This is a genomic window from Phenylobacterium sp. (assembly GCF_019636135.1).
In the GTDB taxonomy this organism is placed as follows: Bacteria; Pseudomonadota; Alphaproteobacteria; order Caulobacterales; family Caulobacteraceae; genus Phenylobacterium.
Window position 1 is genome coordinate 54,491 of record NZ_JAHBYD010000005.1, and the last position, 56,452, is coordinate 110,942.

58 protein-coding genes and 1 pseudogene (1 of these 59 only partly in view) are annotated in these 56,452 nt (G+C 66.8%); 43 read left to right on the forward strand and 16 right to left on the reverse strand.

The features are described 5' to 3' along the window. The 4 genes from KF737_RS04940 to KF737_RS04955 form a co-directional block, all read right to left on the reverse strand. Positions 1 to 183 carry the 5' portion of a sulfotransferase gene (locus KF737_RS04940; RefSeq protein ID WP_296450943.1) on the reverse strand. 597 nt of this gene lie to the left of the window's left edge, so 183 of the gene's 780 nt are visible here — the first part of the coding sequence; it begins with the start codon at positions 181 to 183; its stop codon lies off the left edge, out of view. Next, the gene (locus tag KF737_RS04945; RefSeq protein ID WP_296450945.1) at positions 183 to 1,310 is read right to left on the reverse strand and encodes a DegT/DnrJ/EryC1/StrS aminotransferase family protein; all 1,128 of its coding nucleotides are present in this window, start codon (positions 1,308 to 1,310) and stop codon (positions 183 to 185) included. Before KF737_RS04945 ends, KF737_RS04940 begins: the two co-directional genes overlap by 1 nt. After that, a complete protein-coding gene (locus KF737_RS04950) occupies positions 1,307 to 1,714 on the reverse strand; it encodes an FdtA/QdtA family cupin domain-containing protein (protein WP_296450947.1) in 408 nt (135 codons plus the stop codon). Before KF737_RS04950 ends, KF737_RS04945 begins: the two co-directional genes overlap by 4 nt. Before the next feature lie 81 nt (positions 1,715 to 1,795). Continuing rightward, a complete protein-coding gene (locus tag KF737_RS04955) occupies positions 1,796 to 4,057 on the reverse strand; it encodes a hypothetical protein (RefSeq protein ID WP_296450949.1) in 2,262 nt (753 codons plus the stop codon). Positions 4,058 to 4,226: 169 nt separating this feature from the next. Here KF737_RS04955 and KF737_RS04960 point away from each other — a divergent pair, with 169 nt between their 5' ends. The 10 genes from KF737_RS04960 (at position 4,227) to KF737_RS05005 (ending at position 13,041) form a co-directional block, all read left to right on the forward strand. Continuing rightward, on the forward strand, positions 4,227 to 4,961 hold the full coding sequence (locus tag KF737_RS04960) for an alpha/beta hydrolase (RefSeq protein ID WP_296450951.1): 735 nt from the start codon (positions 4,227 to 4,229) through the stop codon (positions 4,959 to 4,961). A gap of 266 nt (positions 4,962 to 5,227) precedes the next feature. Then, a complete protein-coding gene (locus KF737_RS04965) occupies positions 5,228 to 6,589 on the forward strand; it encodes a site-specific integrase (RefSeq protein WP_296450953.1) in 1,362 nt (453 codons plus the stop codon). A 73-nt stretch (positions 6,590 to 6,662) separates the two neighbouring features. Further along, the gene (locus tag KF737_RS04970) at positions 6,663 to 7,109 is read left to right on the forward strand and encodes a DNA-binding protein (RefSeq protein ID WP_296450955.1); all 447 of its coding nucleotides are present in this window, start codon (positions 6,663 to 6,665) and stop codon (positions 7,107 to 7,109) included. Next, the gene (locus KF737_RS04975; protein ID WP_296450957.1) at positions 7,099 to 7,698 is read left to right on the forward strand and encodes a PIN domain-containing protein; all 600 of its coding nucleotides are present in this window, start codon (positions 7,099 to 7,101) and stop codon (positions 7,696 to 7,698) included. Before KF737_RS04970 ends, KF737_RS04975 begins: the two co-directional genes overlap by 11 nt. A 204-nt stretch (positions 7,699 to 7,902) precedes the next feature. Next, positions 7,903 to 9,096 carry a DUF932 domain-containing protein gene (locus KF737_RS04980; protein ID WP_296450959.1) on the forward strand — a complete coding sequence of 398 codons (1,194 nt, stop codon included), beginning with the start codon at positions 7,903 to 7,905 and terminating at the stop codon, positions 9,094 to 9,096. A gap of 129 nt (positions 9,097 to 9,225) precedes the next feature. Continuing rightward, entirely contained in the window at positions 9,226 to 9,783 is a 558-nt protein-coding gene (locus KF737_RS04985) for a DUF305 domain-containing protein (RefSeq protein ID WP_296450961.1), read from the forward strand. Positions 9,784 to 9,912: 129 nt separating this feature from the next. After that, positions 9,913 to 12,054 (forward strand): ParB/RepB/Spo0J family partition protein, encoded by a 2,142-nt coding sequence (locus tag KF737_RS04990; protein WP_296450962.1) that lies wholly within the window; start codon positions 9,913 to 9,915, stop codon positions 12,052 to 12,054. A 62-nt stretch (positions 12,055 to 12,116) separates the two neighbouring features. Then, on the forward strand, positions 12,117 to 12,335 hold the full coding sequence (locus KF737_RS04995) for a hypothetical protein (RefSeq protein WP_296450964.1): 219 nt from the start codon (positions 12,117 to 12,119) through the stop codon (positions 12,333 to 12,335). A 71-nt stretch (positions 12,336 to 12,406) separates the two neighbouring features. Beyond that, on the forward strand, positions 12,407 to 12,820 hold the full coding sequence (locus KF737_RS05000; RefSeq protein ID WP_296450967.1) for a hypothetical protein: 414 nt from the start codon (positions 12,407 to 12,409) through the stop codon (positions 12,818 to 12,820). Continuing rightward, the gene (locus tag KF737_RS05005) at positions 12,817 to 13,041 is read left to right on the forward strand and encodes a DUF6117 family protein (RefSeq protein WP_296450969.1); all 225 of its coding nucleotides are present in this window, start codon (positions 12,817 to 12,819) and stop codon (positions 13,039 to 13,041) included. Before KF737_RS05000 ends, KF737_RS05005 begins: the two co-directional genes overlap by 4 nt. Before the next feature lie 10 nt (positions 13,042 to 13,051). On the opposite strand, the gene KF737_RS05010 is transcribed toward KF737_RS05005, so the two are convergent. After that, positions 13,052 to 13,441, reverse strand: a complete 390-nt coding sequence (locus KF737_RS05010) for a hypothetical protein (protein WP_296450971.1) — start codon at positions 13,439 to 13,441, stop codon at positions 13,052 to 13,054. Between the two features lie 80 nt (positions 13,442 to 13,521). Next, complete coding sequence (locus KF737_RS05015) at positions 13,522 to 13,992, reverse strand: hypothetical protein (protein ID WP_296450972.1); 471 nt, start codon at positions 13,990 to 13,992, stop codon at positions 13,522 to 13,524. A 113-nt stretch (positions 13,993 to 14,105) separates the two neighbouring features. On the opposite strand from KF737_RS05015, the gene KF737_RS05020 reads away from it, so the two are divergent. From KF737_RS05020 to KF737_RS05175, 33 genes and pseudogenes are all read left to right on the forward strand, one after another. Beyond that, complete coding sequence (locus tag KF737_RS05020; protein ID WP_296450974.1) at positions 14,106 to 18,428, forward strand: strawberry notch family protein; 4,323 nt, start codon at positions 14,106 to 14,108, stop codon at positions 18,426 to 18,428. Further along, on the forward strand, positions 18,428 to 19,465 hold the full coding sequence (locus tag KF737_RS05025; protein WP_296450976.1) for a toprim domain-containing protein: 1,038 nt from the start codon (positions 18,428 to 18,430) through the stop codon (positions 19,463 to 19,465). Before KF737_RS05020 ends, KF737_RS05025 begins: the two co-directional genes overlap by 1 nt. Positions 19,466 to 19,780: 315 nt before the next feature. Continuing rightward, positions 19,781 to 20,704: a DUF2493 domain-containing protein gene (locus KF737_RS05030; protein ID WP_296451256.1), complete on the forward strand. Its 924-nt coding sequence runs from the start codon at positions 19,781 to 19,783 to the stop codon at positions 20,702 to 20,704. 167 nt (positions 20,705 to 20,871) lie between these two features. Beyond that, positions 20,872 to 21,324: a MarR family transcriptional regulator gene (locus KF737_RS05035; protein WP_296450978.1), complete on the forward strand. Its 453-nt coding sequence runs from the start codon at positions 20,872 to 20,874 to the stop codon at positions 21,322 to 21,324. Between the two features lie 43 nt (positions 21,325 to 21,367). Continuing rightward, positions 21,368 to 21,769, forward strand: a complete 402-nt coding sequence (locus KF737_RS05040; protein ID WP_296450980.1) for a DUF1398 domain-containing protein — start codon at positions 21,368 to 21,370, stop codon at positions 21,767 to 21,769. Positions 21,770 to 22,430: 661 nt separating this feature from the next. Further along, on the forward strand, positions 22,431 to 22,871 hold the full coding sequence (locus KF737_RS05045; RefSeq protein WP_296450982.1) for a hypothetical protein: 441 nt from the start codon (positions 22,431 to 22,433) through the stop codon (positions 22,869 to 22,871). Positions 22,872 to 23,439: 568 nt separating this feature from the next. Further along, a complete protein-coding gene (locus KF737_RS05050; protein WP_296450984.1) occupies positions 23,440 to 23,766 on the forward strand; it encodes a DUF736 domain-containing protein in 327 nt (108 codons plus the stop codon). 185 nt (positions 23,767 to 23,951) lie between these two features. Next, a complete protein-coding gene (locus KF737_RS05055; RefSeq protein ID WP_296450985.1) occupies positions 23,952 to 24,194 on the forward strand; it encodes a helix-turn-helix transcriptional regulator in 243 nt (80 codons plus the stop codon). Positions 24,195 to 24,314: 120 nt separating this feature from the next. Then, complete coding sequence (locus KF737_RS05060; RefSeq protein ID WP_296450988.1) at positions 24,315 to 24,578, forward strand: DUF2285 domain-containing protein; 264 nt, start codon at positions 24,315 to 24,317, stop codon at positions 24,576 to 24,578. A 117-nt stretch (positions 24,579 to 24,695) separates the two neighbouring features. Continuing rightward, positions 24,696 to 24,836: pseudogene (locus KF737_RS22445) on the forward strand (DUF6499 domain-containing protein); the annotation flags it as partial. 13 nt (positions 24,837 to 24,849) lie between these two features. Next, positions 24,850 to 25,461, forward strand: a complete 612-nt coding sequence (locus KF737_RS05065) for a DUF2285 domain-containing protein (RefSeq protein ID WP_296450989.1) — start codon at positions 24,850 to 24,852, stop codon at positions 25,459 to 25,461. A gap of 127 nt (positions 25,462 to 25,588) precedes the next feature. Next, entirely contained in the window at positions 25,589 to 25,873 is a 285-nt protein-coding gene (locus KF737_RS05070) for a helix-turn-helix domain-containing protein (RefSeq protein WP_296450990.1), read from the forward strand. A gap of 9 nt (positions 25,874 to 25,882) precedes the next feature. Continuing rightward, entirely contained in the window at positions 25,883 to 26,767 is an 885-nt protein-coding gene (locus KF737_RS05075) for a replication initiator protein A (protein WP_296450992.1), read from the forward strand. 208 nt (positions 26,768 to 26,975) lie between these two features. Next, entirely contained in the window at positions 26,976 to 27,614 is a 639-nt protein-coding gene (parA, locus tag KF737_RS05080; RefSeq protein ID WP_296450994.1) for a ParA family partition ATPase, read from the forward strand. Next, entirely contained in the window at positions 27,611 to 27,865 is a 255-nt protein-coding gene (locus tag KF737_RS05085) for a hypothetical protein (RefSeq protein WP_296450996.1), read from the forward strand. The genes parA and KF737_RS05085 overlap by 4 nt, the downstream gene beginning before the upstream one ends. Further along, a complete protein-coding gene (locus tag KF737_RS05090) occupies positions 27,862 to 28,371 on the forward strand; it encodes a DUF2840 domain-containing protein (RefSeq protein ID WP_296450997.1) in 510 nt (169 codons plus the stop codon). The genes KF737_RS05085 and KF737_RS05090 overlap by 4 nt, the downstream gene beginning before the upstream one ends. After that, positions 28,368 to 28,913 (forward strand): S26 family signal peptidase, encoded by a 546-nt coding sequence (locus KF737_RS05095; protein ID WP_296451000.1) that lies wholly within the window; start codon positions 28,368 to 28,370, stop codon positions 28,911 to 28,913. The genes KF737_RS05090 and KF737_RS05095 overlap by 4 nt, the downstream gene beginning before the upstream one ends. A 45-nt stretch (positions 28,914 to 28,958) precedes the next feature. Next, complete coding sequence (locus KF737_RS05100) at positions 28,959 to 29,306, forward strand: DUF736 domain-containing protein (RefSeq protein ID WP_296451002.1); 348 nt, start codon at positions 28,959 to 28,961, stop codon at positions 29,304 to 29,306. Positions 29,307 to 29,309: 3 nt separating this feature from the next. Continuing rightward, positions 29,310 to 30,074 carry a lytic transglycosylase domain-containing protein gene (locus KF737_RS05105; RefSeq protein WP_296451004.1) on the forward strand — a complete coding sequence of 255 codons (765 nt, stop codon included), beginning with the start codon at positions 29,310 to 29,312 and terminating at the stop codon, positions 30,072 to 30,074. A gap of 244 nt (positions 30,075 to 30,318) precedes the next feature. After that, complete coding sequence (locus KF737_RS05110; protein ID WP_296451005.1) at positions 30,319 to 32,058, forward strand: VirD2 family relaxase/mobilization nuclease; 1,740 nt, start codon at positions 30,319 to 30,321, stop codon at positions 32,056 to 32,058. Between the two features lie 25 nt (positions 32,059 to 32,083). After that, entirely contained in the window at positions 32,084 to 34,069 is a 1,986-nt protein-coding gene (locus KF737_RS05115; RefSeq protein WP_296451007.1) for a conjugal transfer protein TraG, read from the forward strand. 12 nt (positions 34,070 to 34,081) lie between these two features. Then, a complete protein-coding gene (locus KF737_RS05120) occupies positions 34,082 to 34,516 on the forward strand; it encodes a CopG family transcriptional regulator (protein WP_296451009.1) in 435 nt (144 codons plus the stop codon). Between the two features lie 220 nt (positions 34,517 to 34,736). Further along, a complete protein-coding gene (trbB, locus tag KF737_RS05125) occupies positions 34,737 to 35,672 on the forward strand; it encodes a P-type conjugative transfer ATPase TrbB (RefSeq protein ID WP_367273209.1) in 936 nt (311 codons plus the stop codon). Beyond that, positions 35,669 to 36,001, forward strand: a complete 333-nt coding sequence (locus tag KF737_RS05130) for a TrbC/VirB2 family protein (RefSeq protein ID WP_296451012.1) — start codon at positions 35,669 to 35,671, stop codon at positions 35,999 to 36,001. Before trbB ends, KF737_RS05130 begins: the two co-directional genes overlap by 4 nt. After that, on the forward strand, positions 36,001 to 36,282 hold the full coding sequence (locus KF737_RS05135; RefSeq protein ID WP_296451014.1) for a VirB3 family type IV secretion system protein: 282 nt from the start codon (positions 36,001 to 36,003) through the stop codon (positions 36,280 to 36,282). Before KF737_RS05130 ends, KF737_RS05135 begins: the two co-directional genes overlap by 1 nt. A gap of 10 nt (positions 36,283 to 36,292) precedes the next feature. After that, positions 36,293 to 38,731 carry a conjugal transfer protein TrbE gene (trbE, locus tag KF737_RS05140; RefSeq protein ID WP_296451016.1) on the forward strand — a complete coding sequence of 813 codons (2,439 nt, stop codon included), beginning with the start codon at positions 36,293 to 36,295 and terminating at the stop codon, positions 38,729 to 38,731. Further along, complete coding sequence (trbJ, locus tag KF737_RS05145; RefSeq protein WP_296451017.1) at positions 38,728 to 39,498, forward strand: P-type conjugative transfer protein TrbJ; 771 nt, start codon at positions 38,728 to 38,730, stop codon at positions 39,496 to 39,498. Before trbE ends, trbJ begins: the two co-directional genes overlap by 4 nt. Before the next feature lie 10 nt (positions 39,499 to 39,508). Then, complete coding sequence (gene trbK-alt / locus KF737_RS05150) at positions 39,509 to 39,844, forward strand: putative entry exclusion protein TrbK-alt (protein ID WP_296451019.1); 336 nt, start codon at positions 39,509 to 39,511, stop codon at positions 39,842 to 39,844. A 3-nt stretch (positions 39,845 to 39,847) separates the two neighbouring features. After that, entirely contained in the window at positions 39,848 to 41,200 is a 1,353-nt protein-coding gene (gene trbL / locus KF737_RS05155) for a P-type conjugative transfer protein TrbL (RefSeq protein WP_296451021.1), read from the forward strand. Further along, positions 41,200 to 41,883, forward strand: coding sequence for a conjugal transfer protein TrbF (gene trbF, locus KF737_RS05160; protein ID WP_296451023.1), 684 nt, complete (start codon positions 41,200 to 41,202; stop codon positions 41,881 to 41,883). Before trbL ends, trbF begins: the two co-directional genes overlap by 1 nt. 23 nt (positions 41,884 to 41,906) lie before the next feature. Continuing rightward, positions 41,907 to 42,929, forward strand: a complete 1,023-nt coding sequence (gene trbG / locus KF737_RS05165; protein WP_296451259.1) for a P-type conjugative transfer protein TrbG — start codon at positions 41,907 to 41,909, stop codon at positions 42,927 to 42,929. Continuing rightward, positions 42,926 to 44,161, forward strand: a complete 1,236-nt coding sequence (locus KF737_RS05170; protein ID WP_296451025.1) for a TrbI/VirB10 family protein — start codon at positions 42,926 to 42,928, stop codon at positions 44,159 to 44,161. The genes trbG and KF737_RS05170 overlap by 4 nt, the downstream gene beginning before the upstream one ends. Continuing rightward, a complete protein-coding gene (locus KF737_RS05175; RefSeq protein ID WP_167096095.1) occupies positions 44,161 to 44,382 on the forward strand; it encodes a DUF2274 domain-containing protein in 222 nt (73 codons plus the stop codon). Before KF737_RS05170 ends, KF737_RS05175 begins: the two co-directional genes overlap by 1 nt. Here KF737_RS05175 and KF737_RS05180 read toward each other — a convergent pair. From KF737_RS05180 to KF737_RS05225, 10 genes are all read right to left on the reverse strand, one after another. Then, positions 44,333 to 45,328: a LysR family transcriptional regulator gene (locus tag KF737_RS05180; RefSeq protein ID WP_167096097.1), complete on the reverse strand. Its 996-nt coding sequence runs from the start codon at positions 45,326 to 45,328 to the stop codon at positions 44,333 to 44,335. The genes KF737_RS05175 and KF737_RS05180 overlap by 50 nt on opposite strands. Next, positions 45,328 to 47,829: a heavy metal translocating P-type ATPase gene (locus KF737_RS05185; protein WP_296451034.1), complete on the reverse strand. Its 2,502-nt coding sequence runs from the start codon at positions 47,827 to 47,829 to the stop codon at positions 45,328 to 45,330. The genes KF737_RS05180 and KF737_RS05185 overlap by 1 nt, the downstream gene beginning before the upstream one ends. Before the next feature lie 68 nt (positions 47,830 to 47,897). Beyond that, a complete protein-coding gene (locus tag KF737_RS05190) occupies positions 47,898 to 48,230 on the reverse strand; it encodes a hypothetical protein (protein WP_296451037.1) in 333 nt (110 codons plus the stop codon). A gap of 242 nt (positions 48,231 to 48,472) precedes the next feature. Continuing rightward, the gene (locus KF737_RS05195) at positions 48,473 to 49,156 is read right to left on the reverse strand and encodes a transporter (protein ID WP_296451038.1); all 684 of its coding nucleotides are present in this window, start codon (positions 49,154 to 49,156) and stop codon (positions 48,473 to 48,475) included. A 43-nt stretch (positions 49,157 to 49,199) separates the two neighbouring features. Beyond that, on the reverse strand, positions 49,200 to 49,658 hold the full coding sequence (locus KF737_RS05200; RefSeq protein ID WP_296451041.1) for an SRPBCC family protein: 459 nt from the start codon (positions 49,656 to 49,658) through the stop codon (positions 49,200 to 49,202). A 126-nt stretch (positions 49,659 to 49,784) separates the two neighbouring features. Next, complete coding sequence (locus tag KF737_RS05205) at positions 49,785 to 50,132, reverse strand: DUF190 domain-containing protein (RefSeq protein ID WP_296451044.1); 348 nt, start codon at positions 50,130 to 50,132, stop codon at positions 49,785 to 49,787. After that, positions 50,132 to 53,389, reverse strand: a complete 3,258-nt coding sequence (locus KF737_RS05210; protein ID WP_296451048.1) for a CusA/CzcA family heavy metal efflux RND transporter — start codon at positions 53,387 to 53,389, stop codon at positions 50,132 to 50,134. The genes KF737_RS05205 and KF737_RS05210 overlap by 1 nt, the downstream gene beginning before the upstream one ends. A 3-nt stretch (positions 53,390 to 53,392) precedes the next feature. Continuing rightward, complete coding sequence (locus tag KF737_RS05215) at positions 53,393 to 54,553, reverse strand: efflux RND transporter periplasmic adaptor subunit (protein ID WP_296451053.1); 1,161 nt, start codon at positions 54,551 to 54,553, stop codon at positions 53,393 to 53,395. Between the two features lie 97 nt (positions 54,554 to 54,650). Continuing rightward, positions 54,651 to 55,919 (reverse strand): TolC family protein, encoded by a 1,269-nt coding sequence (locus tag KF737_RS05220; protein ID WP_296451056.1) that lies wholly within the window; start codon positions 55,917 to 55,919, stop codon positions 54,651 to 54,653. Between the two features lie 61 nt (positions 55,920 to 55,980). Further along, a complete protein-coding gene (locus tag KF737_RS05225) occupies positions 55,981 to 56,313 on the reverse strand; it encodes a hypothetical protein (RefSeq protein WP_296451059.1) in 333 nt (110 codons plus the stop codon). Positions 56,314 to 56,452 lie beyond the last annotated feature (139 nt).

A 56,452-nucleotide genomic window follows, 5' to 3' on the forward strand; every position in this document is an offset into this window, starting at 1 on the left:
GCTCGTGTGCTGGTCCCAGGCCGCGCGGCCGTTGCGGAAGGCGCTCATGAACCCGCGGAAGAAGCTGATCTCGGGCGCGTACGCGCTGACGTCGTCGCCGGTGCAGATCAGGGCGTGCGCGACGGTGGTGCCGGATCGCGGGGCCCCGCCGACGAAGATGATGCTGTCCGCGCCGTCGGCCATCAGGGCGCACCCTCCGCCAGGGCGTCGTGAGCGCCCAGCACCTGCACGATGCGGTCCGCCACCACGGCCACGTCGCCCTCGGGCATCCCGGGCCAGAGCGGCAGGGACAGGACCTCGTCGGCGAGGCGCTCGGCCAGGGGGAAATCGCCCTCGCGGTGTCCCAGGTGCGCGAACGCCGGCTGCCGGTGACAGGCGATCGGATAGTGGATCAAGGTCTCGATCCCGGCGTCCGCAAGAGCCGCCTGGAGCGCGTCGCGCCGGCCGCTGCGCACGACGTAGAGGTGCCAGGCATGCCGGGCCCAGGGCGCCTCGGCGGGCCGGATCAGGCCCGGGGCCGGCGACAGCGCCTGGTCGTAGAGCGCCGCGAGCCGGCGCCGCTTTCCGTTCGCCCCGTCCAGGTCCTTCAGGCGCTCGCGCAGGAACGCGGCCTGCAGTTCGTCGAGGCGGGAGTTCACGCCGGCGGTCTCGTGCGCGTACTTGCGGCGCGAGCCGTAGTTCCGAAGCATCCGCAGGCGTTCGGCCAGGGCCGCATCGGAGGTGACCACGGCCCCGCCGTCGCCGAGCGCGCCCAGGTTCTTGGTCGGATAGAAGCTGAACGCCGTCGCGTGCGCCAGGCCGCCGGTCCGGCGGCCCCGGTAGAGCGCGCCGTGGCTCTGGGCGGCGTCTTCGAGGAGAAACAGGCCGCGCTCGTCGGCCAGCCGCCGCAGCGGGTCCATATCGACGGGATGGCCATAGAGCGAGACCGGCAGGATCGCCGCGGTCCGCGGGGTCAGGGCGGCGGTCACCGCGTCTGCGCCCATCGTATAGGTGACGGGATCCACCTCGACCGGAACGGGCCGCGCCCCGGCCATCTCGACGGCCAGCCAGGTGGCGGCGAACGTGTGCGCCGGGACGACGACCTCGCAGCCCGCGCCGATATCCGCCGCACGCAGGGTGAGCGCCAGCGCATCCAGGCCGTTGCCCACGCCGACGGCGAAGTCCGCGCCGCAGTAGGCCGCGAACTCGGCTTCGAACGCTTCGAGTTCCGGCCCCAGCACCACCCAGCCACTGTCCATCACGCGGGCGTACGCGGCGTCCAGACGGGCCCTCAGGTCCGCGTCGCTCAGGTCCAGGTCGTAGAACCTCATCCCCGCGCCGCGGCGAGAAAGCGGTCGAACTCCCGGATGTAGTCCGCCTCGTCGTAGTGGGCCGAAGCCAGCACCAGGCACACGGCGCCGGACGAGAAGTTGTCGATGTCGCGCCACATCATCGGGCCGACGTGCAGGCCGCGGTTCGGGCGGTTGAGCGTGACCCGCTCGGCGCGCGACCCGTCGTGCAGGCTCACGTCGAAACTGCCCGACACGGCGATCAGCAACTGGTGCAGGGCGAGGTGGGCGTGTCCCGCCCGGGTCGACTGGCTCGGCACGTCGTAGAGATAGTAGACGCGCTTCACCTCGAACGGCGCATGCTGTCCCGATTCGATCACGCACAGGTTCCCGCGCGGATCCTCGATCACCGGCAGGTCGATGAACTTGGCCAGTGCCTCGGGCATGGGTCTCCGTGGGGCGCGCGGCCTGCTCTAACCTGAGGGCCGCAGGGGTGACAAGGTCGGGCACGGGCGCGGACCCATCGCCTAGCGGCGTCCCAGCCTCGACGCGACGTCGGGGTGGCGGGCGAGGAGGGCCACGTCGAGGTCCTCGCGCCGCGCCCACAGCCCACGGTACCAGTCGCGGCGCCCGCCGAGCTGGTGGGCGAACAGGCGGTGATCGCGAACGTATTCCCACGCCGCGCGCGCGACGCGGGCGCGGCGTGGCTCATCCGCGAGCAGCGCGGCCAGCAACGGCGCCCAGTCGGACAGGCCGTCGGCGAGGAAGCCGGTCTCGCCGTGCCGCACGGTGTCGGCGTAGACGATGGGGGAGCCGATCGTCACGAGGCTCCCGGCCGCGGCGTCGATGAACTTCGCGTCGCTCTTGGTGGCCCACAGCGGGCTGGGGTCCACCGGCGAAAGGGAGATCGAGCAGGTCCCCATGAGATCGAGGTAGTCGTCGTACGGCAGGACGTCGTGGAACTCCTTCCGCGCCGTCGGGAGGGCGGCAAAGACGTCCGGGTCGCCGACGACCACGAACTCCGCGTCGGGAAAGGCTTCGGCGACCGGCGCCAGCGACTTCGCGACCTCGACGGCGAAGGGCCCGCGCAACAGGCCTCCGTAGAAGATGCGTCGCGCGCGGCGCTCCTGGAACGCCGGCAGGTCGAAGACGGCGTTCGGGAACACCTGGACGTCCGGGTTGTACGCGCCGAAGACCTCGGCGAGGCCTGGCGTCGAGGTCTGCACGGCGTGGACATAGCTGAACATCGTCCACAGGTGCGGTCCGATCTCCCGCGCCTTGGCGCGCGCCACGAGCTCCGGATGGTCGTCGAATTCCAGCACCATGAGCCAGCCCTTCCGGATGTGCTGGGCCGCCACGCCGCACCACATCTCGGGGGGCGCCAGCGGCGGGCGCTGGAGGACCTGGATCTTCGGTTCGTCGATCGGCAGCGGAGCCAGGCCGAAGGGCTTCTGCAAGGTCACGACAAGGCCCGGGTCGGATCGGAGCCCCAACGCGGGCAGGCGGGTCCGGATGTCCATGAGCCGCGTCGCGTAGGTGGCGATCCGCACGTGAAGCGGCCTGGGCGCCGAAGCGCCGGCCCGGCGGCCGACGATCACGAGGTCGCCCCCCAGCGCCGCCGCCGTCGGCCCCCCGGCGCGCAGCGCGGCCGAGAGGTCGTGGGCGAGGTCGTTGAACGTGTCGCCTTCAGGGGTCAGCGCCTGCGCGCGCTCGATCGCGATCCCGGCGCGCCCGAGCGCCGCGACGGCTTCGGCCGGCGCAACGCCCCGGCCCTGCCGGAGGATGGTCACGAGCAGGCCGCCCGGCGCGATGAGATCCAGCAGGCCCGGATCCGCCACGATCCGGCCCACGTCGTCCGCGAGGAGCGTGGTCGCGGGCCTCTTCGATTCGGCCGTCCAGAACGGGGACGCGGACCGGCGACGCCAGGCCTGGCGAACCGCCTCCGGCTCGTCGCCGAGATAGCAGACACTCCCGGTATCCAGCGGGACCCGCCCGAGGAGCGCGCCGCGCACGCCGTCCTCGTCCTGCTGGCGGACCACGCGGGCGCACGCCCGCGTCAGGATTTCGATCACGAACCCGCCGCGCTGGAGGGCGAGGGCGTGGCCGCTGTCGGGAACGACGTGGAAGTCCACGCCGGGCTGCCGGGTCAGGAACGCCCTGTCGTTCTCGTCGACCAGGCTGGGGCAGCGCTCGACCGTCCGCTGGGGATGCAGCGGTTCGGAGCCCAGCAGCACGTCGACCGGGGCGTGCAGGTTGCGGAAGAGATGGTGGTAGGTGCGCGCCTCGACGGCGTCCCGCCCGACGCCGAAGACCGACGCCAGCATCGCCTCGAGGTCGCCGTCGTCGGGCCGAAGGCGCAGACGCTCCTGAAGGCCCGGCAGCAGCGGCCAGAGGTTGCGCATCGACAGCAGCGGCTCGATGGCCACGACGTGGCGCACCCGGCCCGACGTCGCGGCGAGCGCGACGAGCGCCCCCACGCCCGCCCCCAGCAGGATGACCGGGCGGTCGGGAAACGTCGCGTCGAGCACCTCGTCGAGCGCCTGCGCGAAATCCTGCACCGAATTGCCGCCCAGCCGGGGCGCGTGGTCGCCGGGCAGGTGCATGAACGCCGTGTCGGCGTGACGTTCGAGGACACCGGGCAGCCGGCTCAGGTAACCACGAGAGGCGAACGCATCCGCGACGACGAGGACGACGGGACGACGCGCCGCGAAGGCGCCGGGGACGTGCCAGATCGGCGCCGTTCCCAGCGACGTCGCCACGTCGCGTCGGACCAGGGTGTCAGGGCTCATTCAACGGTATCCTGCTCGGCGACGCCGCTCCGCTTCACGTGCGACGCTTACTGTCACAGTTCCCGGATGAGCAAGGCGCAGCGCCTCTGCGAGCCGTGCGGCGGGCTGCATTGGCGCGGCGCGGCCGGCGCGGGCTTCCTCGGCCGCCCGGCGCGCGGTAGGCAGGGCCATGGAAGCGGAGGCGCGGTACGAGGCCGAGACGGCGTTCGGCCCGGTCCACATGTGGGGCCGCGACACCGGCCGCCCCGTGCTCTTCGCGGTCGCCGGCGCCTTCGCGCATCCGACCTACCTGCACCTCCTCCAGACGCGTTTCCCCCACGTGGACCTGTGGCGGACGCACCTGCCCGGCAACCACTGTCCGCCGCTGGTCTCGACTTCGGTCGGGGTGTTCGGCGCGGCCTACTCGCAGGCCCTGTCGGACCGCCTCGGCGATCGCCCCGCCGTGGTCGTCGGGACGTCGGTGGGCGCGCTCGTCGCGCTCGCGCTCGCGACGCCCGGGATCGTCGGGACCGTCGCGGTCGAGCCGCCGTTGCGGACGGGCGACGCATGGCCGCTGCGCGCCTATCCGGCCAAGGCGCCCGCCGGCTCCGAGACCTTCCTGTGGAACGTCCTGGGCGTCTCGCGCGACGGGCACGAGCCGCGGGACTATTCGGGCCTGGTCGACCGGATCTCGCGCCCCACCACCGTCCTGGTCGGGTCCGAGCCGCTGCTCCCCGAGCGCCCGACCCGGGTCACCCCCAGCTTCGTCGACGAGGAGAGCCGGCGGCTCCTGCGGTCCCATCCCCTGGTCGAGCTGGTCGAGTGCGAGGGCGCCGGCCACAACGTGCCGAAGCTGACGCCGCGCCCCATGCTCCTGGCGATCCGCGACGCCATCCTGCGGACCGGCGCCGGCGCGCCCGCCTGAGCCGCCCCGCGGGCCGCCCGTCGGGCAAACCACCAATGCGCTGGCGCACCCGACACGATTCGAACGTGTGACCTTTGCCTTCGGAGGGATTATCGCTGGTTCCGCCAATAACCGCCAGGAACCGCCGATGACCGCCTATCTCCCTGAAATCGCTAAAGTATTTGATTCCACGTCCCGCCGAGGCTACTCTTCTTCCCGCCACAGTTTTCGCCCGCGTGCTTACGCGGTGCTTACGCGAGCGGATGCGGACGGCTCGGAGGAATCTCATGGCTAAGCTCACAAAAAGGGTCGTCGACGCCGCGGAAAGCCGCACGAAAGATTACGTCATCTGGGACGACGAACTCCCCGGCTTCGGCCTCCGCGTATTCACGTCGGGCAAACGCAGCTACGTCATTCAGTACCGTCTCGGCAAGCGATCGCGCCGTTTCACGATCGGCCTGCATGGTGTCTGGACACCGGAGCGGGCGCGCCAGGAGGCGAAGGTTCAACTAGGCCGCGTCGCGCAGGGGGAAGACCCGGCCGAGGAGAAGCAACTCGACAACAAGGCGCTCACGGTCAAGGAACTCTGCGACCTCTATGTGGCCGATCTCAAGGGTGGCCTGATCCTGGGTAAGGGTGGTCGCCCGAAGAAGGCGAGCACCATCCTCTCCGACACGGGCCGCATCGAGCGCCACATCGTACCCCTACTCGGAACCCGCAGGGTCAAGGATCTCGTGAAGGCCGACATCACGAAGGCCCTGAAAGATATTATGGCGGGCAAGACCCGCTGTAGCGTCAAGACGAAGAAGCCGCGCGGTCGCGCCATCGTGCGTGGCGGGGCCGGCACCGCCACACGGACCATTGGGCTCCTTGGCGGTATTCTCACCTACGCCGTCGAGGCCGGCGTCATTGACGTCAATCCGGCGCACGGAGTCAGGCGCCCGAAGGACAATGTGCGAGCGCGGCGTCTGACCGAGGCGGAGTATCGCATCCTTGGCGAAATCCTGACCAAGGCCGCCGAGAACGAGAAGTATGAGATGTCGGTCGACATTATCCGCCAGCTTGCACTGACCGGATGCCGCCGAACCGAAATGGTCACCCTGGCTTGGACGGAGGCCGATACGGATTCAAGTTGCCTTCGGCTGATCGACAGCAAGGAGGGCAGCTCGATCCGGCCGATTGGTCTGCCTGTGGTAGAGTATCTTGAGAACCGACGGAAAACAAAGACCGGCACCCATGTCTTTCCCGGTCAGGGTGACGACAATGCGTTCGGTAGCTTCCCGAACCATTGGGCGCAGATATTCGAGGAGACGCCGCTCGCCGACATCACGCCGCACGTTCTTCGACACAGCTTCGCCAGCATCGCAAACGATCTCGGGTTCACCGAGGTCACAATTGCAGCGCTAGTCGGCCACGCGAAGGGATCGGTCACGAGCAACTATATCCACACGCTCGACACCGCTCTGATCATGGCCGCCGACACCATCTCCGGTTACATTCAAGGGCTTCTCGATGGAATCGAGTTCAAACAGACCGCTTATGCCCTCGATCGAGACTCGCGGAAGACCGCGCTTGCACGGTTTTTGCAGAAAGCAGCGGCTTCGGATCAGGATACAATCTCAGATGCGGAGCAGCTCCTTGCGGCCTGATCGTCCGCTCAAGGTTTCAGTTATTGCAGTTAGAGGCGATTCGCCTTATATTGGCTGGCTAGGAGATACGATTATGGCCAGCCAAGTCGTCCAGTTCGCCGGTCTATCGGACCGCGACCGCAAAAAGGTGTCGCCCCTGCCGGAGCTGGCGGAGGGCGATCACGTCGAGCTGCATGTCCGTCGTCGCGACGGGAAAGAACAGACCCTGTCGCTCCCGCCCGCAGCCGTCAGCGCGGTCGAGACCCTTTTGACCCGCCTGCTCAGCGGCAAGAGAGTAGCCATGCTCACTGAAGATCAGGAGCTAAGTCCAACCGACGCATCGGCGATCCTCGGCATTTCCCGTCCGCTCGTCGTTCACCGGATGGACATCGGCGAACTTCCGTTCCGTTACGTCGGAAAGCATCGCCGGGCATCGCTGGGGGATGTTCTCGCGCTGAAGGACAAGTTGGACACCCGACAAAAGGCGATGGATGCGCTGGCCGAGGATACAGAGGACCTCATCGCGAACCATGGCCTATAGACCGCCCGTCGCGGTCTTTGATGCCTGCGTCCTCTATCCCTTCCACCTGCGGAATCTGCTGATCCAGTGCGCCTTCGACGGCCTGGTTGAAGCGCGCTGGACGGACGACATCCATGCTGAATGGATGCGCAATCTGGCCGCCAACTCCCCGAACATACCCCTCGCAAGGCTTGAGATCACGCGCGACAAGATGAAGGCGGTTCTGCCAGATGCCGATGTCGTTACGCACAAGGCGTTGATATCGAGCCTCTCACTGCCAGACCCTGATGACAGGCATGTTCTCGCAGCGGCAATCGCAGGCGGCGCCGGGATGATCGTGACCTGGAACCTGAAAGACTTTCCTGCCTCGCATATAGCCGCGCATGGGACACAGGCTGTGGCACCGGATGCTTTCCTCTCCGGTCTGCACAAAACTCAGCCGGAAGCGCTGATCGACAGCGTCGGTCGGGCGCGACAAAATCTTCGGCGCACAGCCCCATCCGTCGAAGAGTTCATAAGCACGATCGAAGCCCAGGGCCTCGTCGATTTCGCGTCCATCCTTCGACGCCAAAAGACACGCCTGAGCGGCAAGCCGATATCACGTCCCTAACGTAGAGCCTGCGTGCGCAGAATTTGCATTACGACATCATCCGGGAGGGGAAAGCCTTCCCCTGCGACCGAGCCTAACGTCTCGGCCGACCCCTTCGAGCGGGGAGATCCCCGCAACGCCCCCAGAGTGAGAGAGCGGACCGGGTTTCCGTGACGGGAAAAGGTCGGGAGAGAGGCTCCCGCGCCCGTCATGGAGTCCTGTCCCATGAACATGCAGCTTCTCGACGCCCGCCAGACTCCCAGCGGCGGCTACAAGGTCGATGTCACCCGCGGCCAACGCGTTGGCCGCGTCTCCTCCGAATGGTTCTCCCGCCCCGCCGATGAGCGCTACCTGTCGCTGTCCGAGCTGGCCCGGTCTGCGCGCGCGCGCGCCGATCGCAGCCGGACCCGCGTCGTCGAAAGCGCGCTGATCCATGTCGAGGCCAACCGCAACGACCCGGAGCGGCTGGCGCTGATGCTCCCCGGCGCGGAGGCGCCGGTCGTTCCAACACACTGGTCCTTCGGGCAGCTCGCCAGCCTGGTCGGCGCACCGGCTGCCTATCTGCGCCAGCTTCCCACCGCGCTCGCCGGCATCAACCTGCAATACGGCCTGACCTCGAACCGGGCCGAACAGATCAAGACGTTCGAGACCGACGACGGTCGTATCGAACTGCGCGCCGTCACCGGACCGGACTATGGTCGCATCTTCGACCACGAACTGGTCGAGGCCGTGCAGCGCATCGCCGGCAATGGCACCGGCGACACGCGTTGGAAGGTGCCAGGCGTCCTCGACTGGTCGACCGGGATATACAATCCCCGTGTCGACATCACGAAGGACACGACAACGCTCTATGCTTCGGACCGCGACGTCTTCCTCTTCCTCGTCGACGATCTCAATCCCATCGAGGCCGGCCGCCTGCCGGACGGATCGCCCGATCTCTACTTCCGCGGCTTCTATTGTTGGAACTCGGAAGTCGGCGCCAAGACGCTCGGCATGGCCAGCTTCTATCTGCGCGCGGTCTGCCAAAACAGGAATCTGTGGGGCGTCGAGGATTTCGAGGAAATAACCATCCGTCACAGCAAATATGCCGCCAACCGCTTCGCCCATGAGGCGGCGCCGGCGTTGCTGAACTTCGCCAATTCCTCGCCCATGCCCTTCGTCAACGGCATCAAGGCCGCGCGCGAGCGGATCGTCGCCAGGACCGACGAGGACCGCACCGACTTCCTGCGCCGGCGCGGCTTCTCCAAGGCCGAGAGCGGCAAAATTATCGACACGGTGCTGGCCGAGGAAGGCCGTCCGCCCGAGACCATCTTCGATTTCGTCCAGGGCATCACCGCCGTCGCGCGCGACAAGCCGCATCAGGACGCGCGCCTGGATATGGAGGGAAAGGCCAAGAAATTGCTTGATCGGGCTGCCTAATCCCCGTGGAGCCGGAGATGCAGGCTTTCCGCATCTCCGGTTTTACCCGTTTCCTGATCGAGCATGGGTTCCCGGTAAACGAGAAACTACTGCCTGCCGAGTGAGTTATCTTCGTCAGGGAGACGATCCATGAGCTACGCTCGCTTCGCCGCAATGATCGCGACTTCTACGGCGGTGATGTTCGGGCTCATGTATCTGAACACTTACGCCCTCGACCACGTTCTGTTCAGTCAGACCCGCATTTGGATGGCATTTGTCATGGGCGCTGTAATGGCGGTCATCATGCTCGGCTTCATGTGGAGTATGTACAAGAACCGCAGCTTCAACATCGCCATCCTCGCTGGGGCAGTTGTTGTCTTCGCCGGGGCCCTCTGGCTGGTGCGCAGCCAGGAGACCGTCGACGACGTAAGCTATATGAAGGCGATGATTCCACACCATTCGATTGCGATCATGACCAGCGAGCGGGCGCATATCCGCGATCCGGAGGTGCGGAAGCTGGCAGACAGAATAATCGATGCTCAGGTGCGCGAGATCGCTGAGATGAAGCGTCACATAGCCAGGTTGGAAGCTCATCCGACGCCGGCCAGTGCGCCGGCTCTGCCTTCCTACCGGGATCGCGGCGTCCCGCCACCGCCGCCCGAAACGGACCAATCCGCTGGCGTCAATACGCTCGCGCCGATCCGCTGAGGTCCCCCTCGATCTCGCGGCAGCTCCTCGTTCGGCCGCCGGAGAGAGGAAGAGGGGGGACGGGATTTTCCGTGACGGGTTGGAGGTCGAGAGAGAGGCTCTCGGCCGCCCGTCGCGGAGTAAATCCCGATGGCTACTGCCGTTCAGAAGATCACCCTGTCGTCCTCGCGCGACATCCCCTTCAACAAGCTGGTGCTCAGCCAGTCCAACGTCCGGCGTGTGAAAGCCGGCGTCTCGATCGAGGACCTGGCGGCCTCGATCGCCCGTCGCGGCCTGATCCAGAGCATCAGCGTGTTTCCGGTCGTGGACGCCGAAGGCGTCGAGACCGGCATGTTCGAGGTGCCCGCCGGCGGTCGCCGCTTTCGGGCCCTGGAAATGCTGGTCAAGCAGAAGCGCCTGGCCAAGATCGCGCCCGTGCCTTGCGTGGTGCGCGAACGCGATGGCGCGATCCTCGCCGAGGAAGTTTCGCTGGCCGAGAATATCGAGCGCGCCCCGCTCCACCCGCTCGACCAGTTCCGGGCCTTTCAGGACATGCGCACCAAGGGCATGACCGAGGAGGAGATCGCCGCCGCGTTCTTTGTCTCGGCCCAGGTGGTCAAGCAGCGGCTGCGGCTCGCTTCCGTCTCGCCGGCGCTGCTCGACATCTATGCCGAGGACGGCATGACGCTGGAGCAGCTCATGGCCTTCACCGTCTCCGACGACCATGATCGCCAGCAGCAGGTCTGGGACGCGATCAAGGAGACCTGGTCGAAGGAGCCGTATCAGATCCGCCGCATGCTGACCGAGACCACGGTCCGCGCCACCGACAAGCGGGCCGTCTTTGTCGGCCTCGACGCCTATGAGGGGGCCGGCGGCATCATCGCCCGCGATCTGTTCCAATCCGACGACGGCGGCTGGCTGCAGGATGCAGCCCTGCTCGACCGGCTGGTGGCCGAGAAGCTGAAGGCCGAGGCGGAAACCATCGCGGCCGAAGGCTGGAAGTGGATCGAGGTCGCCGTCAGCTTCCCCTACGGCGCGACCCACGGCCTGCGGCCGCTGGAAGGCGTCTCGGTCGACCTGACCGCCGACGAACAGGCGACGATCGAGGCGCTTGAAGCCGAATATCAGAAGCTCGAGGCCGAATACGAGGGTGCGGACGAACTGCCGGACGAGATCGATCAGCGCCTGGGCGAAATCGAGACCGCGCTTGCGGCCTTCGAGGAACGTCCCGTCCGCTTCGAGCCCGCCGACATCGCCCGCGCCGGCGTTTTCGTCAGCGTCGGTCATGACGGGCGTCTCGTGCTGGAGCGCGGCTATGTCCGGCCCGAGGATGAAGCGCCCGAGCCGGCGGAAGGTGGCGAAGATGGCGAGACTGGCGATGCGGTACATGATGCGGCCGAGCCTCGGGTGCAGCGCGCCGTCATCACCATCGGCGGTGAGCCGGCCGACAGCGAGGACGAGGAGGACGAGGCGATCAAGCCGCTGCCCGATCGTCTCCTCACCGAGCTGACGGCCCATCGCACGCTGGCGCTGCGCAACGCGCTGGCCGAGCATCCGCATGTCGCCATGACGGCGCTGCTGCACAAGCTGGTGTCGGACACCTTCCAGCACCGCATGTACAAGGGTGCGCTGGAGGCGAGCGTCAACCACATCTTCTTCCCCGTTCAGGCCGAGGGGTTGAAGGACAGCCCGTCGGCCCGCGCGGTGCAGGAGCGCGACCAGGCGTGGGCCGGCGACATTCCCGCCGATGACCAGGCGCTGTGGGATTGGCTGGCCGGGCTCGACGACGCCAGCCGCATGGCGCTGCTCGCCCATTGCGTCAGCTACGGCGTCAACGCCCTCTATGAGAAGCCGAACCCCTATGGCAGCAACGGCGTCTCGCAGCACACGCTGGACATGCGGCTCGCCCAGGCCGACCGGCTGGCGCACGCGATGGGCCTCGACATGGTCGAAGTCGGCTGGCGTCCCACGGTCGATAACTATCTCGGCCGGGTCACCAAACCGCGCATCCTCGAAGCGGTGCGCGAGGGCGCGGGTGAACAGGCCGCCCAGCTCATCGACCATCTGAAGAAGGGCGACATGGCGAAGGAGGCCGAGCGGTTGCTGGCCGACAGCGGCTGGCTGCCGGAGCCGCTGCGTCTGGCCGCAGAGGCCGAGGCGGAAACGCCCGATGTCGATGCGGGTGGCGAGGAGGACGGAGCCGACCTGCCGGCGTTCCTCGCCGAAGGCGACGAGGAAGATGATCCGGTGGAAGGCGAGGACGATGAAGTCCACGCCATCGCCGCCGAGTGACTGCACTGGCGGGGCGGCCCCGGTCGCTCCGCCTCTCTGCCTCTTTCACAAGGAGCATCGCCATGACGCAATCCGTCCCGGCGCCCCGGCGCGTCGTCTTCCAGTACCTCGTGCCCGTGCATGTCGAAGTCGAGGACGGCCTCGTTTGCCGCGTCACCGTGATCGACGAAACGCCGGTCCGGAACCCCGCCGTGGTCGAGGGCGATCCGGCCTATCTGTCCGACGCCGTAACGGCCGCCGATGATGGCCAGCCCTGGCCGTCCTGGCAGTTCGGCTACTGACACCTCGTCCCCATTTCCCTCTCATCGAGCCCGGCCATCGCGCCGGGCTCTTTTCGTTTCAGGAGCCTGACATGGCCGATTACTTCACCCATTTCTCGTGCCTGCTCGATGTCGGCACGCCGCAGAATGCCGCCCGCGCGCTCGATCTCTACAACGCCCTGTCCGAGGAGGGCGCCTCGGAAGACCCGCCCTCGGACGGCTTCGACCTGTCGATCCAGCCCGAGCACGGCGGCACGATGCTGTGGATGCGCGACGACGTCACCGGCGATCCCGAACGCCTGATCCAATTCGTCAAACGCTGCGCGAAAGCGTTCGAACTGACGGGCCGCTGGGGTTTCCAATACGCCAACACCTGCTCGCGACCGCGCATCAACGCCTTCGGCGGCGGCGCCCATGTTCTCGATCTCGCCACCGGCGAGACGATCGCCTGGACTTATACCAATGGCTGGCTCGAGGATCACCTCGCCGAGGGAGGCGGACGATGAGCATTCCCGATCATGCCCGCGCCAACTTCCAGACTCTGCTGCGCGCAGCAGAGAACGGCCATCTGGCGCTGATCGAATGCGCCGACGCCGGGACCGGCGAACCGCGCTACGTCATCTGCGCCGTAGGACGCGAGCGCGACGACTATGTCTTCACCCCGTTCGGCCATCTCGCCGAGGGCAACCCGTTCGACACCTATCTCCCGCCCGAGACGTCGACATGACGGTGACGGATCAGCGCCGCGCGAACGACAGCCACGCACCGACATCGGTCAGGTGAACTCTCAAGGCCTGCACCGTATCCGAGGCGACCAGACGGGGATTGTTCCCGAACAGCACGGGATAGCGGAAGCGCTGATCGGCGTGCGGGCGGTCCAGCGTCCGGACGAGATCGGACAATTCCCGATCCGCCTGTCCCGAAAAACCAATCGAACGCGCCTCGCGATGGCAATGGTCCAGATCATGGCCTGTCATCATCAGCCATTCCTCATCCCGTCCGTCATGGGCGAGGATGGCCTTCAACGACAGTTCAAGCGAATGCGCCACCAGCATGTGAAACGGCGCGGATTCGTTCTCGGCCCGGCTGGCGAGGCATTGCGCCGCCGTCACATAGCTGGCCGCCATCGCAAGATAGTCGTGGCCCCTTGTCCCATCCGCCGCGCGCTCGCGCGGCGGCGGAGGTTCGTCACTCCCGTCCGGTTCCTCTACCAAACCGCCACTTCCCATTGCCCGTTCACCCGCGCAAAGCCGATCGGCCGGTTCTGCGGTGCTGCATTGGGCTTGGTGGAATCCATGACGAGCTGCGTCATGCAGGTCACGCCCGGCCCGACGCCGCCCGGTGAGCAATCGCCGAGCTTCAGCGTCGCGTTGGAGAGCGACGTTCCCGTGAACAGGCGATGACGCCGCACCGCCGCGGTCGCCTCTTCCTCAGTCGGCTGAGCCACGCCGGCAGCCACGGCAGGCGATGCCGTGACGGGTGAGATCACCGGCCGCAGGGCGAACCCCGCGCCAAATCCGACCAAAAGGCAGGCCGCCCCCACGATGCCGATCGCGCTTCCCTTCATCGTCTCTCCCTTCCGGTCGATGCGCCGGATGTGGCTGAAGCGCCCCGACGCGGCATCTTTTCCCACGGACTTTAGCGCCGCATCGACGGCGTCGGAAGATTGAGCGGCCAACCGGGCTGCCTCAGCGACAGAGCGAGAGGATGGCCGGGACGGGTTTGAGCCCGTCCGGTCGAGAGAGAGCGCCGGTCCGGCTCGTTCCCGATCCGCTCTCCGAGGTCTCCCACATGCTTCACGCTCCGATCCCCGCCGCCCCGGCGGCTTCACTTCAGCTTGGCTCCTCCGCGTCGCCGGCCGCCGCGATTCTCGCCGCCGCCGAGCGCATCCTCTCCCACCTCGAACAGGGCCGAGCCGTCGATGCCCCCATGCTGCGCAGCGCCATGGAGGCCGCGTTCGGGGCCTCAGACGCCAGCGGCGCCTGGGACTGGAAGACGGCCTACGACGCCTGCGAGGCCGCGACCGTCCTGTTTCTGCGTAAATATGGAAAGGCGCTTTTCCGCAAAGGCGGGTCGCCGGCTTCACGGCTCTCCGCGCTGTCCAAGATCGTCGGACTGTTGCCGACGCATACGCGCCGATCGGAGGAGGCGCAGGCCTTCCAGCAATTCTCAACGCCCGTCCCGTTGGGCCTTGCCGCGCTGACGGCGGCGACATTGACCTCGGCCGACCGGGTGCTGGAGCCGTCCGCCGGCACCGGGCTGCTTGGCGTGCTTGCCGAGATCACAGGCGCATCGCTCATCCTCAACGAGCTAGCCGAGACCCGCGCCGATCTTCTCGCCTCTCTCTTTCCGGCCGTGCCCGTCACACGCCTCGACGCCGCCCAGATCGATGACCATCTCGATCCGGCCGCCACGCCGAGCGTCGTCATCATGAACCCGCCATTCTCGGTGATGGCGAACGTCAGCGGGCGGGTGGCCGACGCCGCCTATCGGCATATCGCGTCGGCGCTCGCGCGTCTGGCCGATGGCGGACGCCTGGTCGCTATCACCGGCGCGAACTTCTCTCCCGAACAGCCGGCCTGGCGGGACGCATTCGTCCGCCTGCAAGGGCGCGGCCGTGTCGTGTTCACCGCCGCGATCGCCGGCTCGGTCTATGCCAAGCATGGCACGACCATCGAAACGCGCCTGACGGTGATCGACAAGCTGCCGGCCGAGCAGCCGGATCGCTTCCCTGATTCCGCGGGCGTCGCCCCGGATGTCGCGACCCTCCTGACCTGGCTGGAGCATCACCTCCCGGCACGGATGACCGTCTCGCTTCCCGAGCGAGCGCCAGCCTCGATTACGCCGCGCACAGTGCGGGGATATTTCGCCCGCGCGGCCAAGACGACGCCGCAGCGCCATATCGCGCAGCTCGAGGGCGTTCCGCTCGACTACGAGACGATCGACTGGACCCCTCCTGAAGCAGGCCGACTCTCGGACGCGATCTATGAGCCCTATGCGCTCCAGTCGATCCGGATCGACGGCGCACAGCCGCACCCGACCAAGCTCGTGCAATCCGCCGCCATGGCTTCGGTCGCGCCGCCGAAGCCGAGCTACCGTCCGACGTTGCCGCCACGCCTCGTCACCGAGGGCGTCCTCTCCGACGCCCAGCTCGAAACGCTGATCTATGCCGGCGAGGCCCATGGCGATTATCTCGCCGGCGCCTGGACTGTGGACGAGACCGGCGACCTCGTCACCGCCGCGCCGGACGATACACCGAACGCCGTCCGCTTCCGCCGAGGCTTCATGCTCGGCGACGGCACCGGCGCCGGCAAGGGCCGCCAGTCGGCCGGCATCATCCTCGACAACTGGCTCCAGGGCCGGCGCAAGGCGGTCTGGATCTCCAAGTCCGACAAGCTGCTCGAAGACGCCCAGCGCGACTGGTCGGCGCTCGGCATGGAGCGCCTGCTGGTCACGCCCCTGTCGCGCTTCCCGCAAGGCTCGGCGATCCGGCTGCCTGAAGGCGTCCTATTCACCACCTATGCCACGCTACGGTCCGACGATCGCGGGGAGAAGCTTTCGCGCGTCAAGCAGATCGTCGAATGGTTGGGCTCCGATTTCGACGGAGTGATCATTTTCGACGAGTCCCACGCGATGCAGAACGCTGGCGGCGGCAAGGGAGAACGGGGCGACGTCGCCCCATCGCAGCAGGGCCGTGCGGGTCTCCGGCTCCAGCACGCGCTCCCGAACGCCCGCGTGGTCTATGTCTCCGCCACCGGCGCCACCACCGTCCACAATCTCGCCTATGCCCAGCGGCTCGGCCTTTGGGGCGGTGAGGAGTTCCCCTTCGCCAACCGCGCCGAATTCGTCGAGGGGGTCGACAATGGCGGCGTCGCGGCCATGGAGGTGCTCGCCCGCGATCTTCGCGCGCTCGGCCTCTACACCGCCCGGTCGCTCTCCTATGACGGCGTCGAATACGAGCTGGTCGAACATCAGCTCACGCCCGAGCAGACCCGCATCTACGACGCCTATGCCGGCGCCTTCGCCATCATCCACAACCACCTCGACGCGGCGATGCAGGCCGCCAACATCACCGGCAGCGACGGCACGCTGAACCGGCAGGCGAAGTCGGCGGCCCGCTCGGCGTTCGAATCCGCCAAGCAGCGCTTCTTCGGCCATCTCCTCACCAGCATGAAGACGCCGACACTGGTCCGCTCGATCGAGCAGGACCTGGCCGACGGGCACAGTGCAGTCATCCAGATCGTCTCGACCGGCGCAGCGCTGATGGAACGCCGCCTGGCCGAAATCCCGACCGAGGAATGGAATGACGTGCGCGTCGACATCACGCCGCGCGAATACGTCCTCGACTATCTCGCTCATTCCTTCCCGGTGCAGATCTATGAGCCGTTCTCCGATAGCGAGGGCAATCTGTCGTCGCGCCCGGTCTATCGGGATGGCCAGCCCGTCGAGAGCCGCGAGGCAGTCGCTCGCCGCGACGAGCTGATCGAGCATCTCGCCTCGCTGCCGCCGGTCCCCGGTGCGCTCGACCAGATCGTCCAGCGCTTCGGCACCGACATGGTCGCCGAGGTCACCGGCCGCTCCCGCCGCATCGTCCGCAGGGGCGAGCGCTTCGCCGTCGAGACCCGCGCCGGCGCGGCCAATCTCGCCGAGACCGCCGCCTTCATGGATGACGACAAGCGCGTGCTCGTCTTCTCGGACGCCGGTGGCACTGGTCGGAGCTACCACGCCGACCTTGCCGCGAAGAACCAGCGTCTGCGCGTCCATTATCTGCTGGAGCCGGGCTGGAAGGCCAACGCCGCGATCCAGGGCCTCGGCCGCACCAACCGCACCAATCAGGCGCAGCCGCCGCTGTTCCGGCCGATCGCCACCGACGTGAAGGCGGAGAAGCGCTTCCTTTCGACCATCGCCCGCCGGCTCGACACGCTCGGCGCCATCACGCGCGGCCAGCGCCAGACCGGTGGCCAGGGCCTGTTCCGGCCCGAGGACAATCTCGAAAGCGCCTATGCGCGTGACGCGCTGCGCCAACTTTACCTGCTGCTCGTGCGCGGGAAGGTCGAAGGCTGCCCGCTCGACCGCTTCGAGACCGCCACGGGCCTGAAGCTGACGGACGACAATGGCATCAAGGACGAGTTGCCACCGATCACCACCTTCCTCAACCGGCTGCTGGCGCTGACGATCGAGCTTCAGGGCATCCTGTTCACCGCCTTCGAACAGCTCCTCGCCGCCAAGGTCGACGGCGCCATCCGTGCCGGTGTCTATGATGTCGGGCTGGAGACGCTCCAGGCCGAGAGCTTCGTCGTCGCCGACAGCCAGATCATCCATACCCATCCGGGGACCGGCGCGGAAACCCGGCTGCTCACCATCACCCGGCGCGAACGCAACCGGCCGCTCGGTCTCGCCGCCGCGCTCGACCAGTTGTCCGATCCACGGGCTCGCCTGCTCGTTAACGCCCGGTCGCACCGCGCCGCCGTGCAGGTCCCGGCGCCGTCGATGATGCTCGACGACGGCGAGATCGAGCGCCGTGTCTGCCTGATCCGGCCGATGGAGCAGCACTATTCCCCGCTGCGCATGATGGACGAGAGCCACTGGGAGGACGCCGACCGGGAGGCGTTCATTGCCGCCTGGAACGCCGAACTGGCCGAGGTGCCGGAATTCGCCGACAGCACCATCCATATCGTCGCCGGCCTGCTGCTGCCAATCTGGAAGCGCCTGCCGGACGAGTCGACGCGGGTCTATCGGCTCCAGACCGACGCCGGAGAGCGCATCATCGGCCGCCGTGTTTCGCCCGCTTGGGCGGCGAACGCCATCACGACCGGCGCACCGTCGCTCTGCCCCGATCAGGCCTTCGCCGCCGTGATGGACGGCACGGCCATCCTCGACCTCGCCGAGAGCCTGCAGCTTCGCCGCGTCCGCGTGATGGGCGGCCATCGTCTGGAATTGACCGGCTTCACCGACGCCATGCGCGAGCGATTGCGCGCCTATGGCCTGTTCAGCGAAATCATCTCCTGGAAGCTGCGTTTCTTCGTCCCCGCCGACGCCGCCGGCCCGGCGGTGCTCGCCCGTGTGCTCGACACCTATCCGGTGGCGCGCATCGCCGAGCGGGAGGCAGGATGATGGCCCGTCAGGACGCATCCGATCTGGTGCAGCGTCTCGGCCGGCAGGCCGAGGCGGTGTGCCGGCATTATCTTTCCAGCGGACGCCGCGAAGGCCGCTATTGGCTGGTGGGCGACGCGCGCAACACGCCGGGCCGCTCCCTGTATGTCCGGCTCAAGGACTCGCCCAAGGGACCGGCCGGCAAATGGACCGACGCCGCCACCGGCGAACATGGTGATCTCCTCGACATCATCCGCGAAAGCTGCGGCCTGATCGATTTCAAGGATGTCGCGGACGAGGCGCGCACCTTCCTCAGCATGCCGCCGCCAGAACCGGAGCCGCACGCAGCGCAGCGTCGGACACCCGCGCCGCACGGATCACCCGAGGCAGCGCGGCGTCTCGTCCATATGTCGCAACCGATCGGCGGCACGCTCGTGCAATTGTATCTGCGCAAACGCGGCATTACGGATTTACGCGGAACCGCAAACCTGCATTTCCACCCGCGCTGTTATTATCGACCCGACGAGCATTCGCCGACCGAGATCTGGCCGGCGATGATCGCCGCCGTCACAGACCTTGCCGGTCATATCACCGGGGCTCATCGCACCTGGCTCGATCCGCGCACGCAGGACAAGGCGCCGATCGACACCCCGCGCCGGGCGATGGGCGACCTTCTCGGCAATGCTGTCCGCTTCGGCCATGGCGGCGAGGTAATGGCGGCGGGCGAAGGCATCGAAACGGTTCTGTCCATCCGGCAGGTCTTGCCCGACATGCCGATGCTGGCGGCGCTCTCGGCGGCCCATCTTGCCGCCATCCTGTTGCCGGACACGCTGCGGCGGCTCTACATCCTGCGCGACGACGATCCGGCCGGTGACGGGGCGCGCGACAGTCTGATCGAGCGGGCGAACGCGGCCGGCATCGAGGCGATCGTCATCTCCCCCGAACTGGACGACTTCAACGAGGATCTGCGCACGCTCGGCATCGACCACCTGCGCAGCCTCACCCGGATGCAGATCGGGCCGCAGGACGTGGCGCGCTACATGGCGCTGGCGGCATAAGCCGGGAGAGGAAGAGCGCGGCGGTGGAGCGCCGCCGTGCCCGTTCGGAGGCCCCGTTCCATCGCAGAGGACCGCGCCTCGGCCTTCGAGAGGGCGATCGGCCCACAGTCGGGCCGTCCCGGCAATGGCTGCGGCCGACTATTTTCCGGCGCGGCCTGAAGGCCGCTTTCCATCGCGAGGCAAAATAGCCGGCCTTCGCCATCCTCCGCTGACGCTCCGGCCCTCCCGCTTCGCTTCGGGTGCTTGGCCGTCCCGCCGGTGGGCTTCGTCGCCATGAAGGCCGCGACGGTCGCGGTCCAGACGATGGAGCCTCCCATGAACAGGCACGACGACTTCGAACCGCATCACGAATCCTCACCCACCGACCATGTCCTCAACGAATTGCAGCTTCACGGCTATCGCCCCTTCGCCGACGAACCCGACCAGCGGCTTCTTCCGGACGGCAACGCGGTCGCGGGCACCGTCGCCGACATCTTCGACGCCCTGATCGGGACGCTGGAGGATACCCGCCTCGAACCCGACCTCGACGATCTCCTCTGGTCGACCGTGAATGTTTTCCACCGGGCCAGCGACCGGATCGCCCGCGAGCTGGACGACAATGAGCAGGCGCAGAAGCGCTCCCAGCGGGAACAGGACGGCAGCGAGGTGAAGTCGGTCGAACTCGAGCGCCAGATCGCCGAGGGTCAGACGCTCATCGAACGCCAGGCCGCTTTCGAACTGATGCGCGACCAAGCCGCCGAACACTACGAGCGCCAGATCGGCAAGCCGTGGCTTCCGCGCAGCGGATCGAAGGTCAACCATCGCAATCTGACCTCGGCGATGATCGACAGCCGCGATTTCCTGATGGCGAAGAAGCGCGCCGAGCAGGAAGTTCTCCTTCCTCCCGGCCCGAAGATCGTCGTCACCGGCGGGCTCGACTTCGACGATCACCGGCTCATCTGGGCCAAGCTCGACCAGGTGCATGAGAAACACCCCGACATGGTGCTGGTCCATGGCAAGTCGCCGAAGGGCGCCGAAAAGATCGCCTCGCTCTGGGCGAAGAACCGCGACGTGCCGCAGATCGGCTTCGCCCCCGACTGGACCAAGCACGGCCGGGCCGCGCCGTTCAAGCGCAACGACCAGATGCTGGAGATCGTGCCGAAGGGCGTGATGCACTTCCCCGGCACCGGCATCAACGACAACCTTGCAGACAAGGCCCGCAAGCTCGGCATCCCGGTCTGGAAGTTCGGCGGCGCCTGAGCGCCGTCGAGAACTGGAGCCAGACCTTGGCTCCATGCCTCTCCGCTCGCCCGCCTTCAATTCGGGTCCGTCCTTCCCGACCTGCGCTCGCGAAAATCGCAACACCAGATTATAGTTGACTAGGAAACTGAATCTGTCTAGTTTCCTAGTCAACGAAAGGAGAACCTGTGGCCTCGACCTCGGAGCTGACCGCACACACGGGATTCTGGATGCGAATGGTGTCGAACGCCGTGTCGCAGGAATTCGCGCGGAAGGTGGCGGGAGAAGGCGTCACCGTCGCGGAGTGGTCATTCTTGCGAGCACTCTTCGACCATGATCCTACGCCTCCGTCGCTCCTGGCCGACAGAATGGGCATGACCAAGGGCGCGATCAGCAAGCTGGCGGAGCGGCTGCTGGCGAAGGGGTTGATCGTGCGGACGGAGAACTCGCAGGACAAACGCGCGCATAGCCTATCGCTGACGGGGGAAGGGCGGGCCAAGGTTCCGGTCATGGCCGCGCTCGCCGACGAGAATGACGCCGAGTTCTTCGGTGTTCTGAAGAAGGACGAGCACGAGACGCTCGACCGCATCCTGCAGGCCCTCGCCGCAAGGCGCGGGCTCAAGACGACCCCGGTGGACTGACCGCCACCGGACCCGATCAATATCAGCATGAAAGGAAACCGCCATGGACGCGGAACGGATTTCTATTGCCAAGGCCTGCCAGGAGGGTGCTCACGACAACAGCCTCAGCTTCCCGGAATTCGTCGGGAAGCTGATCGCCGCCGGCTTCGAAGGCTACACGGTGGACTATCGCCGCAACGCCCAGGCTTTCTATCTGCCGGACGGTGACAGTGTCGTGCTGGAAATGCATCCCTATGCCGGAAGCGTCGCCGCCAACTTCGATGCCGCCGAAGTCGAACGTCTGGTGCGGTGGGCGCAGGCCAATCCTGCCGACTACAGCTATGTCGCCTTCTGCGAGAAGGCGAAGGCGGCCGGTTGCGCGGGATATCTCGTCTCGTTCCTCGGCCGACGTGTCGTCTATTTCGGGCGCACCGCCGAGACCCATGTCGAGCACTTCCCCAAGTAACCGGGCGTGTCGTGGGGCGGATCAGCGACTGCCTCGGGCTTGGCACCGGGTTTATGCGGGCGAGCCTTGGGGCAGGTGCGCCATAGCTGAAATCACCCCGGCCGACACAGTGCGAATGCCGAAGAGAACAAGCATTGAGGCCGATGAGCAGGTCTCCTGACGCGAGAACGACCTCCGCCTTTCTGCGCTGATCCTTGGTCCAGCCGCAGACTTGTCGCCATCAACCCATAAAGGGTCGGCTATGCGAGCATGCCGCCGCTGCGGCTGCGCCTTCGCGGTGATTGCAGTCCACGGCCGAACACATCGGGCGCCTGTCGGCGGGGGATGGTCCCCCGCTCCAGCAGGAGCCCAGCAATGTCCCTTAACGACGCTCACGCCTTCGCCTTCAGCCTCGCTACAACGCTGATGGCCGCCATCGTCATCTTCCAGGCCGGCGACGGCACCCTCTCGGTGACACCCGCCAGCGAATATGATGGCGACACGGCCGCGATCGTCCATGAGATCGACCCTTTCGCCCCATGACCGGGGCGATCCGGTCGGCCCGAGCGGCAACCGCATGCGGTTGCCGCTCCCGGCGCGGCCGATTTTCAGCTATAGTTCGGGCGCGCCGTGGTGGTGGTGGAGGGCGCGACCGTCAGACCCTTCTCACGGAGACACCACCATGATCATTCTCGCCGTTCTTGCTTCTGTCGCCGCCATCGGCCTGCTCTGCTGGCTGCTGTTCACTCTGGCCGTCTTCGCGCTGCCAGCCTTTGTCGGCGTGAGCGCCGGCGCCTGGGCCCACGGAACCGGAGCCGGTATAGCCGGCGCCATTCTGGTCGGCATCGTCGCCGCCGCGGCGACGCTCGCGGTCGGTCAACTGCTGATCGCCTTCGTCCGCCCGATGTGGCTCAAGCTCATCGTCGCCATCGCCTTCGTCGCGCCAGCGGCCGTGGCGGGCTTTCATGCCACCCACGGCATCGTCAAGCATCTCATGCCGTCCGAGACCTGCCAGATCGTGTTTTCAGTCATCGGGGCGATTGCGATCGGCATCACCGCCTTCATCCGCATCGCAGGCATGGCGGCCGAAGGTCCCGCCGGCCGGGATCTCGCGCGGGTCTGACACGACGTTGCCCAGGCGAACCAGAATAGCGGCTGGAATCTGCCACCCCTCGTCGGACATGGGACTTGTCGGCCTGCTGTGCGGGGATCATCGAGCCTGACCCCCAGGTGCAGCCATGGTGGCGCAAGACGTTGACGGCGGCGTATCGGCGCATGGCTCTGGACATGCTGTTAAGGCATTCTCGCCGGTGTCAGTGCGGTGGACATGGCGTTGCCCGGCAGGGGGCGGGGGAACGATGCCGGTGAGCGTGTCCGGGCCGTCCTTGCGTTGCGAAGAGCCGCCATCGTCTCCGTTGTCTGACCGTGGATCGAGCGCACCAAACGGCCTCTCCAATGGCCTGATCTGGCCGAAGGCCGGCTTCGCCTCGAGCGCCTGAGCCACAACGGCTGGTCTCGACTTTCTTCCCCTGCCGGCTGCGCCGTCATTCCTCGCGAAACAACAAAGTCGCGCCTGCGCCATCCTCCGCTGCGCTGCGGTCGCAAGCGATGTGGCGTCGCTCGCCTCCGGCCCGCCGATCGCCATCGAGGCCGCATGGTGCGGGCTCGAATACGGAAAACGGAGACTTATCATGGCGACCATCGGCACCTTCAAGAAGACCGGCTCGAACGAGTTCACCGGCGAAATTGTCACCCTCAGCGTCCAGGCCAAGGGCGTGCGCATCGTTCCCGACACCCGCGCCACCGGCGAGAATGCCCCCAGCCACCGGGTCCTGGTCGGCCGCGCCGAGATCGGCGCCGCCTGGTCCAAGCGCTCCAACGAGGGCCGCGACTATCTGGGCCTCAAGCTCGACGATCCGAGCTTCAACGCTCCGATCTACGCCAACCTCTTCGATGACGAGGACGGCGAAGGCTTCTCGCTGATCTGGTCCCGCCCCAACGGGCGGCGCGGCGACTGAAGCCCGCGCGAGGCCCCGGCCGGAAGGCCGGGGCCTTCGACTCCCAGAACGACCGAATCAGTCAGTGGCACCGATCGCCGCAAGCAGTTTCCAGGAGGCGTAAAATACTGGAACGGACAGCCGAAAGCGACTATTATAGTCGTAGTTTTGGCGTGCGCGTAGGTCCGTGTGGGAGGTGATCATGCATGATCACCGCCCGACAATCTCGGGCCGCACGCGCGTTGCTGGGTTGGACGCAGGAGACGCTCGCTGACAAGGCCCGGGTCTCATTAACCGCTCTCAAGCGCCTCGAATCCCATAGTGGGTTGGAGGTTTACGAGACGACGCGCGATGAGGTTCGGCGAGCCTTCGAACGAGCGGGCATCGTCTTCCTGAATTCCGACCAGGGCAAGGGAGTGCTGTTGGTCGATGCCAAGAAGGACGCGTGAGTTTCGAAATACCGCGGCAACGCCACGACTTCGCGCTTCTGCCTCTTGCGTCATGATGACGATCAAATCAGCGTTAACAATCTACTCCAGAATGGATACATCTCGTCGCCAGGGGACGTTGTGACCAAGGCCGATTTTCTCGATCAGCCACCGGGCGGTGCGGCATTGACCGCCTACGACCACGCGCACCTGAAGCTTTATGTACGACTGCTCGACGCTGATGCCGCGGGCGCGGATTGGCGAGAGGTGGTCAAGGTTCTCTTCGATCTCGACGCCGCCCATGACGAAGCTCGCGCCCAACAGATTTATAGCGCCCATCTCGATCGCGCCAAGTGGATGACGCGGAGCGGCTTCTGCGAGTTGCTCCAGGGGCGCTTGCATTGAGGTGATGCAGAAACCGTATCACGGTCCAAGCACTTCGTGCTTCCCACGTCCCGTTCAACCGGGAATCGTATCTGCTGCATAACTCGCGTTGCAAAACATTGCGGGAGGCAGTGGAGGATGTCCGAAGAAAGAATCTGGCGCTCTGAAAGCGCCTATGAATATATCGACAAACTGTCGCCGAGCGATTTGGCATGGGAATTCCTGCGACGAAATCCCGATTACCTAAGGGCCTATCGCGACCTCGTCGCAGCCGGTCGGCTGACTGAAGACGTTGCGCAAGACTTCGCAAATCGATGGGGGTTGCGATTTCGCGGCCGATCCCAATTGCTCCGGTCTCATCCGACCGATCTTCTGGACGTCGCAAGTCGATCCCGCTGTTCTCACTCTCGCGCCGGGACCGACGCCAACCGAAGGGATCGGAATCCGCCCCGATGATCTGCGCGCCGGCGTCCTTGTCGAGCATGATCCGACGCTGGTCAGGATCGCCGTACAGCGTGAACCCTACGACATAGCGTTCGACAACGTCGGTGGCAGCCCTGCGCTCGCCGCCGTGGTGATGCTCGACGACCTGACGCCGGACCGCCTCATTGCTCTGTCGCGCTTCTGGAGTGCGATAGCCGGCAAGCCTGTGCCGCCCGATCCGCGCATGACCGATCAGCGCCGCCAACGCGCGCGGCATATGCTCCGCGCCGTCGATGCCCGCGCCACCGGCGCCACCTATCGCGCTATTGCCGAAGGCCTTTTCCCTCACCACGACGTTGAGTCCGCCGCCTGGGTCGGGACCGCGATCCGCGAGACCACCATCCGCCTGGTGCGCGACGGACTCAAACTCGTGCGCGGCGGCTATCGCAGTCTGCTTCGCCGGGCGCGCCGGGACCGCTGACACCCGACAGGGTGTCGATCTTATTCTCCTAACTTCGACATCGTGGAAGGCGCCGTCTTCGCGCCACCGTGCTCGCAACCCGCCGCTTTTTCCCAGCGGCATCCCGCGAGACCACGGAGGTTCGATCATGGCCGAAAAAGCCGCCATTCTACCGCCACGCTATCTGAGGACGCAGGAGGCAGCGCGCTTCCTCGGCCTGTCCGAGCGCACCCTCGAAAAGCACCGCACCTACGGCACCGGGCCGACTTACCGTAAGCTCGGCGGGCGCGTCGTCTATTCCGTCGACGACCTTCAGACTTGGGCGGATCGCGGGCTCGTCACTTCGACCTCCGATCCGCGCGGCGGCACGGTGCCGCCCGCCAAGCGCCAGCCATCCGCTTCCGCCAGTGCCGGCGGTCGCTTCCCGCGCTGAGGACGGCTCGTGTCGCCCGGCCGACATCATAGCGAGCGCGCGCAGCTCGATCTGTTCCGGGCGCTGCCCGGCGACCTGGCGCCGCGCGACGCGCAGGACCTCATGGCCTATCCCTTCTTCTCGCTCGCCAAATCGAAGCGCCTGGCGCCGATCGACTTCAAGGCCGGCTCCATCGTCATCCGCGTCGAGGCCGTGGCCGACCACGGCATGGCGACCATCTGGGACGCGGACATCCTGATCTGGGTCGCCTCGCAGATCGTCGAGGCGCGCGATCTCGGCCTGCGCCCGTCGCGCCTGATGGCGACCACCCCCTACGAAATCCTGAACTTCATCGGTCGCGGCGTTTCCTTGCGCGATTACGACCGCCTGAAAGCGGCGCTCGACCGGCTCCAGTCGACGACGGTGGCGACCTCCATCCGTCAGCCGACCGAACGGCGCATGCACCGCTTCTCCTGGATCAACGAGTGGAAGGAGCGCGCCGACCATCGTGGTCGGCCGCTCGGCCTCGAACTCATCGTGCCCGACTGGTTCTACGGCGCGGTACTGGACGACGCGCTCGTCCTCACCATCGACCGGGACTATTTCAGCCTGACCGGCGGGCTGGAGCGCTGGCTCTACCGCCTGGTGCGCAAGCACGGCGGCAAGCAGGAATATGGCTGGAGCTTCGACTTCGCCCATCTCCACGCCAAGTCGGGTAGCCTCTCGCCGCTCAAGCATTTCGCCTACGACCTGCGCGAGATCGTTCGCCGCCAGCCGTTACCGGGTTACCGGCTGACCATCCAGCCGTGCGCCAATGGCCCCGACATCCTCACTTTCGCGCCGACCGATCCGATCCCCTTCGGGACACCACGCCGTCGTCGCCGCGCCAACCGCCAGCCTGGGGATAAGCTGTGAATCGCCTCGTGCTATCAGGGACCGGCACTATCGTGCCATCGGGGACCGGAGTCTCGTGCTATCGGGGACCAAAATCGCCGATTCAGCTTTCTGAATCAGGCGCTTGCGGCCCCCGTAACGTCTCTAACCTAGATTCCTACGGAATCTTTCTAACGCGAGCGCGCTTTTCGGCTGCTGTGGACGAGTCCCCGATTGCCGGGAGACGGTCATGATCGTCGCCCTGCTCAACCAGAAGGGCGGCGTCGGCAAGACGACGCTCGCGCTGCACCTCGCTGGCGAATGGGCGCGCAATGGCAAGCGCGTCACTCTCATCGACGCCGACCCGCAAGGATCAGCCCTCGACTGGTCGCAGCAGCGCAGCCGGGAGGGGCTGGAGCGGCTGTTCGGTGTCGTCGGCCTGGCGCGCGATACGCTGCATCGCGAAGCGCCGGAGCTGGCCCGCGACGCCGACCACGTCGTCATCGACGGCCCCCCGCGTGTCGCCGGCCTGATGCGCTCGGCGCTTCTCGCCGCCGACCTCGTGCTGATCCCGGTGCAGCCGTCGCCGCTCGACGGCTGGGCCTCGGCCGAGATGCTGGCTCTGCTCAGCGAGGCGCGCATCTATCGTCCCGGTCTCGCCGCGCGTTTCGTGCTGAACCGCTGCGCGGCCCGCACGGTGATCGCGCGTGAGACTGCCGAGGCGCTCGCCGATCACGATCCACCCGTGCTGGCAGCCAAGATCGGCCAGCGCGTTGCCTTCGCCGAGGCCGCGCAGGGCGGTCGGCTCGTCTCCGAACTCGATCATGCCGCGCTGGCGGCCGCCGAGATCGCTGCGCTCGCCGACGCGGTTGAAGGGATCGCACCATGAACGCGCGGTCCCCGAAACGCGGCTTCGCCGCCCGTCCCGGTGATGCCGAAAGCTGGATCAGGACGCCCGAGCGTTCGACCGACAGACCGTCGCCGGCCGAGGATTTCTCGGCGCGACTCACCATCGACGTCACCGCCGACATGCGCGGCCGCATCAAGATCGCCGCCTTCCAGCGCGGCCAGACCGTCGCCGACATGCTGCGCGCCCTGTTCGCGCGCGAATTCCCATCCGCGCCGGGAGACAGCCAATGATCGGCTCCGCCGCTCCGCTGGCCTCGGGTGCAGCCACGGCGATCGCCGATCTCACCGCCGTCGAACTCGTCTGGATCGAGAAGCAGACCGAGCATTGGATCCGCTTCGGACGCGAGGTCCGCGAGCAGATCCTTGACCGTCGCCGCCGCATCCTGTTCTTCGCTCCCGGCACGATTTTCGCCCTGGTGCGCTGGGCCGCGAACGAACACGGCACCGTGTTATCGCGGCTCGACATCCTGCGCGCCGTGCGGCCCGGCGATCCCTGCCAGAGCGTCCCCACCGTAACGCCCGGTGGTGACATTCTGCTGCGCGTGGATGGCTGGCCGAAGGTCGCCCGCATGCTGGAGCGGATCGACGCCATCGAGGCCGATGGCATCGATCCCGCCGAGGTCTCGCCCGACCATTGGCGGCACGTCCACAACCGCCTGACAGCCGGCGAGACGCCGCGTCGCTATTCGCCCGACCGGCATCGCGCTTTCCTCCTCGCGCGGAGGACCGGCGCATGATCCGCCTCGGCTACGCCATCGCCACGACCGCCGCCGTCTCGCTGTTCGGCGTCATGTCGGTCGTCTCCTTCGCGCCCAGGCTCATCTGGAATGCGTCGGCCAGCGCGCCGATCGGCCTCTACGCCATCCAGCCGGAACGCTTCCCGGACATCACCGATCTCGTCGCGATCCGCGCGCCCGAGCCTCTCGACAGTTTCCTGGTCGAGCGCGGCTATATCGGACGCGACGTGCCGCTGATGAAGCGCATCGCCGCCCTGCCGGGACAGCGGGTCTGTCGGCGGGGCCTCGCCATTACGGTCGACGCCGTGCCGATGGGCGATGCGCTCGCGCGCGATCGTCTCGGCCGTCCGTTGCCCGTGTGGCAGGGCTGTCGCCTCGTCGCCGAGGGCGAGCTGTTCCTGATGAACTGGCAGGTCGGCGACAGCCTGGACGGCCGCTATTTCGGCCCGCTTCCGGCCTCCGCCGTCATCGGCCGGGCGATCCCTCTCTACACCGACGAGGACGGCGATGGCCGCTTCGTCTGGCGCGCGCCGACGCTGTGACGGCGCGCCCATGTCCATCCTCACCGCAATTCCATGGAGGCAATCATGTCCCTGATCGGTCAATTCACACGCGACGAGTCCGGCTTCATCGGCAATTTGCAGACGCTCGCCCTGCAACAGGACATCATCATCTTTCCCGCAGAGCCATCGGATGCCGAGAACGCGCCGGATTATCGTGTTCACGTCTTCGACGGCATGAACAACGAAACCGGCGCGGAGATCGGCGCAGGCTGGAAGCGGACCGGCGAAAAGGCCGGTGACTATATCTCGCTGCAGTTCGACGATCCGACTTTCCCGCAGCCGATCCGCGCCAACCTCTTCCAGTCCGCCGACGACAAATCGGCCTGGGGGCTGCACTGGAACCGGCCGCCCAGGCGCGGCGACCGGGACTGACCCATGCCGTCCCGTCGCTCGCGCGCTGTCACCGGGCGGTTTCCCGCCGCCCGGCTGACGGTCCCCCTTCTCCTTTCTGGCCTGTCTGCGGCAGCGCTCCCGGCGTCGCCCGCCAGCGCGCAGGCGATGCCTCCGGCGCACACCGCGACCGCCGATCCCTATGCAGGCTTCGTCACCGAAGCCGCGCGTCGGTTCGGCATTCCCGAGCTGTGGATTCGCGCCGTCATGCGCGTCGAAAGTCGCGGCGACGTGCGCGCGGTCTCGCCCAAGGGCGCCATGGGCCTGATGCAGATCATGCCGGCCACCTGGGCGGAAATGCGCGCCCGATACGCGCTCGGCGCCAATCCCTACGATCCGCGCGACAACATCCTGGCCGGCGCGGCCTATCTGCGCGAAATGCACGACCGCTACGGCTCTCCGGGCTTCCTGGCGGCCTACAATGCCGGTCCCGGTCGCTATGAGGATTATCGCGATCGCCGCCGTTCACTTCCGGCCGAAACGCGCGCCTATGTCGCCATGCTCGTGCCGGTCATCGGCGGGTCCGACATGCCGTCTCCCGTCACGGTCGCCGCCGCCGACCCACTCGCCTGGACGCGCGCACCGCTCTTCATCGTGCAGGCCGATGGCGGTTCGGCCGCAGATCGGCCGCAGCATGAGGGCGCGTCGGCTGCGCCATCCGCGCCGCTGCCGGAAGGCGCGCCCGAGCCGGCCGGCCCGCAAACCGGCGGCCTCTTCATCGGTCGCTCTTCGCCTGCGGGGCCGCGATGACCGCGTTCGCACAGGATCGCACCATGGCGGGCTCCAGCGCGGGAAAGGCGGGAGCGTGGGGAGGCACGGGAATCACAACCGCACGATGGCAGGATAAAGGGCCGCGATGTGCGGCTTGGGGCGGTTGTGGTTTTTCAAGGAGTTACCGCGCGATTGCGCGATGTGCGCCTGTTCGGCGTGAGGTGCGCTATCCGCGTCTGTTCAAGAATCTCAGGGACTTCGCGCGATGTGCGGGGCGCCAGCCATGAGCGGCGAAGACGATTTCCGCATCCGGCCCGGGCGCATCCGCTCCACCCGCGCGCAGTCCGCCAGACCCTTCATCGCCCAGGCGCTGGCCGCCGCGCACAAGGCCGGCGGCTCCCTCTCCCGCAAGGGAAGGATCGGCCCCGGCAACCGCTCGCGCTTCGGCCGTGGGCAGCGCGCAGCCGTGCAGGCCAACCGCCTGCTCACCGCCCGGTCACGCGGCGCAGTCATCAAGGCGCGCGTGGTCCGCCACGGCGGACGCAATGCGCCGCTCGGCACTCATCTCAATTATCTGCGCCGCGAGGGCGTCACCCGGGATGGGGAAAAGGCGCACCTGTTCGGTCCGGGTGGCGAGGAAGTGGACGCGAAGGATTTCGCCGGCCGCTGCGAGGATGACCGCCATCATTTCCGCTTCATCGTCTCGCCGGACGACGCCCTGGAGATGTCGGACCTGCGCGGCTTCACCCGCGATCTGGTCAGCCAGATGGAGAAGGATCTCGGCACTTCGCTCGACTGGGCGGCCGTCGATCATTGGAACACCGAGCATCCCCATGTCCATCTGATCGTGCGCGGCGTCCGCGACGACGGCGAGAACCTCGTCATCTCGCGCGACTATATCAAGGAAGGCATGCGCGACCGGGCGCGCGATCTCATCACCCAGGAATTGGGGCCGCGCACCGACCTCGACATCCGCCGCGGTCTGGAGCGGCAGATCGAGACCGAGCGCTGGACCGATCTCGATCGTCAGCTTGCCCGCGACAGCTATCGCACCGGCATCGTCGACCTCGCGCCGCATCCCGACCGCCGGCCCGACGAATTCCATGCCCTGAAGGTCGGGCGGCTGCGCAAGCTGGAACGGCTCGGCCTCGCCGACGAAATCGGTCCCGGCCAATGGACGATATCCGAGACCGCCGAGGCGACGTTGCGCGAGTTGGGTGAGCGCGGCGACATCATCAAGCGCATCCACCGCGGCCTGACCGAGCGCGGGATCGAGCGGGGCGCGGCCAGCTATGTGCTCGCCGCCGAGAGCATCGACGATCCGATCGTCGGCCGCCTGGTCGAGCGCGGCCTCGATGACGAACTGAAGGGCACGGCCTATGCCGTGGTCGATGGCGTCGATGGACGCACCCACCACATCAGGCTGCCCGACCTCGACGCGGCCGGCGACAGCGCACCGGGTTCGATCGTCGAACTACGCCGCTTCGACGATGCCCGCGGCCAACGCCGCGTCGCACTCGCCGTCCGCTCCGATCTCGACATCGCCGCCCAGGTCACCGCGACCGGCGCCACCTGGCTCGACCGGCAGGCGATCGCGCGCGAACCGGCGGCGCTCGGCGGCGGCGGGTTCGGCGCCGAAGTCCGCGACGCCATGGACCGGCGCGCCGAGCATCTGATCGAACAGCGCCTCGCCGAACGCCAGGGCCGCAGCGTCATCTTCTCCCGCAACCTGATCGACACGTTGCGCCAGCGCGAACTGGACGCGCTAGCCGAGCGGGTCACGGCCGAGACCGGACGACCGTTCAGCAAGGCCGGTGCAGGGGCTTATGTCGCCGGAACCTATCGCCAGCGCTTCGCGCTCGCCTCCGGTCGCTTCGCCATGATCGACGACGGCCTCGGCTTCCAGCTCGTGCCCTGGACGCCCTCGCTTGAACGCCAGCTCGGCCAGCATGTCTCAGGCGTCGCCCGCAATGATGGCGGGGTCGACTGGAGCTTTGGGCGCAAGCGCGGCCTCGGTCTTTAGCCCCCAACAGACAAGGAGCCATGCCATGTCCGCGACGAAAATCCTCTGGGGCCAGATCCTCACCGTCTTCGTGATCGTGCTGCTGACGACCTGGGCTGCGACACAGTGGACGGCATGGCGGCTGGGCTTCCAGCCGCAGCTCGGTCCGCCCTGGTTCGAGATCGCCGGCTGGCCGATCTATTACCCGCCGACCTTTTTCTGGTGGTGGTATTTCTACGACGCCTATGCGCCGCCGATCTTTGTCGAGGGCGCCTATATCGCCGCGTCCGGCGGCTTCATCTCGATCGCGGTCGCGATCGGCATGTCGATGTGGCGGGCGCGCGAGGCGAAGAACGTCGAGACCTATGGCTCGGCGCGCTGGGCCCGGCCCGACGAGGTGAAGGCGGCCGGACTCCTCGGCGCCGATGGTGTCGTCCTCGGCAAGCTCGATGGCGACTATCTGCGTCACGACGGTCCCGAGCATGTGCTGTGTTTCGCACCGACCCGCTCCGGCAAAGGCGTCGGCCTGGTCGTGCCCTCGCTTCTGACCTGGCCCGGCTCGGCCATCGTCCATGACATCAAGGGCGAAAACTGGCAGCTCACCGCCGGCTTCCGCTCCCACCATGGTCGCATCCTGCTGTTCGACCCGACCAACGTCAAGTCGGCCGCCTACAATCCGCTGCTCGAGGTCCGTCGCGGCGAGTGGGAGGTCCGCGACGTTCAGAATATCGCCGACATCCTGGTCGACCCGGAAGGCAGCCTCGAGAAGCGGAACCACTGGGAGAAGACCAGCCACGCCTTGCTGGTCGGCGCCATCCTGCATGTCCTTTACACCGAGAAGGACAAGACGCTGGCCGGCGTCGCGGCCTTCCTCTCCGATCCGAAGCGCCCGATCGAGTCGACACTGGCCGCGATGATGAAGACGGCGCATCTCGGTGAAGCGGGACCGCACCCGGTGATCGCCAGCGCCGCGCGCGAGCTGCTGAACAAATCGGACAATGAGCGGTCGGGCGTGCTCTCCACCGCCATGTCGTTCCTCGGGCTCTATCGCGATCCTGTCGTCGCCGAGGTGACGCGACGCTGCGACTGGCGGATCGGCGACATTGTCGGCGGCAAGCATCCGACAACGCTCTACCTCGTGGTGCCGCCCTCCGACATCAACCGCACCAAACCGCTGATCCGCCTGATCCTCAACCAGATCGGGCGGCGGCTCACTGAGGACCTGCAGGCCAAGGGGCATCGCCATCGTTTGCTGCTGATGCTCGACGAGTTCCCGGCGCTCGGCCGGCTCGACTTCTTCGAATCCGCGCTCGCCTTCATGGCCGGCTACGGGCTGAAGAGCTTCCTCATCGCCCAGTCCCTCAATCAGATCGAAAAGGCCTACGGACCGAACAACTCGATCCTCGACAACTGCCATGTCCGCGTCAGCTTCGCGACCAATGACGAGCGGACCGCCAAGCGCGTCTCCGACGCCCTCGGCACCGCCACCGAGATGCGAGCAATGAAGAACTATGCCGGCCACCGGCTGTCTCCGTGGCTCGGGCACATGATGGTGTCGCGGTCCGAGACCGCCCGGCCGTTGCTGACCCCCGGCGAGGTGATGCAGCTTCCGCCTACCGACGAGATCGTCATGGTCGCCGGCACGCCGCCAATCCGCGCGAAAAAGGCCCGGTATTTCGAGGATGGAAGGTTTCAGGAGCGGGTTCTCCCGCCGCCGGCGCTGACAAAGCCTAAGAAACCTCTCCCCGACGACTGGAGCGCGCTGGCGCCGCCGCCCGCGCCGATCCTCGCCGAGCCCGTCGCCACCAAGCCCGCGGAGGACGAGGACACCACGGACTCCGAACGCCGTCACCAGCCCGAGTTGAGCCGCGCGGAGCAGCCCGAGAAGAAGCCGGCGATCGACAACGAGTTCGAAATCGATCCGGTCGACGAGCCGGAAGAGGACGTCGCCCGCAACAGCCGCCTGCGCGACACCATGCGCCAGGTCGCCCGTCAGGCCTCGCTCGATCCGGGCGACGGCATCGAGCTGTAAAGGAGGGAGCCCATGTCGAAACCGCCCAGGAAGCAGCGGCTGTCCGTCTATCTGGAGCCCGAGGTGATGAAGGCGCTGGCGCTCCATGCCGCCCGTCGCGATTTGTCGCTCTCGCTCGTCGCCGAGGCGGGCATCGCCTCGTTCTTGTCGCCCGATGCCGCCGAACGCCAGGAGGCCGCCATCGCCAAGCGCCTCGACCAGCTCGACCGACGCATGACCCGCATGGAGCGCGATGTCGGCATCGCCGTCGAGACGCTCGCCATCTTCGTGCGCTTCTGGTTCAACACCACGCCGGCCTTGCCCGAAGCTGCGGCGCAGGCGGCGCGCGCCAAGGCTGCCGAACGCTACGCCGCCTTCGTGGCGGCGCTCGGCCGGCGACTCGCCAGCGGGCCGAAGCTGCGCCAGGAGATATCCGAGGACATCGACCCCACGCGCGACGCGGAATAATCACCCGCCCAGCGCATCACAAGTATTCGGCAGCTCCGCCGTTTCCCTGTCTTTGTACGCCACAGTACGACGACCATATTGTGGTTGTTGTAATACACTGAATTCTGCCTCTTCTACTTGACCCCGATCCAGGGCCGCGCATCGGGCGCGCCCGCAAGAGAACGGGGACGACGTGGCAAACCCCCACCAGAAATCCGAGGCGATCCTTCGCGGCGCGCGCATGCTTCGCACCGCGCTGGGCCCTGCGATCGCCGGCTTTCTGGAAGACCCCGCGATCGTCGAGGTGATGCTCAACCCCGATGGGCGGCTCTGGGTCGACCGACTGTCCGAAGGGTTATGCGAGACCGACCAGCGGCTCTCGCCGGCGGATGGCGAACGCATCATCCGTCTGGTCGCGCATCATGTCGGCGCCGAAGTCCATGCCGGCGCGCCGCGCGTCTCAGCCGAGCTGCCGGAAACAGGAGAGCGGTTCGAGGGCCTGCTGCCGCCCGTGGTAGCCGCGCCCGCCTTCGCGATCCGCAAGCCGGCCGTCGCCGTCTTCACCCTCGACGACTATGTCGCCGCCGGCATCATGGCCGCCGGCCAGGCCGACGCCCTGCGCACCGCCGTTGCGCAGCGCCGCAACATCCTCGTCGCCGGCGGCACCTCGACCGGCAAGACCACGCTCACCAACGCCCTGCTGGCCGAGGTGTCCAAGACCTCCGACCGCGTCGTGCTGATCGAGGATACGCGCGAGCTGCAATGCGCCGCGCCGAACCTCGTCGCGATGCGCACCAAGGACGGCGTCGCGACCTTGTCCGACCTCGTCCGCTCGTCGCTGCGCCTGCGCCCCGATCGTATCCCGATCGGCGAGGTGCGCGGCAGCGAGGCGCTCGACCTGCTCAAGGCTTGGGGGACCGGGCATCCCGGCGGCGTCGGCACCATCCACGCCGGCACCGCGATCGGCGCGCTGCGCCGTCTCGAGCAGCTCATCCAGGAAGCCGTCGTCACCGTGCCCCGCGCACTGATCGCCGAGACCATCGACCTCGTGGCGGTGCTGTCCGGCCGCGGCAACGCGCGCCGCCTCGCCGAACTCGCACGCATCGAAGGGCTCGGCCCCGACGGCGATTACCGCGTCACCACCATCCAGCAGCCCGACCAAGGAGATCCGTCATGATCCGACATGCCTTGCGTATCCGCCGACACGTCGCCACGGCGGCGTCGGTCACCTTCATCAGCCTGGCGCTCGCGCCGGCCGCCCACGCCTCCGGCTCGTCCATGCCCTGGGAGGCGCCGCTCCAGTCGATTCTGGAGTCGATCGAGGGCCCTGTCGCCAAGATCATCGCGGTGATCATCATCATCGTCACCGGCCTGACGCTCGCCTTCGGCGACACCTCGGGCGGTTTCCGGCGGCTGATCCAGATCGTCTTCGGCCTCTCGATCGCCTTCGCGGCATCGAGCTTCTTCCTGTCCTTCTTCTCGTTCGGCGGCGGGGCGCTCGTCTGATGGTGGGAGGTGTGGACCACGGCACCGAAGTCCCGGGCTTCTCGGTGCCCGTCCATCGGGCGCTGACCGAACACATCCTGCTCGGCGGCGCGCCGCGCTCGATCGCCATCCTCAACGGCACGCTCGCCGCCGCGCTCGGTCTCGGCCTGCGCCTCTGGCTGGTCGGGCTGGCGCTGTGGGCCATCGGCCATTTCGCCGCCGTCTGGGCCGCCAAGCGCGATCCGCAGTTCGTCGATGTCGGACGTCGGCATCTGCGCATCCCCGCCTATCTCGCGGTCTGAGGGCGTCGCCATGATGAACCTTGCCGAATATCGAAATCGCAACACAAGGCTCGCCGACTTCCTTCCCTGGGTCGCGCTGGTCGGCGACGGAGTCGTTCTGAACAAGGACGGCAGCTTCCAGCGCACGGCGCGGTTTCGCGGCCCCGATCTCGACAGCGCCGTGCCCGCCGAACTGGTCGCCGTCGCCGGCCGTCTCAACAATGCCTTCCGCCGCCTTGGCTCAGGCTGGGCGATCTTCGTGGAGGCGCAGCGCCATGAGGCCGCGACCTATCCGGCCAGCCGCTTTCCCGATCCGGCGTCGGCTCTGGTCGATGCCGAGCGCAAGGCCGACTTCGAGGAAGCCGGAGCGCATTTTGAATCCAGCTACTTCCTGACCTTCCTCTATCTGCCCCCGGCGGAGGACGCCGCGCGCGCCGAAAGCTGGCTCTACGAGGGCCGCGAGCGCGGCGGCGTCGATGCCCATGAGGCGCTGCGCGGATTCGCCGATCGCACCGATCGCATCCTGCAACTCGTCGACGCCTTCATGCCGGAATGTGCCTGGCTCGATGATACGCAGACGCTGACCTATCTGCACTCGACGGTCTCGACCAAACGGCACCGCGTCCGCGTGCCCGAGACGCCGATCTATCTCGACGCCCTGGTCGCCGATCAGCCGCTCATCGGCGGGCTCGAACCGCGCCTCGGTGACGCGCATCTGCGCATCCTCACCATCGTCGGCTTCCCGACCGCCACCACGCCCGGCATCCTCGACGAACTCAACCGGCTCGCCTTTCCCTATCGCTGGGCGACCCGCGCTGTCCTGCTCGACAAGATGGATGCGACCAGGCTGCTCACCAAAATCCGTCGGCAATGGTTCGCCAAGCGCAAGTCGCTCGCCGCCATCCTCAAGGAGGTGATGACCAACGAAGCGTCGGTGCTGGTCGATACGGACGCCGCCAACAAGGCGGCCGACGCCGATCTCGCGCTGCAGGAACTCGGCGCCGACTATGCCGGCCAGGCCTACGTCACCGCCACCATCACCGTCTGGGACGCCGATCCGCGCATTGCCGCCGAGAAGCTGCGGCTGGTCGAGAAGGTCATCCAGGGCCGCGACTTCACCGCCATGCCCGAGACCATCAACGCCGTCGACGCCTGGCTCGGCAGCCTGCCGGGCCATGTCTATGCCAATGTCCGGCAGCCGCCGCTGTCGACGCTCAATCTCGCCCACATGATCCCGCTCTCGGCGGTATGGGCGGGCGAGGTGCGGGACGAGCATTTCGCAGCGCCCCCGCTGCTCTTCGGCAAGACCGAAGGCTCGACCCCGTTCCGGCTTTCCATTCATGTCGGCGATGTCGGCCACACGCTGATCGTCGGCCCGACGGGCGCCGGCAAATCGGTGTTGCTGGCGCTCATGGCGCTGCAATTCCGCCGCTATGATCGCGCGCAGGTCTTCGCCTTCGATTTCGGCGGCTCGATCCGCGCCGCGGCGCTCGCCATGGACGGCGACTGGCACGATCTCGGCGGCGGCCTGACCGATGGCGCGGACGACAGCGTGTCGCTCCAGCCGCTCGCGCGGATCGACGATGCGGGCGAGCGCGCCTGGGCCGCCGAATGGATCTCCGCCATCCTCAGCCGCGAGAGCGTCGCGATCACGCCGGAAGTCAAGGAGCACATCTGGACAGCACTGACGTCGCTGGCCTCGGCGCCGCCCGCCGAACGCACCCTGACCGGCCTGTCGGTGCTGCTCCAGTCCAACGATCTCAAGCAGGCGCTGCGCCCGTATTGCGTCGGCGGCGCCTATGGCCGGTTGCTAGACGCCGAGGCCGAACATCTCGGTGAAGCCACCGTCCAGGCCTTCGAGACCGAGGGATTGATCGGCACCGGGGCCGCGCCCGCGGTGCTCGCCTATCTCTTTCACCGGATCGAGGATCGCCTCGATGGGCGCGCGACGCTCATCATCATCGACGAGGGCTGGCTCGCGCTCGACGACGAGGGCTTCGCCGGTCAGCTCCGCGAATGGCTGAAGACCCTGCGCAAAAAGAATGCGTCGGTCATCTTCGCCACTCAGTCGCTCTCCGACATCGACGGCTCGGCCATAGCGCCCGCCATTATCGAGAGCTGCCAGACGCGCATCCTTCTCCCCAACGAGCGCGCCATCGAGCCGCAGATCACCGCCATCTACCGGCGGTTCGGACTCAACGACCGGCAGATCGAGATCCTCGCGCGGGCGATGCCGAAACGCGACTATTACTGCCAGTCGCGCCGGGGCAATCGGCTGTTCGAGCTGGGCCTGTCCGACGTGGCCCTGGCACTGTGCGCCACCTCCTCGAAATCCGACCAGGCCGCCATCGCCCAGACCGTCGCCGAGCATGGCCGCGAAGGTTTTCTCGCCGCCTGGCTCAATCGCTACGACCTCGGCTGGGCGGTCGATCTCATTCCCGGCCTCAACACCATGGAGACATCATCATGAACGCGCGCCGCTCGCGCGCGGCACGCGTCGCTGCCGCGCTGTTCACCGCCCCTGTTCTCACGCTGCCATTCCTGGCGACGCCAGCCCACGCCCAGTTCGGCGGCATTGTCTATGACCCTACAAACTACGCCCAGAACCTGCTGACCGCTACGCGCGCGCTCCAGCAGATCAACAATCAGATCACCTCGCTCCAGAACGAGGCGACCATGTTGATCAACCAGGCCCGCAATCTCACGAGCCTGCCCTATTCCTCGCTGCAACAACTCCAGCAGTCGGTGCAGCGCACCCAGCAGCTCCTCGGCGAGGCGCAGCGCATCGCCTACAACGTGCAGAACATCGATCAGGCGTTCCGCACCACCTACGGCAATGCGTCGATGACGGCGTCGGACCAACAGCTCGTCACCGACGCGCGCGAGCGCTGGCAGAACACGGTCGGCGGCTTGCAGGACGCCATGCGCGTACAGGCCGGTGTCGTCGGCAACATCGACACCAACCGCGCGCAGATGTCGGCGCTGGTCGGGCAAAGCCAGGGCGCGACCGGCGCCTTGCAGGCGACGCAGGCCGGCAATCAGCTTCTCGCGCTCCAGGCCCAGCAGCTCGCCGACCTGACCGCTGTGGTCTCAGCGAACGGCCGCGCGCAGGCGCTCTCCGACGCCGAGCGCGCCGCGGCGGCCGAACAGGGCCGCGAACAGCGCCGGCGCTTCCTGACCCCCGGCAGCGGCTATCAGCCGGGCAACGCCCGGATGTTCCCCGGCAGCGGCAACTGAGGGCACGGCCATGGACGGCAAGATGCTCGCACGCCTGGCCGCCGTCGTCTTCGTCGCGCTCGCCATTACCGCGACGGCGATCGAGATGAGCCGCAAGGAGGAGCCGGTCGAACCCTGGGCCTCCAGCCGGCCCGCAGCCTCGACCGTCGATCCGCTTCGCGACGAGCTGCTGCGATGCCAGGCCCTCGGCGAAGCGGGTCCGCGCGATCCGTCCTGCCTCCGCGCCTGGGCGGAAAACCGCCAGCGCTTCCTCGCGCCCGGCTCGCGTCCGGCCGAACGCCTGCCGCAACCGCCTGCCGCACCGCAGACCCAGGCGATCCCGGCGCAACCGGCCGAGGCGCAATAGGCCATGGGCAACACCGGCGTCATTGACCATTTCCTCGAGGTCTTCACCCGCTATATCGACGGCGGCTTCGGGCTGCTCGGAGGCGAGGTCGCCTTCATCGCCACCACGCTGATCGTAATCGACGTCACGCTGGCGGCGCTGTTCTGGTCCTGGGGCGCCGATGACGACATCATCGCCCGGCTGGTGAAGAAGACCCTGTTCGTCGGCGTCTTCGCCTACATCATCGGCAACTGGAACAATCTCGCCCGTATCGTCTTCGAAAGCTTCGCAGGACTGGGGCTGAAGGCCAGCGGCTCGGGGTTCACGACCGCCGATCTCCTGCGGCCCGGCAAGGTCGCGCAGACCGGACTCGACGCCGGAAGGCCGCTGCTCGATTCCATCTCCGGCCTCATGGGCTACTGGTCGTTCTTCGAGAACTTCATTCAGATCGCTTGCCTGTTCCTGGCCTGGGCGCTGGTGCTGCTCGCCTTCTTCATCCTCGCCATCCAGCTCTTCGTTACGCTGATCGAGTTCAAGCTGACGACGCTCGCCGGCTTCGTGCTGATCCCGTTCGGCCTCTTCGGCAAATCCGCCTTCATGGCCGAACGCGTGCTGGGCAATGTCATCTCGTCCGGTATCAAGGTGCTGGTCCTCGCCGTCATCATCGGCATCGGCTCGACGCTCTTCTCCGAATTCACCGCCGGCTTCGGCGGCGCGACACCTTCGATCGACGAAGCCATGGCCATCGTTCTGGCCGCGCTGTCGCTGCTCGGCCTCGGCATTTTTGGCCCCGGCATCGCATCGGGCATCGTCTCTGGCGGACCACAGCTCAGTGCCGGTGCGGCGGTGGGAACCGGACTCGCGGCCGGCGGCATGGTTGCGCTCGGCGCCGGCGCCGTGGGCGCGGCCGCTACGGGAGGCGCATCGCTGGTCGGAGGGGCCGCCGCCGCCGCTCGTGGCGGCGCGGCTCTCGCAGGTGGCGCTTCCACGGCCTACAGCCTGGGTGCGGCCGGCCAGTCCGGCGCTGCCGGTGTCGCATCGGGTCTCGGCGGTGTCGCCCGCGCCGGCGGCAGCGCAGCGATCTCGCCTTTGCGCCGCGCCGCATCCCGCGCCGCCGAAAGCATGCGTTCGAGCTTCAACGCTGGCGGTCGCGCCGCCTTCGAAGCCACCGGCGGCGCATCGACCGGCGGGACGATCGGCGGCGACGCCGCCGAGGCCGCATCGCCAGCCAAGGCCGACGGTCCGCCCGCCTGGGCCCAACGCATGCGCCGCAGCCAGAAAATGACTCATGCCGTCCAGGCCACGGCGCACGCCGTCCGCTCCGGTGACGCACATGGCGGCGGCTCTTCCGTCAACCTCTCCGAAGGCGACCGCTGATGTTCAAACGACCTTCCACCCACTATGGCAAAACTGCTGAGCCGGAGACGCCCTATCAGCGCGCCGCGCAGGTCTGGGACGAGCGCATTGGCTCGGCCCGCATCCAGGCGAAGAACTGGCGGCTGATGGCCTTCGGCTCGCTCTTCCTCTCGGCGGGTTTCGCCGCGGCGCTCGTCTGGCAGTCGGCGCGTGGCACCGTTGTGCCATGGGTGGTGCAGACCGACCGGCTCGGCCAAGCGCAGGCCGTTGCGCCGGCCGTGGCCAATTATCGCCCGACCGATCCGCAGATCGCATTCCATCTCGCCCGCTTCATCGAGGAAGTCCGCTCGATCCCGGCCGACGCCATCGTCGTGCGCCAGAACTGGCTGCGGGCCTACGACTTCACCACCGATCGCGGCGCCGCCGCCCTCAATGACTATGCGCGCGCCAATGACCCCTTCACCAAGGTCGGTCGCCAGCAGATCGCGATCGAGGTCTCCAGCGTCATCCGCGCATCCCCCGACAGCTTCCGCGTCGCCTGGGTCGAGCGCAGTTACGAGAACGGGCAGCTCGCCACGACCGAGCGATGGACCGCGATTCTGACGATCGTGATCCAGACGCCGCGCAACGCCGACACGCTGCGGAAGAACCCGCTCGGAATCTACGTCAACGCCATCAACTGGTCACGGGAGCTTGGGCAATGAGGCCGTCTTTCCGTAAAGCCGGAATGCCGGCTTCACGCATCCATACCTATCCGCATCCACGCACCGGCATGCTGCCGATCATCCTGCTCGCCACCACGGCGCTCGCCGGATGCGCGACCACGCAAAAGCCGCCGGAGATCTCCTACGACAACGCCGTTCCGGCAACGCAGACGGTCGACCCGCCGGCGCCAGTCACCGTCGTGGAGTTACCGCGGCCGCTGCCGCTGCCCGGCCAAATGAAGCCGGTCGAACGCTCCCGGCAAGCGCCGGAGGCGACCGATCCCGCCGCTCGCGTGAACCAGGCCAATGCCGCCGCGCGCGTCCAGCCCGTGCGCGACGGCTTCATCAATTCGATGCAGGTCTATCCGTTCACGCAAGGGGCGCTCTATCAGGTCTATACCGCCGTGGGCCAGATCACCGACATCGCGCTCCAGCCCGGCGAGCAGCTCGTCGGCTCCGGACCGGTCGCTGCCGGCGACACCGTGCGCTGGATCATCGGCGACACCGAGAGCGGCTCGGGCGCGACGCGGCAGATTCATATCCTCGTGAAGCCGACCCGCCCCGACCTGATGACGAACCTCGTCATCAACACCAACCTGCGCACCTACCACATGGAGCTTCGCTCGACCGAGCGGACCTATATGGCCTCCGTCTCCTGGCAGTATCCGCAGGACCAGCTCATCGCGCTGCGCCGGCAGAACGCCGAGGCACAGGCCGCTCAGCCAGTGGCGAGCGGCGTCGACCTCGCCAACGTCAACTTCCGCTATGCGATCGAAGGCGACCGAGCGCCATGGCGGCCGCTTCGCGCTTTCGACGACGGCCGTCAGGTCTTCATCGAATTCCCGCGCGGCATCGGCCAGGGCGAGATGCCGCCGCTCTTCGTTGTTGGTCCTGAAGGCGACACGTCCGAACTCGTCAACTACCGGGTACGCGGCAATTACATGGTCATCGACCGGCTCTTCGCCGCAGCCGAGTTGCGCTTCGGCGCGGGCCGCGAACAGAAGCGCGTCCGCATCACCCGCACCGACGGGAGGCCGGCATCGTGAGCGACACCGATTCCCGGAACGAGGATGAGCCGGAGGATGGCGCTCGGCCGTTGACCGGCGAGCCAGCCGGTCCGTCAGCGATGCGGTTGCGCCCCGAGCCGCCGCGCGTGACGCGGCTGTCCCGCAAGGTGCTGGCCGGCATTGGCCTGGTCGCCAGCGTCGGTATCGGCGGCGCGCTCGTTTACGCGCTCCAGACACGCGACGGCGGCCGTCCGGCGGAAGAACTCTACTCGACCGAGAACCGGCCCACGGCCGATGGCGTCGCCGGCCTGCCGCGCGACTATAGCGGCGTTCCCCAGCTCGGACCGCCTTTGCCTGGCGATCTCGGGCGCCCGATCCTGGGCGCACAGAACCGGGGCCAACCCGTGCCGGCGCCCGGCGTCGTATCGCCCAATCCTGGCATGAGCCCCGAAGAACAACGCCGCCTGCAGGAACTCGAGGCCGCGAGAACGGCCCGGCTGTTTGCGTCAACCGAGACGCGTTCCGTCTCGCCAGCGGCGCCTGGGCCCGCTGCAGCCGCCCCAAGCGTGCCCACCATGCCCGATCTGACCGGCCTCGCTCTTGCGCCGCAACCGGCGACGCCGACCGCCCAGGATCGGCAGAACGCCTTCCTCAGCGCCGCAGTCGATCGGCGCACAGTCTCGCCCGATCGCGTGGCGGCGCCGGAGTCCTCCTATGTGCTGCAGGCGGGCGCGGTGATATCGGCTGCGTTGATCACCGGCATTCGTTCCGATCTGCCGGGACAGATCACCGCCCAAGTGACAGAGAACATCTATGACAGCCCGACCGGCCGTATTCTGCTCGTGCCGCAGGGCACACGCGTCATCGGCCAGTACGATAGCAACGTCCAGTTCGGGCAGAGCCGAATTCTGCTGGTATGGAACCGGCTGATCTTCCCGAATGGCCGCTCGATCATGCTGGAGCGCCAGCCCGGCGCCGACGCCGAGGGCTATGCTGGTCTGCAAGACGGCGTCGACTATCACTGGTGGGGTCTGGCCAAGGCGGCGGGTTTGTCGACCCTACTCAGCATTGGCTCCGAGCTGGCCATCGACGACGACGACGGGCTTCTGCGCGCTATCCGCAACGGCGGACAGGACACCTTCAACCAGGCGGGCCAACAGATTGTCCGGCGCCAGCTTAATGTGGCGCCGACCCTGACCATTCGGCCCGGATTTCCCGTGCGCGTAATCGTCACGCGGGACCTATTGCTCGAGCCATACGGAGGGTCGTGATGTCCAAGCTGAAATTGAGCGGTGTGCCGGACAGTAAGCCGGTGAAAATCACCGTGGAATTGCCAGCGCAGGTCCATCGGGATTTGCTTGCATATGCCGATATTCTTGGGCGAGAGACTGGGCAACCCATTCCTGACGCTGCCGTGCTTATCGCACCTATGGTCCAGCGCTTTATAGAAACAGATCGAGGATTTGCTCGGGCCCGCCGCACGGAGCGATGAGCGACGCGAATAGCAGGTAAATGACAGATCCAGCGCCAACTGCCGGCCTCGATCTCGCCAGCGATCGCGCGATCGAAAGCAATCGACGCAAGACTGGATTGGAATTCTTAGAAGACCACATTGCGCTCGACTCTAAGACATCCCCGTCGCCTAGGATGGGCCGGATCACCACGCCGGGCATCTCCCGTCCGAGCGAAGAATTGCTGACAAGCGTCAGACCGTAGCCGATCGCCACGAGATTCATGAGGCCCTCGCGCCCGACGAACTGAATCTTGACATCGGGACGGAAGCCAAGGCGGGCAAGTCGCCGCACCAGGTAATCGTGAATCTCCGGGCCTGGACCTCCACTGGAGACAATGAACGCCTCATGCTGCAGTTCTTGCCAGGTCAAGCCCTCGCGGCGTGCCAGATCATGGCCTGCCGGCATCGCGACCAAGACACGCTCTGACCAAAGCAACTCGGTCGCATATCCTGGGATATTCGGAATTCCGGTTGTGAACGAAACGTCTATCTCGCCTATGACGAGGTAGTGCAGGCTCTCCCTCGCGGTCGCCTCCTGCACGATCACCTCGACGTGGCGGTATTTCTGTCGAAAGGTCGTTAGCACATCGCGAAGGAAGCCTGAATTGAGCGAGGAGAGAATGCCAACGCGAACGATGCCGCGCTCTCCCCGGCTTGTCGAAGCGGCCATGTGGATCGCACGGTCCAGATGATCGATGCCTTTGATTGCCTCCGCTAGAAACCTTTCGCCCACGAGCGTCAGGGACACGCCCCCCGGCGTCCGGCAGAAAAGCTTGAATCCCAAACGGCTTTCCAGAATGTCGATGCGGCGACTGACGGACGCCTGGGAAAGGCCGAGAAGCGTGGCCGCCTTCCTGAAGCTTCCCTGCTCGGCGGCGATTACAGCATATCGAAGGAACCGAAGATCAAGGGCTACGTCAGGCACTACGCCTGCCTCCAGGCAAGCAGGCGGAGCGCGTTGAACACGACGAGCAAAGTCGAACCTTCATGCATGGCGACCGCTGGGCCGATACCGAGCCCGAAGATCGTGGCCGGCACGAGGATCGCCACCACACCGAGGCTAACGAAGACGTTCTGGCGGATGATCGAACGTGTTCCCCGGCTGAGCCCGACCGCGAAAGGAAGGTGGGCCAGATCATCGGCCATCAGGGCGACATCAGCAGTTTCGAGCGCCACGTCCGATCCGGCGGCGCCCATAGCGATACCCACCGTCGCGCTCGCCATCGCCGGGGCGTCGTTGACCCCATCGCCCACCATCGCCACCCGCGCCTCGGCACGCAGTTTCTTGATCGCCTCGACCTTGTCCTCGGGCAGCAGATCGCCCCAGGCTTCCTCAAGGCCGACCTCCCGCGCAATCGCATCGGCCGCGCGCTGGTGGTCGCCGGAGATCATGATCATCCGGTGAATGCCGATCGCACGCAGCTTCTCGAGCGCGGCACGCGCACCCTCGCGCGGCGTGTCGAGCAGACCGATCGCGCCCAAATCACGGTCCCCCTGGCGCACGACCATGCTGGTGTGTCCGGCCTCATGGAGCCGCTCGACGGCCTCCGCCATCGCTGGGGACAGGGGGGAGATCCCGGCGGAGCCGAACATTCCCGGCTTACCGATCAGAACCTCATCTTCGCCCAAAACAGCCGATACGCCGCGGCCGGTGAGGCTTTTGAGGCTTTCAGCCTTAGGAACAGGGTAATCCCCGAGCTGTTCTCGCCCGTCCCGCGCTATGGCCTGCGCCAAGGGATGATCGCTCAGACTTTCGACCGCCACCGCGACGGCCATCAGGTCCTGCTTGTCCACCCCCGGCGCGGGGACGATCTGCTGGATGCGCGGCTCACCCTTGGTCAGCGTGCCGGTCTTGTCGATCGCGATCGCATCAAGCGATCCGAGCAGTTCCAGCGGGGCTCCGCCCTTGATTAGAACGCCTCCTCGCGCGGCGCGCGCCACGCCGGAGAGGACGGCGCTGGGCGTGGCGATCGCCAGCGCGCAAGGGCTGGCCGCAACGAGCACCGCCATCGAACGATAGAAGCTGTCACGGAATGGCTCGTCGACGACGACCCAAGCGAACAGCAGCACGAAGGCGAGCGCCAGGACCGCAGGTACGAAGAAGCGCTCGAACCGATCGGTGAAGCGCTGGGTCGGCGACTTCTGCGTTTCGGCCTCGCTGACCATCTTGACCACTTTGGCCAGCGTGCTCTCGCTCGACAGACGTGTGACCTCGATTTCGATGAGACCGCTGCCGTTGATCGTGCCGGCGAAGACACGGCTCGCAGCATCAACCCGATCGGGATTTGCGCGCGCCGCCGTCTCATCGGCGACCGGCTGCTTGTCGACCGGAATGCTTTCGCCGGTCACCGGCGCCTGGTTGACGGCGCTCGTGCCCCTGATGACGAAGCCATCGGCTGCGAGGCGCTCGTCGGGTTTGACGATGACGGTATCGCCGAGCTTCAGGTCATCGACGGAGATTTCTTCCGTCGCGCCATCGGGCCGCCGGACGAGAGCGGTGCGCGGCGCGAGGTCCGCGAGCGCCTCGATCGCGCGCTTCGCGCGGCCCATCGCGTAGTGTTCGAGCGCGTGGCCGAGGCTGAACAGGAACAGCAGCAGCGCGCCCTCGGCGAACGCGCCGAGCGCCGCGGCGCCGGCGGCAGCGACCAGCATGAGAGTATCGATCTCGAATTTCCGCAGCCGGAGATTGTCGATCGCTTCGCGCACCGTGAAGAAGCCGCCGAAGCCGTAGGCGCCGATATAGAAGGCGGTTGGCAGCCACGCGGGCGCCGCCGCCACCAGTTTGTCGATCGCAAAGCCGAGCGCCAGCAAGGCCCCGCAGGCGAGCGCGAAGATCAGCTCGGTATTGGGACCAAGAAACCCGCCATGGCTATGATCGTGATCGTGACCACCGTCGTGCCTGTGGCCGGCTTTCTCATCATGCGCGCCTGCGCCATGATCGTGGCCGGCATGCACGTCCTTCGAAGGACTGTTTGCCCGTTTGTCCCGCCTGACCCCCAATTGCGACAGCGCATCAACGATCTCGTCTTCGGAGACCTGTTCACGGTCGAACTCCACGCGCACCAGGCCCGAGGCATTCGCGTCGGATTCGAGCACGCCCGGTATGGCGCGCAGTTGCTCGCTGACCGTCCGCGCTTTTCGTTGATGGCCGATCCCGCTGACCGGCCACAGCGCATGACCGTAGCGCTCGGCAATCGCAGCTCCCGCCGCGCGAGCGATGTCGCGGATGCGCGAAAGCGACAGCGTGTCGGCATCGTAATGAATGCAAAGCCGTGCGGGCTTGTCCCCTTCCGCCGGTACGACATGCGCCTTTTCGATGCCTGGGCGCGCCGAGAGATTGGCTGTCAGCCGAGCCACACAGGCGTCATCGGCATCGGGGATGTCGGGTAGGATAAGCGGGATTTCGAGTTGAACCTGGTCCGTCATGAAAACCTCCTCAATGTTTGCGCGGGCCTCGTTCAGCGCCCGTGCCGAGGAGCATGGGCGCTTCCCGATCAGGGAGGCGGACGCCCGTTCTGTGGCTGACCGGAGCCAGCGCGTTGGCATACTTGCGTTTTCGCGTCGCGGCGGATGACGACCACCCAATCACTGGAGATCGAGAGGTTCATGGTGTCGCCGAAATAGGTGACGCCGGCCGCGGGCGCGGTCAGGCGTTCGGTTTCACCATCAGGCAAAATCGCGGCCTCGACCGTCAGACCGTCATCGCCGAGAAATTCGACGCGTACCTTCGTCCCATTCGCGCAGACAAAGCTATGTGTTCCGGCGAGCATGGCACTGCCAGCGTCAGAGCTTTCGGGCGAACAGCCCGCGTTGGCCGCCAGCAGCAACAGGGATGCCAACGGGACGCACGGCCGCCGCCGTTTCAACGCCCCGCCGTGACACTGGCGGCTACAAACTTTCGCCGTGAACGAGGGGGCAGAACGTCCACGGCGCGGGCCCTTCTCGCACAAACACGCATGAGGGCGTTGCGCTTGTGGGGGACCATTTCCGATGCCGTCGAGAAGGCTAAGCCGGCGCTGCCGGGTTCGACCGGCGTTGCTCTCGATGGCGCGATCTGTCGGTGTTGGACTCACATAAGCTCCTCGAAAATGAGCAGCCCCAGGAAGCCCGCGAAGAACATGCCGGTGACCAGAGGACTATCCGGACATTCGTGGGCATCGACGAGCAATTCCTCGGTTACGAGATAAAGGAGCGCCATGAGCCCAAAGCTCAGGAAGGCGACGATGATCGGCTGCGACAGGGTCGCTACCGGCGTCGCCAGAACCGCGCCGAGAGGCAGCAGCAAACCGATCGCGGCAACGACGGCCACCACCTTCCAAGCTGCACGGAGGGACTTACGAAGGTCGCTCGTGAGGGTCAGCCCAAGGAACAGGACCTCCAGCGTCAGCGCGATCGTCAGCAGAATCCCTGCCTTCTCGCCTGCGAGAAAGGCAAGGCCCAGCACCAGCCCATCGACGAGGATGTCGATGGCGACAGCGCCAATCATCGCCAGAGATCCGGTGGCTCTCTCTTCGAGAGCCTTCAGTAGCAGCATGGCGGCGACGCCGACCGTCCCGCCCACCAGGGTCGCGACCGGGGCCGCGTCGTGCTTGATCTGCGGCAGGATTTCGGTCGCCGCCGCCGCGAACACCACGCCGGCCGCCAGATGCTGCATGGCGCTGATAAAGCGCGCGCCAGGCGTTCGCAGGAGGGAAACGATCGCGCCGACAATGGCGGCCGCGACAGGCATGATGGTGTAGGCGAGCGCTGACATCAAACCCGCTTCCGCAGGCAGAGCGCCGCTGCACGTCCGACGGCTATTTCAGCTTTCCTTGGGAATACCGGGCAATGGTGGAACCTCGCTTGACATGCGCGGCCAGGGACTTGTCCGTCGCCATCAGCATTCTGTGCAGCCCGCGCCGAAAAAACGGCACAAAAGCCAAGGCTAGGAGTCCGGCATAGCGCGTGGAATGCACGACGCAGGTGCCGTGCGCTTCCTTGGAGACGACAAAGCTCTCCTCGATCTCGAGCAGCCATGGCACTCCGATGCGCCAGGCGATGGCATGGTGACGGTCGAGCTTCGAGAGTACCGCTTCCGCCGAAAAGCGTGGCCGGCCCCGCCTCCGGTGCGTGTAGGTGAGCTTTCGAGGGTCGTCGGGATCGCGCTTGAGCATCACGAACGGATGCCAGTCCTGACAGCGATCGACGTCCGCGAGGAGCCGCCATGCCCGCGCAAGGGGGATGGACAGGTGGAGGGAATGGTCGAGCGTGAACATGGGAATGCGCCTTGTGGCTGTCACCCGCGCAGCGGCCCGCAGGGCGTGCGGACAGGCGACCGGGGGAGCTGAGCGCGATGGGCGGCATCGCCCATCGCGCCTGGCCCGCTGCATCGATCGCAGCAATCACGCCTGCACGCCGGCAGCGGCTTGCAGGGCCTTGCCGCCGATGACCTCGACGGCTTCCAGCGTGATGATCCCGATGTCGGGAACATCCGTCAGCAAGGCGACAAATGCCCGCAGCGCGTCCTCGACGTCGATGATTTCGATGACCACCGCGCGGTTGCTTTCGAGGACATGGCGGCGATGGAGCTGCGCCGAGCCGCCAAAGCCCATCAAGGCTTCCAGGACGGTCACGCCGGCGATCTTCTGATCGCGCGCCAGCGAGGCGACATATTCGAAGACCTTGCGGTCGCCGATATAGGCCGCTTCATCGGTGTAGATGCGCAGCAGCTTCTTGCCGTTCTTTTCCATCATGCCTCTCCTTCAGCGGCTGCCGGCTGCTCACCGGCCGCCGGTTCTGATTTTCTTCTCTTCCATTGGATGTTGAGGCCGAGGACGACCTTGGCGATCGCCGGCAGCACCAGCAGCGTGAGGATGGTCGCCGCGATGAGGCCGCCGATGACGGTCGTCGCGAGCGGCTTCTGGACCTCGGCGCCGGTGCCGTGCGCGAGCGCCATCGGCACGAAGCCGATCGCCGGCACGAAGCCAGTCATCACGACCGCGCGCATCTTTTCGGCCATGCCTTCGCGAATGGCCTCGGGCAGCGCGAGCCCTGCCTCCAGCCGCTCGCGGATGGCGGTCATCACGACGAGACCGTTGAGCACCGCGACACCTGCCAGGCAGATGAACCCGACCGCCGCCGACACTGAGAAGGCGATGCCGGTCATGGCGAGGGTGAACACGCCGCCGGCAAGTCCCAACGGGACCGCGAGGAACACAGCCGCGGCACGGCCGAACCCGCCCAGCGCCATGTAGAGCAGCCCGAAGATCGCCAGGAAGCAGAGCGGTACGACGATCGACAGACGGTCGGCGGCGGCCTGGAGATTCTGGAACTGACCGCCCCACTCCAGATAATAGCCCGCCGGCAGCTTGACCTGCGCCACCTTGGCCTGCGCCTCCGCGACGAAGGAGCCCGCGTCGCGGCCTTGCAGGTTCGCCTGGATCACGACCCTGCGCTTGCCGTTCTCGCGGCTGATCTGGTTCAGCCCTTCGGTGAACCTGATCTGGGCGACCTGCGACAGTGGAACCGAGCTGCGCGCATGGCCTTCCTCCTTGGGCAGCATCACCGGGAGCGCGAGTACGTCATCGAGGTTGACCCTCGTGGCGTCCGGCACGCGCACGGTGATGTCGAAACGCCGGTCGCCCTCGAACAGCAGCCCCGAAGCGCGGCCGCCCATGCCGGCGGCCACGGTATCGGCGACCTCCTGAACCGTGAGGCCGTACCGGGCGATGGCCGCGCGGTCGAACCGGACGTCGAGCGTCGGCGCACCGCCGGTCTGGTCCGCCTTGACGCTGGAAGCGCCGGGGATCGACTGGAGCACGCGCACGATCTCGTTGGCCGACGCTGACATCTTGTCGAGATCGTCACCATAGAGCTTGATGGCGACGTCGCCGCGCACGCCGGCGATCAGTTCGTTGAAGCGCAACTGGATCGGCTGGCTGACCTCATAAAGCTGGCCCAGCTTGCTGCCGGCCGCTTTCTCGATCCGCTCGATCACGTCCGCCTTGGACTTGACGTCCTGCGGCCATTGATCCTGGGGTTTCAGGATCACGAAGCCATCGGAGACGTTCGGTGGCATCGGATCGGTCGCGACTTCCGCCGTGCCAGTTTTCGAGAACATCAGCTCGACTTCGGGCAGCTTGGTCACGGCTTTTTCAACGCCGCGCTGCATGGCCACCGATTGTTCGAGGCTGACCGAGGGCACGCGGGTCGACGCCAGCGCCAGGTTCTTCTCGTCGAGCTGCGGAATGAACTCCGAACCCAGCAATCCGAACACCGGCACTGCGGCGAGGAAGAAGGCCAGCCCGCCGAAGATGAACGGCCAGGGCCGTGCGATCGCCTTGTCGAGCAGCGGCAGATAGCGCTCCTTCGACTTGCGGATCAGCCAGACGTCCTTTTCGGCGACCTTGCCCCGGATAAGCAGGGCGACCAGCGCCGGAACCAGCGTGATGGCGAGGATGAACGCCGCCACCAGCGCGAGCATGATGGTGATCGCCATGGGCGAGAAGGTCTTGCCCTCGACCCCGGTGAACATCAGCAGCGGCGCGAAGGCGAGCAGGATGATCGCCTGACCGAACACGGTCGGTTTGATCATTTCCTGACTGGCGTGCATCGTCTCTTCGAGACGCTCGCGCAGACTGAGCAAACGGCCTTCATGTTCCTGGCGATGCGCGAGGCGGGCCAGGCAGTTTTCGATGATGATCACCGCACCGTCGACGATCAGGCCGAAGTCGAGCGCGCCGAGGCTCATGAGGTTACCCGGCACCCGGAAGGCGTTCATGCCCATCGCCATCATCAGGAAGGAGAAGGGAATGACGAGGACGGCGATGATCGCCGCGCGCCAGTTGCCGAGCAGCAGGAACAGCGACGCGGCCACCAGCAAAGCGCCTTCGGTGAGGTTGCGCTCGACAGTGCCGACCGTGGCATTGACCAGCTTCGCGCGATCAAGCACCACCTTGACCTCGACACCTGCCGGCAGGGTCGATTTCACTTGGTCGAGCTTTGCGTTCACCGCCTGAGCCACGACGCGGCTGTTCTCGCCGATCAGCATCAGGGCCGTGCCGACGACCGCTTCCTGACCGTTCATGCTCGCCGCGCCCGTGCGCAGATCGCCGCCTATTCTCACATTGGCGATCTGGCCGACCGTGATCGGAACCCCGCCGCGCGTCGCGGCGACGGCATTGCGGATTTCGTCGATCGAGCGAATGCGCGCGTCCGCACGCACCAGATAGGCCTCGCCCCCGCGATTGAAGTAGTTGGCGCCGACCGCGAGATTGGCGGCTTCGAGGGCTTCGCCCAGTTCGGTATAGGAAATGCCGTAGCTCGACAGCTTTACCGGATCGGGCTCGACCACGAAGGTCTTGGCGTAGCCGCCGATCGAATCGACCCCGGCCACGCCGGGAACCGTGCGCAGTTGCGGCCGGATGATCCAGTCCTGCACCGTGCGCAGATAGCCCGCCTTCGCGACTTCATCGGTAAGGCGGTCGCCTTCGGGCGTGAGATAGCTGCCGTCGGATTGCCAGCCTGGCTGGCCGTCGACTTTCTTCGCGCCTTGCCCGTCGGGGTTGGCATAGCCGACCGTGTACATGACGACCTCGCCGAGACCTGTCGTCACCGGCCCGATCTGCGGTTGCACGCCCTGAGGCAGATTTTCCTGCGCCTGGATGAGCCGCTCGCCGACCTGCTGCCGGGCGAAATAGAGATCGGTCGAGTCCGAGAAGATCGCCGTGACCTGGCTGAACCCGTTGCGCGATAGCGAGCGCGTGGTTTCCAGGCCTGGGATTCCGGCCAGTGCCGTTTCGATGGGATAGGTGACGAGCTTTTCCATTTCGACCGGCGACAGGCCGCGGTCGACTGTGTTGATCTGGACCTGGTTGTTGGTGATGTCGGGAACCGCGTCGATCGGCAGCTTGGTGAGTTGCCACACGCCAAGACCGGCGATTGCGAGGAAGAGGAACAGCACCGCCCACCGCGCGCGGACGGACAATGCCATAAGGGATGCGATCATGGCTTATTCCTCCTCGCCCGCGCCCTTGCCGAGTTCGGCCTTGAGCAGGAAAGCGTTGCGGGTGGCGACCGTCGCGCCGGACTTGAGCCCGGAGACGATCTCGACCCGGCCTGCGCTGCGCTGACCGAGCGTTACGAATTGCGCGCGAAAACCCTGAGGCGTGCGGAGGAAGACCGCGTCACGACCGTCGACGCTCTGCACGGCATCTTCCGGAACCACGATCGCGTTCGTCGGCGCGCCCTGGCTGGGCATGAGACGCACCCGCACGCCGAGGCCGGGCTGCAGGATGCCACCGGGCACTTCGACAAGCGCCGTCGCGGCGCGGGTTTCTCCGCTCAGAGTCGGCGTGACGGCACGAACCCGGCCGTCGACCGTCCGGCCGTCCATGAGTTCGACGACTGCGCGGTCTCCCGCCGCGAGACGGGCCACATCGCCGGGATTGATTGCGGCTTCGACCTGGATCTTGTTTGGATCGGCAACCCGAAACAGCTCGGCTTCCGGCTGGACGTAAGCACCGAGGCTGACATTTTCTGAGGTCACCCGCCCTGCGATCGGGCTTGCCACGATAACGCCGCGGCCGTCCTTGGTGACATTGGCTGCGCCAACCGATACTTGCGCCCGCCTCGCTTCGGCTTGCGCTGCGGCAGCTTCGGCTTCCGCGCGTTCGAGATCGACACGCGCCGAGACCTTCTGGTCGAACAGGTAGCGCTCGCGGGCAAGCGCCTTCTGCGCAAGAACAGCCCTGGCCGATGCTGCCGTGCGGTCGGCGGCGATCTGTGCCGCATCGCGGCTTTCGACGATCGCCAGCGCCTCTCCGGCGCGGACCGGATCACCGAGCCGTTTGAACACCCGCGTCACCGCGCCGCCTGCGCGTGCCGTGACAAGCGCTTCGCCCGTGGGCGAGGCTGTGACCTGGCCTTGTGCGACGATCTCCGAGCCGAGGCCGCCAGCCCGAACGGTCTCGACGGCAATGCCTGCTTCGCGGATTGCGTCCGCCGTCATTGCCAGGCTGTCCGCCGGCGTCGCACTTTCGGTGCTGTTTTCGGCTGGAGCGGATGTCGCTGAAGGATCAGCCGTGCAACGCGCGACGCTGAAGCCGCCGATTGCCGCCAGCAGCACCGCGCCGGCGACACCGCCTAGGAGCCGTTTGTCCTGTGTTATCATTGAAAATCTCCGAAACGGATCGAGCAGCGGCCAATCAGGGGCGCGTTCAGCTCGGAATGGGGGATGGGGAAGGTGAGGATTGGCGAGGCGGGCGCGGTCACGGCGTTGTCCCCGCCGCGTCGGGCGCCGGTGTCGTCAGATGCGCGAGGCGCGCCTCGGCATCGTGATAGGCCACCAGTGCATCGACGAATGCGCCTCTCGTGTCGGCTAGAGTCCGCTCCGCATCGAGCAGATCGAGCTGGCTGAAGCGGCCTTGGGCATAACCGATCCTCGCTATGCGGGCCGCTTCGCTTGCTGCCGCGAGCGCGGGTCCGCCCGCCGAGCGCGCGGTTGCGGCCGCGTTGGCAAGGTCGGTCTGCGCGGCGGCGATCGCCTGTTCGGTGTCGAGGACCGTGACTCGCCGCTTCGCATCGACCGCCTGCCGTTCGGCCTGCGCCTGGCTCAATGCAGCACGACCACTGTTGAACAGCGGAAAGGGAATGCTGACCCCGAATACCGCCGCCGTGTCGCCGGTTGCGGACAGCCGCCGCGCCCCCGCGCTTAGCGTTATGTCGGGGATACGCTGTGAGCGCGCCAGCCGAACTTGCGCGCTCGCTGTCGCGACGTCGGCCTCGGCGGCAGCCAGGATGAGCGTCCCCTCCGCCGAAGCAGGTCTTGCCGGACCATATCCGCCGATCCGGTCGAACCAGCCGGCATCCAATCGCCCCGCAACCGGCTCGCCGATCAGGCGCCCAAGGTTCTCCCGCGCAACGGCCGCCTCCCGCCGTGCCCGATCGAGCGCGACGTTGGCATTGACCCGCTGAACGTCGGCGCGCTGCTGCTCGATCGGAGAAGCGGCGCCGGCGGTTACGCGCGTGCTGGCCGCGCGAAACCCTTCATCCGCAAAGCCGGCGAGTTGACGCGCGATCTCCACCCGACGCTCGGCCGACGCTGCGGCGGTATAGGCCTGGGTTACGCGCTCGCGCAGATCGGCGAGCGTGATGGCCGCTTCGAGGCGCGCGCGCAGGCTGCGCGAATCTGCAACGGCGATGCGTGCTGACCGCTTGCCGCCCAATTCGATCGGCAATGCCAGGCCGGTCGTGACCTCGGCGCTCTGTGTGCCACGATAGAGACCTGAGCCCGCGACGTTCTCGACCTGAACCTGGACTTCAGGATTGGGCCGGAGGCCCGCGACGGTGCGCGCCGCGCCAGCCGCGCGCACGCCAGCGTTGGCAGCCTCAAGGTTGGGTGAAGACGCTCCGGCTGCATCCAGGGCACGTTCGAGCGTATATGGGGGTGCCGAATCCGGCGGCGACGCGGCCGTCTGCGCCTGCGCGATCGACGCGCAGGACGCCACGGCCAACAAGGCCGCGACAAAGCGGTGCATGATTTAATGACTCCTGACAGTTTCCAACAAAACCCCGGAAAATCGGGGCAAATGGACGCTGTCAGGCGCGTGGAGGGCGGTAGGTGGTGTCGATCGGCGCCGAAGGACCATCCACGGTCCTGGCGAAGGGCAGCAAGCTCGCGATCAGTCCGACAACGCGAACCCCGCAGTCGCGGGCAGGCTCGGCGACGTGATGACCGTGACATGTAGCGTGATGATGCGGCGTGCCCTTGCCAGCATCGGACGGCACCTCGTCGCGGTCGCCCTCAAAATGCCCGAACGCTGAGGCGACCTTATCTGTGATGCAGCCAACCGGCTCTGCCGCATGCGCCATCGCACTCGTTGTCAGAGACACCGAAAGCAGAATTGCAAGGATGGCGGTCAACCAGCGCATGGCAAATTAGCTATCACGCATCGGCGTGCGAAGCAAAAGCATTGTGCCACAAAATATAGGCTAGATAACAGAAGGTTATATCATACCGGCACCGCCGCATTCCGTCTGATTCTGGTAAAGTTCACGGAAATGCTCAGTA

Bases quoted from the DNA above. Each gene is read 5' to 3' on its own strand.
- KF737_RS05175 (WP_167096095.1), top strand. From the start codon at position 44,161: ATGTCCAAGCTGAAATTGAGCGGTGTGCCGGACAGTAAGCCGGTGAAA.
- trbJ (WP_296451017.1), top strand. From the start codon at position 38,728: ATGAACGCGCGCCGCTCGCGCGCGGCACGCGTCGCTGCCGCGCTGTTC.
- KF737_RS05215 (WP_296451053.1), bottom strand. From the start codon at position 54,553: ATGATAACACAGGACAAACGGCTCCTAGGCGGTGTCGCCGGCGCGGTG.
- trbF (WP_296451023.1), top strand. From the start codon at position 41,200: ATGTTCAAACGACCTTCCACCCACTATGGCAAAACTGCTGAGCCGGAG.
- KF737_RS05090 (WP_296450997.1), top strand. From the start codon at position 27,862: ATGATCGGCTCCGCCGCTCCGCTGGCCTCGGGTGCAGCCACGGCGATC.
- KF737_RS05040 (WP_296450980.1), top strand. From the start codon at position 21,368: ATGGACGCGGAACGGATTTCTATTGCCAAGGCCTGCCAGGAGGGTGCT.
- trbE (WP_296451016.1), top strand. From the start codon at position 36,293: ATGATGAACCTTGCCGAATATCGAAATCGCAACACAAGGCTCGCCGAC.
- trbL (WP_296451021.1), top strand. From the start codon at position 39,848: ATGGGCAACACCGGCGTCATTGACCATTTCCTCGAGGTCTTCACCCGC.
- KF737_RS05005 (WP_296450969.1), top strand. From the start codon at position 12,817: ATGAGCATTCCCGATCATGCCCGCGCCAACTTCCAGACTCTGCTGCGC.
- KF737_RS04995 (WP_296450964.1), top strand. From the start codon at position 12,117: ATGACGCAATCCGTCCCGGCGCCCCGGCGCGTCGTCTTCCAGTACCTC.
- KF737_RS05050 (WP_296450984.1), top strand. From the start codon at position 23,440: ATGGCGACCATCGGCACCTTCAAGAAGACCGGCTCGAACGAGTTCACC.
- KF737_RS05120 (WP_296451009.1), top strand. From the start codon at position 34,082: ATGTCGAAACCGCCCAGGAAGCAGCGGCTGTCCGTCTATCTGGAGCCC.
- KF737_RS05210 (WP_296451048.1), bottom strand. From the start codon at position 53,389: ATGATCGCATCCCTTATGGCATTGTCCGTCCGCGCGCGGTGGGCGGTG.
- parA (WP_296450994.1), top strand. From the start codon at position 26,976: ATGATCGTCGCCCTGCTCAACCAGAAGGGCGGCGTCGGCAAGACGACG.
- trbG (WP_296451259.1), top strand. From the start codon at position 41,907: ATGCCGGCTTCACGCATCCATACCTATCCGCATCCACGCACCGGCATG.
- KF737_RS05045 (WP_296450982.1), top strand. From the start codon at position 22,431: ATGATCATTCTCGCCGTTCTTGCTTCTGTCGCCGCCATCGGCCTGCTC.
- trbB (WP_367273209.1), top strand. From the start codon at position 34,737: ATGCTTCGCACCGCGCTGGGCCCTGCGATCGCCGGCTTTCTGGAAGAC.
- KF737_RS05070 (WP_296450990.1), top strand. From the start codon at position 25,589: ATGGCCGAAAAAGCCGCCATTCTACCGCCACGCTATCTGAGGACGCAG.
- KF737_RS05010 (WP_296450971.1), bottom strand. From the start codon at position 13,441: ATGGCGGCCAGCTATGTGACGGCGGCGCAATGCCTCGCCAGCCGGGCC.
- KF737_RS05025 (WP_296450976.1), top strand. From the start codon at position 18,428: ATGGCCCGTCAGGACGCATCCGATCTGGTGCAGCGTCTCGGCCGGCAG.
- KF737_RS04950 (WP_296450947.1), bottom strand. From the start codon at position 1,714: ATGCCCGAGGCACTGGCCAAGTTCATCGACCTGCCGGTGATCGAGGAT.
- trbK-alt (WP_296451019.1), top strand. From the start codon at position 39,509: ATGGACGGCAAGATGCTCGCACGCCTGGCCGCCGTCGTCTTCGTCGCG.
- KF737_RS04985 (WP_296450961.1), top strand. From the start codon at position 9,226: ATGAGCTACGCTCGCTTCGCCGCAATGATCGCGACTTCTACGGCGGTG.
- KF737_RS05110 (WP_296451005.1), top strand. From the start codon at position 30,319: ATGAGCGGCGAAGACGATTTCCGCATCCGGCCCGGGCGCATCCGCTCC.
- KF737_RS05100 (WP_296451002.1), top strand. From the start codon at position 28,959: ATGTCCCTGATCGGTCAATTCACACGCGACGAGTCCGGCTTCATCGGC.
- KF737_RS05220 (WP_296451056.1), bottom strand. From the start codon at position 55,919: ATGCACCGCTTTGTCGCGGCCTTGTTGGCCGTGGCGTCCTGCGCGTCG.
- KF737_RS04990 (WP_296450962.1), top strand. From the start codon at position 9,913: ATGGCTACTGCCGTTCAGAAGATCACCCTGTCGTCCTCGCGCGACATC.
- KF737_RS05020 (WP_296450974.1), top strand. From the start codon at position 14,106: ATGCTTCACGCTCCGATCCCCGCCGCCCCGGCGGCTTCACTTCAGCTT.
- KF737_RS04960 (WP_296450951.1), top strand. From the start codon at position 4,227: ATGGAAGCGGAGGCGCGGTACGAGGCCGAGACGGCGTTCGGCCCGGTC.
- KF737_RS04980 (WP_296450959.1), top strand. From the start codon at position 7,903: ATGAACATGCAGCTTCTCGACGCCCGCCAGACTCCCAGCGGCGGCTAC.
- KF737_RS05185 (WP_296451034.1), bottom strand. From the start codon at position 47,829: ATGACGGACCAGGTTCAACTCGAAATCCCGCTTATCCTACCCGACATC.
- KF737_RS05200 (WP_296451041.1), bottom strand. From the start codon at position 49,658: ATGTTCACGCTCGACCATTCCCTCCACCTGTCCATCCCCCTTGCGCGG.
- KF737_RS05000 (WP_296450967.1), top strand. From the start codon at position 12,407: ATGGCCGATTACTTCACCCATTTCTCGTGCCTGCTCGATGTCGGCACG.
- KF737_RS05085 (WP_296450996.1), top strand. From the start codon at position 27,611: ATGAACGCGCGGTCCCCGAAACGCGGCTTCGCCGCCCGTCCCGGTGAT.
- KF737_RS05195 (WP_296451038.1), bottom strand. From the start codon at position 49,156: ATGTCAGCGCTCGCCTACACCATCATGCCTGTCGCGGCCGCCATTGTC.
- KF737_RS04970 (WP_296450955.1), top strand. From the start codon at position 6,663: ATGGCCAGCCAAGTCGTCCAGTTCGCCGGTCTATCGGACCGCGACCGC.
- KF737_RS05130 (WP_296451012.1), top strand. From the start codon at position 35,669: ATGATCCGACATGCCTTGCGTATCCGCCGACACGTCGCCACGGCGGCG.
- KF737_RS05055 (WP_296450985.1), top strand. From the start codon at position 23,952: ATGATCACCGCCCGACAATCTCGGGCCGCACGCGCGTTGCTGGGTTGG.
- KF737_RS04975 (WP_296450957.1), top strand. From the start codon at position 7,099: ATGGCCTATAGACCGCCCGTCGCGGTCTTTGATGCCTGCGTCCTCTAT.
- KF737_RS05115 (WP_296451007.1), top strand. From the start codon at position 32,084: ATGTCCGCGACGAAAATCCTCTGGGGCCAGATCCTCACCGTCTTCGTG.
- KF737_RS05135 (WP_296451014.1), top strand. From the start codon at position 36,001: ATGGTGGGAGGTGTGGACCACGGCACCGAAGTCCCGGGCTTCTCGGTG.
- KF737_RS05095 (WP_296451000.1), top strand. From the start codon at position 28,368: ATGATCCGCCTCGGCTACGCCATCGCCACGACCGCCGCCGTCTCGCTG.
- KF737_RS04965 (WP_296450953.1), top strand. From the start codon at position 5,228: ATGGCTAAGCTCACAAAAAGGGTCGTCGACGCCGCGGAAAGCCGCACG.
- KF737_RS05105 (WP_296451004.1), top strand. From the start codon at position 29,310: ATGCCGTCCCGTCGCTCGCGCGCTGTCACCGGGCGGTTTCCCGCCGCC.
- KF737_RS04945 (WP_296450945.1), bottom strand. From the start codon at position 1,310: ATGAGGTTCTACGACCTGGACCTGAGCGACGCGGACCTGAGGGCCCGT.
- KF737_RS05225 (WP_296451059.1), bottom strand. From the start codon at position 56,313: ATGCGCTGGTTGACCGCCATCCTTGCAATTCTGCTTTCGGTGTCTCTG.
- KF737_RS04955 (WP_296450949.1), bottom strand. From the start codon at position 4,057: ATGAGCCCTGACACCCTGGTCCGACGCGACGTGGCGACGTCGCTGGGA.
- KF737_RS05205 (WP_296451044.1), bottom strand. From the start codon at position 50,132: ATGGAAAAGAACGGCAAGAAGCTGCTGCGCATCTACACCGATGAAGCG.
- KF737_RS05030 (WP_296451256.1), top strand. From the start codon at position 19,781: ATGAACAGGCACGACGACTTCGAACCGCATCACGAATCCTCACCCACC.